Origin of the sequence: Dyadobacter bucti, assembly GCF_005869225.1 — a bacterium.
Classification (GTDB): domain Bacteria; phylum Bacteroidota; class Bacteroidia; order Cytophagales; family Spirosomataceae; genus Dyadobacter; species Dyadobacter bucti.
In genome coordinates, this window is sequence record NZ_SWFP01000001.1 from 1095759 (window position 1) to 1153429 (window position 57671).

Annotated in this window: 53 protein-coding genes (2 of these 53 cut by a window edge); 17 read left to right on the top strand and 36 right to left on the bottom strand. The window is 45.9% G+C overall.

Annotation, left to right across the window (positions count from 1 at the left end):
• From FBF61_RS03990 to flxA, 12 genes are all read right to left on the bottom strand, one after another.
• Window positions 1–267: the start of a beta-ketoacyl synthase chain length factor gene (locus FBF61_RS03990; RefSeq protein ID WP_138475853.1), read on the bottom strand. Its footprint begins 681 nt before the window's first position; only the first 267 of its 948 coding nucleotides appear in the window; the start codon lies at window positions 265–267; its stop codon lies off the left edge, out of view.
• Window positions 267–1451 carry a beta-ketoacyl-[acyl-carrier-protein] synthase family protein gene (locus FBF61_RS03995; protein WP_138475854.1) on the bottom strand — a complete coding sequence of 395 codons (1185 nt, stop codon included), beginning with the start codon at window positions 1449–1451 and terminating at the stop codon, window positions 267–269. The genes FBF61_RS03990 and FBF61_RS03995 overlap by 1 nt, the downstream gene beginning before the upstream one ends.
• A 35-nt stretch (window positions 1452–1486) precedes the next feature.
• A complete protein-coding gene (locus FBF61_RS04000; protein WP_138475855.1) occupies window positions 1487–1750 on the bottom strand; it encodes a phosphopantetheine-binding protein in 264 nt (87 codons plus the stop codon).
• Window positions 1751–1776: 26 nt separating this feature from the next.
• Window positions 1777–2406: a hypothetical protein gene (locus tag FBF61_RS04005; protein WP_138475856.1), complete on the bottom strand. Its 630-nt coding sequence runs from the start codon at window positions 2404–2406 to the stop codon at window positions 1777–1779.
• A complete protein-coding gene (locus FBF61_RS04010) occupies window positions 2403–3485 on the bottom strand; it encodes a beta-ketoacyl synthase N-terminal-like domain-containing protein (RefSeq protein WP_138475857.1) in 1083 nt (360 codons plus the stop codon). Before FBF61_RS04010 ends, FBF61_RS04005 begins: the two co-directional genes overlap by 4 nt.
• A 41-nt stretch (window positions 3486–3526) precedes the next feature.
• Entirely contained in the window at window positions 3527–3940 is a 414-nt protein-coding gene (locus FBF61_RS04015) for an acyl-CoA thioesterase (RefSeq protein ID WP_138475858.1), read from the bottom strand.
• A 26-nt stretch (window positions 3941–3966) separates the two neighbouring features.
• The gene (locus FBF61_RS04020) at window positions 3967–4386 is read right to left on the bottom strand and encodes a hotdog family protein (RefSeq protein ID WP_138475859.1); all 420 of its coding nucleotides are present in this window, start codon (window positions 4384–4386) and stop codon (window positions 3967–3969) included.
• Entirely contained in the window at window positions 4386–5252 is an 867-nt protein-coding gene (locus tag FBF61_RS04025) for a lysophospholipid acyltransferase family protein (RefSeq protein ID WP_138475860.1), read from the bottom strand. The genes FBF61_RS04020 and FBF61_RS04025 overlap by 1 nt, the downstream gene beginning before the upstream one ends.
• A gap of 2 nt (window positions 5253–5254) precedes the next feature.
• A complete protein-coding gene (locus FBF61_RS04030; RefSeq protein ID WP_229214906.1) occupies window positions 5255–5500 on the bottom strand; it encodes a phosphopantetheine-binding protein in 246 nt (81 codons plus the stop codon).
• A gap of 228 nt (window positions 5501–5728) precedes the next feature.
• Window positions 5729–6946, bottom strand: coding sequence for a beta-ketoacyl-[acyl-carrier-protein] synthase family protein (locus FBF61_RS04035; protein WP_138475862.1), 1218 nt, complete (start codon window positions 6944–6946; stop codon window positions 5729–5731).
• A 3-nt stretch (window positions 6947–6949) separates the two neighbouring features.
• Window positions 6950–7681 (bottom strand): flexirubin biosynthesis SDR family reductase FlxB, encoded by a 732-nt coding sequence (gene flxB / locus FBF61_RS04040; RefSeq protein ID WP_138475863.1) that lies wholly within the window; start codon window positions 7679–7681, stop codon window positions 6950–6952.
• Complete coding sequence (gene flxA / locus FBF61_RS04045) at window positions 7678–9207, bottom strand: flexirubin biosynthesis tyrosine ammonia-lyase FlxA (protein ID WP_138475864.1); 1530 nt, start codon at window positions 9205–9207, stop codon at window positions 7678–7680. Before flxA ends, flxB begins: the two co-directional genes overlap by 4 nt.
• A 147-nt stretch (window positions 9208–9354) precedes the next feature.
• On the opposite strand from flxA, the gene FBF61_RS04050 reads away from it, so the two are divergent.
• The 3 genes from FBF61_RS04050 to FBF61_RS04060 are packed head-to-tail and all read left to right on the top strand — an operon-like array spanning window position 9355 to window position 16000.
• The gene (locus tag FBF61_RS04050; RefSeq protein ID WP_138475865.1) at window positions 9355–13191 is read left to right on the top strand and encodes a trifunctional MMPL family transporter/lysophospholipid acyltransferase/class I SAM-dependent methyltransferase; all 3837 of its coding nucleotides are present in this window, start codon (window positions 9355–9357) and stop codon (window positions 13189–13191) included.
• Window positions 13192–13229: 38 nt separating this feature from the next.
• Window positions 13230–14759, top strand: a complete 1530-nt coding sequence (locus FBF61_RS04055; RefSeq protein WP_138475866.1) for a phytoene desaturase family protein — start codon at window positions 13230–13232, stop codon at window positions 14757–14759.
• 2 nt (window positions 14760–14761) lie between these two features.
• A complete protein-coding gene (locus FBF61_RS04060; RefSeq protein WP_138475867.1) occupies window positions 14762–16000 on the top strand; it encodes an NAD(P)/FAD-dependent oxidoreductase in 1239 nt (412 codons plus the stop codon).
• A gap of 7 nt (window positions 16001–16007) precedes the next feature.
• Here the strand turns inward: FBF61_RS04060 and FBF61_RS04065 are convergent, their stop codons facing one another.
• Both FBF61_RS04065 and FBF61_RS04070 read right to left on the bottom strand, forming a co-directional pair.
• Window positions 16008–17048, bottom strand: a complete 1041-nt coding sequence (locus FBF61_RS04065; RefSeq protein WP_138475868.1) for a beta-ketoacyl synthase chain length factor — start codon at window positions 17046–17048, stop codon at window positions 16008–16010.
• Window positions 17049–17081: 33 nt separating this feature from the next.
• A complete protein-coding gene (locus tag FBF61_RS04070) occupies window positions 17082–18713 on the bottom strand; it encodes a glycerol-3-phosphate dehydrogenase/oxidase (RefSeq protein ID WP_138475869.1) in 1632 nt (543 codons plus the stop codon).
• Between the two features lie 209 nt (window positions 18714–18922).
• On the opposite strand from FBF61_RS04070, the gene lysM reads away from it, so the two are divergent.
• The gene (gene lysM, locus FBF61_RS04075) at window positions 18923–19384 is read left to right on the top strand and encodes a peptidoglycan-binding protein LysM (RefSeq protein WP_138475870.1); all 462 of its coding nucleotides are present in this window, start codon (window positions 18923–18925) and stop codon (window positions 19382–19384) included.
• A gap of 121 nt (window positions 19385–19505) precedes the next feature.
• Here lysM and rplI read toward each other — a convergent pair whose 3' ends face one another.
• The 4 genes from rplI to FBF61_RS04095 all read right to left on the bottom strand — a co-directional run bounded on the left by rplI (window position 19506) and on the right by FBF61_RS04095 (window position 21684).
• Entirely contained in the window at window positions 19506–19952 is a 447-nt protein-coding gene (rplI, locus tag FBF61_RS04080; RefSeq protein WP_138475871.1) for a 50S ribosomal protein L9, read from the bottom strand.
• Between the two features lie 20 nt (window positions 19953–19972).
• Window positions 19973–20224 (bottom strand): 30S ribosomal protein S18, encoded by a 252-nt coding sequence (rpsR, locus tag FBF61_RS04085; RefSeq protein ID WP_138280541.1) that lies wholly within the window; start codon window positions 20222–20224, stop codon window positions 19973–19975.
• A 3-nt stretch (window positions 20225–20227) separates the two neighbouring features.
• Window positions 20228–20608: a 30S ribosomal protein S6 gene (rpsF, locus tag FBF61_RS04090; RefSeq protein ID WP_138475872.1), complete on the bottom strand. Its 381-nt coding sequence runs from the start codon at window positions 20606–20608 to the stop codon at window positions 20228–20230.
• Between the two features lie 134 nt (window positions 20609–20742).
• Window positions 20743–21684 (bottom strand): DUF8428 domain-containing protein, encoded by a 942-nt coding sequence (locus tag FBF61_RS04095; protein ID WP_138475873.1) that lies wholly within the window; start codon window positions 21682–21684, stop codon window positions 20743–20745.
• 139 nt (window positions 21685–21823) lie between these two features.
• On the opposite strand from FBF61_RS04095, the gene FBF61_RS04100 reads away from it, so the two are divergent.
• Window positions 21824–22486: a YggS family pyridoxal phosphate-dependent enzyme gene (locus FBF61_RS04100; RefSeq protein ID WP_138475874.1), complete on the top strand. Its 663-nt coding sequence runs from the start codon at window positions 21824–21826 to the stop codon at window positions 22484–22486.
• A 27-nt stretch (window positions 22487–22513) separates the two neighbouring features.
• Here the strand turns inward: FBF61_RS04100 and FBF61_RS04105 are convergent, their stop codons facing one another.
• Entirely contained in the window at window positions 22514–23566 is a 1053-nt protein-coding gene (locus tag FBF61_RS04105; RefSeq protein WP_138475875.1) for a glycosyltransferase family 9 protein, read from the bottom strand.
• Between the two features lie 187 nt (window positions 23567–23753).
• Here FBF61_RS04105 and FBF61_RS04110 point away from each other — a divergent pair, with 187 nt between their 5' ends.
• Window positions 23754–24131 (top strand): DUF423 domain-containing protein, encoded by a 378-nt coding sequence (locus FBF61_RS04110; protein ID WP_138475876.1) that lies wholly within the window; start codon window positions 23754–23756, stop codon window positions 24129–24131.
• Window positions 24132–24136: 5 nt separating this feature from the next.
• Here FBF61_RS04110 and rodA read toward each other — a convergent pair whose 3' ends face one another.
• The 4 genes from rodA to FBF61_RS04130 form a co-directional block, all read right to left on the bottom strand.
• On the bottom strand, window positions 24137–25420 hold the full coding sequence (rodA, locus tag FBF61_RS04115; RefSeq protein WP_138475877.1) for a rod shape-determining protein RodA: 1284 nt from the start codon (window positions 25418–25420) through the stop codon (window positions 24137–24139).
• Window positions 25421–25452: 32 nt separating this feature from the next.
• On the bottom strand, window positions 25453–27360 hold the full coding sequence (gene mrdA, locus FBF61_RS04120) for a penicillin-binding protein 2 (RefSeq protein WP_138475878.1): 1908 nt from the start codon (window positions 27358–27360) through the stop codon (window positions 25453–25455).
• Between the two features lie 124 nt (window positions 27361–27484).
• Complete coding sequence (locus FBF61_RS04125; protein WP_138475879.1) at window positions 27485–29056, bottom strand: NFACT RNA binding domain-containing protein; 1572 nt, start codon at window positions 29054–29056, stop codon at window positions 27485–27487.
• Window positions 29057–29085: 29 nt separating this feature from the next.
• A complete protein-coding gene (locus FBF61_RS04130; RefSeq protein WP_310590260.1) occupies window positions 29086–30180 on the bottom strand; it encodes a PLP-dependent cysteine synthase family protein in 1095 nt (364 codons plus the stop codon).
• Window positions 30181–30296: 116 nt separating this feature from the next.
• Between FBF61_RS04130 and FBF61_RS04135 the strand changes: the two genes are divergently transcribed.
• On the top strand, window positions 30297–30578 hold the full coding sequence (locus FBF61_RS04135; RefSeq protein WP_138475880.1) for a DUF8507 family protein: 282 nt from the start codon (window positions 30297–30299) through the stop codon (window positions 30576–30578).
• A 25-nt stretch (window positions 30579–30603) separates the two neighbouring features.
• Complete coding sequence (locus tag FBF61_RS04140) at window positions 30604–30966, top strand: PIN domain-containing protein (protein WP_138475881.1); 363 nt, start codon at window positions 30604–30606, stop codon at window positions 30964–30966.
• Window positions 30967–31509: 543 nt separating this feature from the next.
• Here FBF61_RS04140 and FBF61_RS04145 read toward each other — a convergent pair.
• The 4 genes from FBF61_RS04145 to FBF61_RS04160 are packed head-to-tail and all read right to left on the bottom strand — an operon-like array spanning window position 31510 to window position 36213.
• Window positions 31510–33084, bottom strand: a complete 1575-nt coding sequence (locus FBF61_RS04145; protein WP_138475882.1) for a DHA2 family efflux MFS transporter permease subunit — start codon at window positions 33082–33084, stop codon at window positions 31510–31512.
• Window positions 33085–33091: 7 nt separating this feature from the next.
• Entirely contained in the window at window positions 33092–34204 is a 1113-nt protein-coding gene (locus FBF61_RS04150) for an HlyD family secretion protein (RefSeq protein ID WP_138475883.1), read from the bottom strand.
• 46 nt (window positions 34205–34250) lie between these two features.
• On the bottom strand, window positions 34251–35591 hold the full coding sequence (locus tag FBF61_RS04155) for a TolC family protein (RefSeq protein ID WP_229214907.1): 1341 nt from the start codon (window positions 35589–35591) through the stop codon (window positions 34251–34253).
• Entirely contained in the window at window positions 35569–36213 is a 645-nt protein-coding gene (locus tag FBF61_RS04160; protein WP_138475884.1) for a TetR/AcrR family transcriptional regulator, read from the bottom strand. The genes FBF61_RS04155 and FBF61_RS04160 overlap by 23 nt, the downstream gene beginning before the upstream one ends.
• A 309-nt stretch (window positions 36214–36522) precedes the next feature.
• Between FBF61_RS04160 and FBF61_RS04165 the strand changes: the two genes are divergently transcribed.
• A complete protein-coding gene (locus FBF61_RS04165) occupies window positions 36523–39915 on the top strand; it encodes a zinc-dependent metalloprotease (protein ID WP_138475885.1) in 3393 nt (1130 codons plus the stop codon).
• Between the two features lie 16 nt (window positions 39916–39931).
• On the opposite strand, the gene ruvC is transcribed toward FBF61_RS04165, so the two are convergent.
• Window positions 39932–40516 carry a crossover junction endodeoxyribonuclease RuvC gene (gene ruvC / locus FBF61_RS04170; RefSeq protein WP_138475886.1) on the bottom strand — a complete coding sequence of 195 codons (585 nt, stop codon included), beginning with the start codon at window positions 40514–40516 and terminating at the stop codon, window positions 39932–39934.
• 7 nt (window positions 40517–40523) lie between these two features.
• Between ruvC and FBF61_RS04175 the strand changes: the two genes are divergently transcribed.
• Window positions 40524–41528, top strand: coding sequence for a lysylphosphatidylglycerol synthase transmembrane domain-containing protein (locus FBF61_RS04175; RefSeq protein WP_138475887.1), 1005 nt, complete (start codon window positions 40524–40526; stop codon window positions 41526–41528).
• Window positions 41529–41545: 17 nt separating this feature from the next.
• On the top strand, window positions 41546–42697 hold the full coding sequence (locus FBF61_RS04180) for a glycosyltransferase (protein ID WP_138475888.1): 1152 nt from the start codon (window positions 41546–41548) through the stop codon (window positions 42695–42697).
• A 77-nt stretch (window positions 42698–42774) separates the two neighbouring features.
• Here FBF61_RS04180 and FBF61_RS04185 read toward each other — a convergent pair whose 3' ends face one another.
• Together FBF61_RS04185 and FBF61_RS04190 are read right to left on the bottom strand one after the other, a co-directional pair.
• A complete protein-coding gene (locus FBF61_RS04185) occupies window positions 42775–44466 on the bottom strand; it encodes a choice-of-anchor A family protein (protein WP_138475889.1) in 1692 nt (563 codons plus the stop codon).
• A gap of 394 nt (window positions 44467–44860) precedes the next feature.
• Complete coding sequence (locus tag FBF61_RS04190) at window positions 44861–45679, bottom strand: XRE family transcriptional regulator (RefSeq protein ID WP_138475890.1); 819 nt, start codon at window positions 45677–45679, stop codon at window positions 44861–44863.
• A 129-nt stretch (window positions 45680–45808) separates the two neighbouring features.
• On the opposite strand from FBF61_RS04190, the gene FBF61_RS04195 reads away from it, so the two are divergent.
• From FBF61_RS04195 to FBF61_RS04220, 6 genes are all read left to right on the top strand, one after another.
• On the top strand, window positions 45809–46708 hold the full coding sequence (locus tag FBF61_RS04195) for a MerR family transcriptional regulator (protein WP_138475891.1): 900 nt from the start codon (window positions 45809–45811) through the stop codon (window positions 46706–46708).
• Window positions 46698–48203: a bifunctional phytoene desaturase/3,4-desaturase gene (gene crtID / locus FBF61_RS04200; protein WP_138475892.1), complete on the top strand. Its 1506-nt coding sequence runs from the start codon at window positions 46698–46700 to the stop codon at window positions 48201–48203. The genes FBF61_RS04195 and crtID overlap by 11 nt, the downstream gene beginning before the upstream one ends.
• A 3-nt stretch (window positions 48204–48206) precedes the next feature.
• Window positions 48207–49043: a phytoene/squalene synthase family protein gene (locus FBF61_RS04205; protein WP_138475893.1), complete on the top strand. Its 837-nt coding sequence runs from the start codon at window positions 48207–48209 to the stop codon at window positions 49041–49043.
• A gap of 71 nt (window positions 49044–49114) precedes the next feature.
• Window positions 49115–49657, top strand: coding sequence for an isopentenyl-diphosphate Delta-isomerase (gene idi / locus FBF61_RS04210; RefSeq protein WP_138475894.1), 543 nt, complete (start codon window positions 49115–49117; stop codon window positions 49655–49657).
• A gap of 130 nt (window positions 49658–49787) precedes the next feature.
• A complete protein-coding gene (locus FBF61_RS04215; protein WP_138475895.1) occupies window positions 49788–50252 on the top strand; it encodes a sterol desaturase family protein in 465 nt (154 codons plus the stop codon).
• Window positions 50249–50974 (top strand): lycopene cyclase domain-containing protein, encoded by a 726-nt coding sequence (locus FBF61_RS04220; RefSeq protein WP_138475896.1) that lies wholly within the window; start codon window positions 50249–50251, stop codon window positions 50972–50974. Before FBF61_RS04215 ends, FBF61_RS04220 begins: the two co-directional genes overlap by 4 nt.
• Here the strand turns inward: FBF61_RS04220 and FBF61_RS04225 are convergent.
• The 6 genes from FBF61_RS04225 to FBF61_RS04250 all read right to left on the bottom strand — a co-directional run.
• Window positions 50951–52093 carry an NAD(P)/FAD-dependent oxidoreductase gene (locus tag FBF61_RS04225; RefSeq protein ID WP_138475897.1) on the bottom strand — a complete coding sequence of 381 codons (1143 nt, stop codon included), beginning with the start codon at window positions 52091–52093 and terminating at the stop codon, window positions 50951–50953. The genes FBF61_RS04220 and FBF61_RS04225 overlap by 24 nt on opposite strands.
• Window positions 52077–52781, bottom strand: coding sequence for a methyltransferase domain-containing protein (locus tag FBF61_RS04230; RefSeq protein ID WP_138475898.1), 705 nt, complete (start codon window positions 52779–52781; stop codon window positions 52077–52079). The genes FBF61_RS04225 and FBF61_RS04230 overlap by 17 nt, the downstream gene beginning before the upstream one ends.
• Entirely contained in the window at window positions 52774–54732 is a 1959-nt protein-coding gene (locus FBF61_RS04235) for a UbiA family prenyltransferase (RefSeq protein ID WP_138475899.1), read from the bottom strand. Before FBF61_RS04235 ends, FBF61_RS04230 begins: the two co-directional genes overlap by 8 nt.
• A 109-nt stretch (window positions 54733–54841) precedes the next feature.
• Window positions 54842–56059 carry a hypothetical protein gene (locus FBF61_RS04240; protein WP_138475900.1) on the bottom strand — a complete coding sequence of 406 codons (1218 nt, stop codon included), beginning with the start codon at window positions 56057–56059 and terminating at the stop codon, window positions 54842–54844.
• 244 nt (window positions 56060–56303) lie between these two features.
• Window positions 56304–57113, bottom strand: a complete 810-nt coding sequence (locus FBF61_RS04245; RefSeq protein WP_138475901.1) for a hypothetical protein — start codon at window positions 57111–57113, stop codon at window positions 56304–56306.
• 185 nt (window positions 57114–57298) lie between these two features.
• Window positions 57299–57671: the end of a PAS domain-containing hybrid sensor histidine kinase/response regulator gene (locus FBF61_RS04250; protein WP_138475902.1), read on the bottom strand. 3500 nt of this gene lie beyond the right edge of the window; 373 of the gene's 3873 nt are visible here — the last part of the coding sequence; the start codon falls outside the window, past its right edge; its stop codon occupies window positions 57299–57301.

The following is a 57671-nucleotide window of genomic DNA, read 5'->3' on the forward strand; positions in this document are numbered from 1 at the left end:
AGTGTCCAGCAGGCAGCCCAGGCCGGTTCCTACGATGATCGCATCCGGCTGGTCAATACCAGCCTGCGCAATACAATCCTTCGAGCAGGCAACCGACATCCGCAGGATCTTGCTCATTCTGCGCAATAATCCGGCTTCAATAAAACTTTTGTAATCCGGACTGATCAGAACAGAGCCCTGCTGCAAGGGTTGGATGACATTGGAAAAACCCGCATTCCGAAATGTAGGCTGGTGTGAAATGGTAGAAGCGGCAGAAATATAGGCCATCAGTGAATTGCTGAAAATACGAGGGATGAATTATTGCCTCCAAAACCAAAGGAATTGGATAAAACGGCATTGATTTGCAATTCTTTCTGCAAGCTGGTCACCGGCACCAGTCCGGTTTCTGCGATCTCCGTTTTATAATTCAGGTTCGGATAAGCCAGGTTATGCCGTATCGCCAGAATAGAAAATACAGCCTCAATTGCCCCAGCCGCCGCCAAGGTATGCCCGGTGAAGGATTTTGTAGAACTAAAAGGCGGGATATGTTCCCCGAATACATTGTTAAGTGCTACCGATTCGGATAAATCGTTGTTTTTCGTGCCGGTACCATGCGCATTGATGTACGAAATGTCCGAAATGCTGATCCCCGATTTCTCAATAGCATGTCTGATGGCCAGCGTAGCGCCCGTTCCCTCGGGTGACGAAGCCGTCTGATGGTAGGCGTCCGCAGCATTTGCCCATCCGTTCACATAACAAATCGTCTCGTTGCCTGAAATCTGCGTGCTCTTTTCATTTTCAAGTAATAAGAAAGCTGCGCCTTCTCCCAGGTTTAATCCGTTTCGCGACTCGTCAAATGGTCTGCACCAGGCGTCGTCGTAAATCATCAAAGAGCGAAAACCGTTGATCGTAAAGCGGGTCAACGCATCGGAACCACCGACCAGTACACGGTCGAGCTTGCCCTGCAAAAGTAACCTGGCTCCCAGCATGATAGCATTTGCTCCCGATGAGCAAGCCGTGGAAAGCGTATTGATATATCCAGAAATCCCGAGTTCAGCGGCGATCCTTTCGGTGGTACTGCCACTGTCGTGGGTCTTGAGCAATTCAAAATCGGGGTTGTTTTCAGACAAATAATCTTTGTAGAATATTTCGCTCCGGTCCATTCCGCCCACCGAAGTAGCTGAAATGATCCCGGTTCGCAGCTCGGGAGTGTGCAGGCTTTTTCCCCAGGCTTCCTTAGCAGCTTTCAGGCCCAATAGCGATGTACGGGAAACATTTTTCACCGTCAATCCCAATTGTTCGATCAGCGTTTCGTTGGACAATTTCACTTCGCCAACCAAAAGATCTTTTGCCTCATCCAGAATACGCACAGGGCCAATTCCCGACCTGCCTTCCATCAAAGCCGCAAGATTTTCTTCAACCGACAGCCCAATGGCAGAAACAATACCAATACCGGTGATCCGGACACTCATTTGCAGAAACTGTTTATTTGAAAAACGAAGCCACTTTAAAGGTCACCTTTTCTTTTACGGATATAGTCGGCCATTGTTTGCACCGACTTAAATGCCTCCTTGCCTTCATCGGGGTTCGTTACTTGTATTCCATGGTATTTTTCCAGAAGTACGATCAGTTCCAATGCATCTATGGAATCCAGCCCAAGACCTGCATCATCAAATAACGCACTATCATCCTGTATATCCGACGGTGTGATGTCTTCCAGATTAAGCTGTTCGATAATCTGTTTTTTTAAGTCTTCTTTTAAGGTGTCCATTACTTTTGTTAATAAATTTTCGCGAGTTAGTCCGTTGTAAATGAGGTATTCCCTGCCAGTGCTGAAAGATTATCTGCATTTGAAGGTATTCCAACAGCAGCCTGCTTTTCTATCAGAAAGAGAAAAACCTCCGTACTTTTATCTTTGATTCCAAGCCACCCGCACAGCACCGCTTTTGAGCCGGTTGCCAGCAATATCTGTGCGTAATCCACAAAAAATCCGGATACGAATTTAGGTAAAACGGCAAACATATTTTCGCCGTACCATTTGTTAATAATAGCGATCTCACCCATGACGATGTTGGGCAAAGTATAAACGAATAAGGACGGGCTGGGTGCGCCATTTTCCTGATAGGATTTGCGAAAGCGCACATCCGTTTCTGCGCTGGAATTATCATTGCCAAACAGCATCGCCACCTCGTCATCCTTATATCGGGTAACAAGTTCAGGATTCGCTCTTTTGATGAGCTCGGAGGCCAGGAAACCAGCCTGGGAGAGAATGTCCATTTTGTAAAACTTCGGATATACAAACTCCTTCTCTTTGTAAATCTGTTTGAACCAGCTATCGGCAGACTCAGGATCGCGCCTGCCTGCAATTGTCCCGTTTACCGAACAGTAATCTTTCGTTAAATGGCAATATGTTGTAATAAAACTCATATTTTTCTGATAATCAGGGCAGCATTCCCACCTCCGAAACCTGACGCGGTTTTCAAGATCGTGTTTATTTGCGCCGGTTTATTGGCAGAAACAATATTCAGCTCCTTCGAAGTCCCTTTTTCACGGAAGCCAAGGCTTTTCAGCAACATTCCCTGGCGGATCATTTGCATGCAGACGGACGTTTCGATCACACCGGCCGCACCCAAAGTATGCCCGAAATATCCTTTCAGACTGTTCAAAGGGATATGTGTCAGGTTAAGCCGGTCAAATGCAATGGATTCCATTTCGTCATTATAGAGGGTAGCAGTGCCGTGGGCGCAAATAAAATCGATTTCACTGGCCGTAATTCCGTTGTTGTTCATCGTTTTTTTCGTACTTCTGACAAGTCCCTCCCCCGTTCTCGACGGTCCTGAAATATGGTTCGCATCATTTGCGCTTGCGCCTGAAAACAATCGCAAAGGCTGGTCTTTGTAAATTTCCCTATCCGAAGAAACCACCACCGCCGCACAACCTTCTCCCATACTGATGCCTTTTCTGGCTGCATCAAAAGGCATACACGGTTGATCGCTGATCGCAAAAAGAGACTGAAAACCGTAAACGACAAAGTCAGAGATCAGGTCACAGCCGATTACGATAACATGATCATAAATCTTTGCATTGATGAAGTTAGCAGCCGCATTAATGGCCAGTACACCTGAAATACAGGCATTGGAAACGATGATTGGCTGATGCGCAAGATGGAACTCCGTAATTAAGGCAGCAGCCGGCTCCCCGAACTGGTCTGCTATATTCCCGTCCAGTTCACCTTTTGTCGAACTGATCAGGACAATTGTTCTTGCGGAAGGTAATATTGCGGGATCTATTTTTTCTGATATTTGCTTCAAAGCCCTTGTAAGCAGGCCCCTGAATCTGGCAGGCCCGGTCAGTCCCGGGATTTTTGACAGATACAATCCTTCTTTGTCAAATCCGGCATCTGGCACCAGCGAAATCCCTGACCGGTTCTCACAAAGCGCAAGCCAGTTTTCTTCTGTTGTTTCCCCCAAGGGACTGATCATTACTTCTGCACCTATGTAGGCCATTTTAATAGTCTGAGATTTTCAATTGCAGCCCGGGCACTGTCCTACACATTGTTTTTAGTTTTCCAGTCTTTGTAAAACTCTGGTGTGAGCAGTTCCAGCGTACGGGTCTCCTTGTCCAGAAAAACCTGCATAGTTTTACCTACTGCACATAATTCATTGGTAGTGAGATTGATCACTTCGTATTCAAACTGAATTTTTGCGGATTTGGCGGGAATATAACGCGTAATCACTTTGATGATCTGACCATAGTAAACAGGCGCTTTATGATCAATTTCCGATTTTACGATCGGGGTAAAATATCCTTTGTCAAAAATCGTAAGATACTCTAATCCATAGGCCTTACCGAATGCCTCCCTGCCGTCTTCGAAAAATTTGAGGTAGTTGCCGTGCCACACGACACCCATAGCATCCGTTTCACTAAATCGTATATCAATTTCTATTTCAGAAGCAATCATATTAATTCTTAAAGGTTAGGAGCGGGTTATTGTGTCACCACAATTTTCATTTCACATCCAAGCAATATACGCCCTTCCAGGAAACTTTCCCCTTTAACGAGATAAATATTTCCCAGCTGGTGCATTGGTGTGACTACCGTTCTGATAACCGAATTCACAGCCGGAAGCTCAAAAACTTCCAGCTTGGACACCGCTCCTATGTATCCGATCTTCGGCGGTCCGCCGCCCTCGCTGTCCAGAAAACCAAAAGAAGCTGCGCAGGTTTGCGCGATATTTTCAATAAGCCCGGATTCCTGAAAAAAGCCGTTCTCAACAAGTATATTTTCCTCATTCACAAAAAAATCCGACTCAAACCTTTCCGGGGAAATGCTCACTAGGTTATCGATCATCACGAAAGGCGGCCGGTGGGGGATATACAGGTGCAGCGCTGCTTTACTGACAAGCATTATTGAAAAAAGTTGAAATAATTAAACCATTGTTCGGGATATTCCCTTACTTTTTTTTCCAGCTCGGCCACATATAACTGAGCAATTTCCTCGGGCTTCATTTTCGCGGTAATAGGCAAGGTTGCGCTTAAATGATAGCTGTATTTACCATTTTTGGCGGCAAAAACGAAGGTAACCGGCGCATCAAATTTGGATGCAATAAGAAACGGACCATACGGAAACTTTGCCTTCTGACCGAAAAAATCAAGCTCCATGAATTTTGCCCCTTCCATGTAACGATCGGAATGTATTGCCACGAACTCATTGTTTACCAGCGCATTTCTGATAGCGATAATATGCGACAAGTCATTTTTGATGGCAATCACCTTGAAGCGGGAACCGCCCGTGGACAGATCCATATACTTTTTAATATTTTCCACTTCGGCATCCAGCATCACAATATTAATGGTGGGCGTGATCCGGCCTTTGAGCAAATTACCCGCAGTTTCCCAGTTTCCAAGATGTGCACTGAGCAGTATCCCTCCCTTCCCTCCATCCCGCATATCAATCAGGTATTGCTCATTTTGAAAGGTATGGGAGTATTTTTCATCCTTGCCCAATAAAAAAGCAGCCCGGTCGACGAGTGTCTGACCGAAAATGTAAAAATTCCGGCGAATCAGCTTTTTTGCTTTTGCACCGGAAATCCGTAAAGTTTTCTGATAAAAATCGAGAAGTGCTCTTTTGGGCCTTGCAGCAAACAGAAAGTAATAAAGGGTTACTATCCGAAGCAACAGATAAGCAAAATCCAGCCCTAATGAATTTATAAAAAAAAGGAAGATTTTGTACCCCGTTAAGGATCCTTTGGTTTTACCATCCCAACGGTTCATTCCTATAATGAAAGTTTCTTGCGAACAAGCTGGTAAAAATCCCCGAAAGTCTGGATCTCCTTGAAATCCTCTCCGGTAAGCTTAATATTGAGATTTTCCTCGATGAGCACAACAAGATCCACATAGTCCAGACTATCCAAATCCAGTGTGTCTTTTAAATTGTTTTCAGGAAGAATCAGATCCCGGTCCACCTCGAACTCCTCGGATAAAAAATCTCTGGTATCTTCAATAACTTCTTCCAAATTCATTTTTACGTCGTTAGCATGCATAGCTACAAAATTAATTTATTCTGACTGATAGTTTAAAAATATTCCCACATTTTCATATATATATTCTCACCCCCGCGACAACAGTAGCATAAAATTGCCGGGGAGATACAGAAAATGGAGCGTACCGGGGTATAACAAATTTACGAAATTTTCTCACCCGTAATTCGCCGGATACGAAGTTTAAAGAATAGATTTTGTGGAAACAAGCTAAACTCTTTTGATGATCAAAGTCGAGTTTGTGCCGCCGAAACCGAAGGAATTAGACAAAAAACAATTGATATACTGCTCTTTGGTGTCCGAAATGATATTGATCCTGGCGGAATCCTCATCCGGATTTTCAAAATTGATGTTGGGGGCTATAAATGAACCCTGCATCATGAGCAAGGAATAAACGATCTCGCTCGCACCTGCCATCCAGCATTCATGCCCGGTCATTGACTTGGTTGAACTTACCGGGACATTTCCGCCGAACACCTCAAAAATTGCTCTGGCCTCGCTGCCGTCCCCCACCGGTGTGGAAGTAGCGTGGGCATTGATATAATCGACGTCTTTTGTGGATATCTCAGCCTGTTTAAGAGCCATTTGCAGCGACCGGATCTGACCCTCGATACTTGGATTTGAGATATGATCGCCGTTCGATGAAAAACCATAACCGATCAGTTCAGCCAGGATTGGCGCACCCCTTTTTACAGCAGCCTCATAAGATTCAAGGATTACCGTGGCTGCCCCGCCGCTGGGAATAAGACCATCCCTGTCGCGGTCAAAAGGCCTGGAAGCCTTTGTCGGTTCCGATTCACGCATTGAAAATGTACCCAGGCCGTCAAAACTTGCCATAGCCGCTGCATTGATTTCCTGCGCTCCGCCGCAGATCACGCGATCCTGTAAACCTTGCTTGATCATCAGGTAACCCATTCCAATCGAATGCGACCCGGACGCACAAGCTGCGCTCAAAGTAAAATTGATCCCTTTCAGCTTGAAAATGGTGGAAAGGTTCATATTGACGGTACTATTCATATTCTGAAAAATAGCTCCGCTTCCAATTAAGGTAGTGTCCTGCTTTTCCCGGGCCTTGTCCACCGCTTCCATCACCGAAGCTGCGGTGCTGTCGTTCCCGTAAATGATCCCAGTTTCCGATTTTTCAAGAAAATCCAGGTCCAGACCGGATACTTCCAGCGCTTCCCGGGTTGCCATGTATGCGTAGATCGCCGGCTGGTGCATCCCAAGCCGTTGCCTCCTCGATAAGTGTGCTTTAAGGTCAGGTTCCTGAACCATGCCCGTCAGCGCGGAGCGAAAGCCGAAATCTTTCCTGACCTGGTCGAATATGATACCACTTTTTCCGGCGTACAAAGACTTGGCTACCTCGTCCAGGTTCTCACCCAGGCAAGAATAGATGCCAATGCCGGTTATAACAACTCTGTGGTCCATTAATTATGAATAAATTCCTCCGTTGATATTAATTACCTCTCCCGTGATATAGGCGGCTTTTTCGGAAGCCAAAAAGCTGACCAGATGTGCCACTTCCTCCGCTTTGCCAAACCTGTTCATCGGGATCATTTGTTTCAGTTCAGCCTCATTCAGATCCTTGGTCATATCGCTGGTAATAAACCCCGGCGCCACTGCATTGACGGTTATTTTACGTTTGGCAACCTCCTGGGCAAGTGCTTTTGTGGCAGAAATAATAGCTCCTTTGGCCGCGGAATAATTAGTTTGCCCCGCTACACCCTTCATCCCGGACACCGACGCAACATTGATAATGCGCCCTGTACGTTTGCGCAGCATCTGCTGAATTGTGTTCTGGGTAACGTTAAAAAGCCCTTTGGCCGATATGTTTATCACATCGTCCCAGTCCTTTTCCGGCATCCACATGAACAAACCGTCGCGGGTTATTCCTGCATTATTTACCAAAACACTGATAAACTTCTCTTCGTTCTTTTCCCGCCAGCCATTTAGTGCTTCATCCACCTCCGTTTTCACCTGAACATTGAACTGCAGCAACTCTCCCTGACCACCATTTGATTGGATTTCGGCCAATGTCTCTTCGGCCGCGGCCAAATTGGAGGCATAGTTAACAAGTATATAAAGACCATGGTCCTTTGCCAGCTGAACCGCAATTGCTTTGCCAAGTCCTCTGGACGCCCCGGTCACCAGTGCACAGTTCATAATTTAAAAGGGGTTTCTTTAATGTAATCGTAAACCGCCGCTATACTTTCCGACTGAGGCACATCCTCTTTTACAAAATGCGCCTTCTGCCTGATCTGATCGTAGATGGATTTTGCATTGGGTGAAAGCTGTTCTTTCTCATCCGCCTCCAGCAAGTCTATCGCCTGGCAGATCGCCATGATATGGATCGACATTACCTGAAACGAATTTTCCAGAACCTGCTTGGCGAGCACCGCGCTGTTGGTACCCATGCTCACAATGTCCTGATTATCATTATTATTAGGAATACTATGCACATAAACCGAATTGGACAACGCCTGATTTTCCGCTGTCGTGGACGTGGCCGTAAACTGCACACCCTGAAAACCGAAGTTCAGCCCCCAGGTACCCGCATTCAGGAACGGGGGGAATTTTCCATTCAATTTACTGTTCATCAGAAAGTTAAGCTGGCGTTCCATCAGCATGGAAAGCTTGGTCAGCACGATCTTAACCTTGTCCATTTCCAGGGAAATATAGTCGCCGTGGAAATTGCCCCCATGAAAAACGTTATCGTCGTCAGGGCTTACAATTGGATTATCATTGGTAGAATTCAGCTCATTCTCAACTACTTCCTGTGCATAAAGAATCGTATCGAGGATCGGACCGATGATCTGAGGCACGCAACGGATGGAGTAATATTCCTGGATTTTCCGTTCAAATTCTTTTCGCTGTAAATTGGTATCGTCTTTAAAAAGCTCTTCCCTGTTTCTGATGAGCCCGCTTCCAGCCACAAAATCACGCATCTGCTGCGCTACGACCTGCTGTCCTCTGTGATGTTTTACAGCATTGAGCTGCTTTGAAAAAGAATCGTCGAAAGCCTCGATGACTTCATTCAACATGGAAGAAGCTGCAATCCCCCACTGAACAAGGCGTTTTGCATAAATAATATTGATGGCCGCCATGCCCGTCATGCAGGAAGTACCATTGATCAGCCCCAGGCCGTCACGCAATTCCATCCGGAGCGGCGCGATACCCGTTTTGGCAAGTACATCCGCAGTTTTCGTCCTTACCCCAGCCTCGTACACATAGCCTTCGCCAATAAGATTAAGACCCAGATGCGATAATTGTACCAGGTCGCCGCTTGCGCCAACACTTCCATGCTCAAAAATTTCGGGAACAATGCCGTTATTCAAAAAGGCGACCAGCTGCTTGATCACCGCCGTGCTTACGCCTGAGTTGGCCTGTAAAAATGAATTCAAACGGGCTATCATTACGCTTCTCGCGTAGATTTCGTTCAGCGGCTTTCCGATCCCGCTTGAATGGCTGCGGATCAGATTGTATTGTAGATTACTCAGTTTATCGGTTTCGATACGGTACTGGGCCATCGGGCCGAAACCTGTATTGATACCATATATAATTTTATCTTTGGAAAAATTCGTTAAAAAGGCAAAAGATTTCGAAACTTGATTAAGTGCGTCTTCGGCTAAGATGAATTCCTTCTTTTCAAAAGCATACTGCTCGATCTGAGCTAAGGAAATACTATTCATTTAGAGATGGAGTAATTAAATATTGTGTAAAATAAATCTTTTTTTACCGCTTTGGCAAACCAGTCCATCACCACCGGTCACACACTTGAAAGTTGTCAGATTTGTACATTTGCTTAATTTTGCCTGAAACACACGTTACCCCAGTCAATGATCGGAGATTTATTATTAAGGCTTAATAAAGTTCTTACCAGTCACAAATCGATCTTCTTCATTGCCCTGATCCTTCTCGTCAGTGTCCTGTTCTATGGAATCTCGCGGCTGACGGTAACTGAAAGTATATTTGCAACCCTGCCCAAGGGTAAGAGCTTCGAAGAATTCAACCGACTGATCGAAAATAAAAACATTATTAATCAGATTGTTTTTTCTGTCCAGACAGACCCGGAAATTTCGACCGACGACGCCCGTGAACTCGCCGAAAACTTTACCGATTCTTTAAACCGGTACACGAATGGTTACATTAAGAACATCCAGGCGGAAAGGCCGGGGATCCAGGAGGATGTTTACCAGTACACTTTCGCTCATTTTCCGGAGCTGATCGACTCGTCCTATTACCCCCATATTGCATCAAAAATCCGCCCGGACTCGATCCGCAATGCGGTCTCCTCGGTCTATAACCAATTGCTTACGCCGGGCGGTACGTTCCTGAAACAATTCATCTTAAACGACCCGCTGGGGCTCACGGGCAAATTTTTCGGGGAACTCAATACCAATAACAACAGTAACGGTATGGTGCTTGACGACGGCATCATGTTCTCAGCCGACCGGAAGCAGATCATTATTTTTGCCTCGACCAGCTATGATTCTGGCAATTCCGGCGAAAATGTAGAGCTGTACAACCGCATGGAATCGTTCAGGGAAAAATGGAATAAAACCAACCGCCATCATCCGTTTACGTATTTCGGCACTTTTGAAATAGCCGCCCGAAATGCGATCCAGGTCAAGCATGATTCGTATAAAACAGCGATCATCGCTGCAATCGCCATCCTTTGCATCCTTATTTTCTATTACCGAAAGTTTCTGATCCCGCTGTACATTATTCTGCCAGGGATTTTCGGCGGCATTTTTGCGTTGGGGCTCGTAGGCTTTTTACGGCCCGAGGTATCCGGGATTTCGCTTGCTACCGGGGCTGTTATTTTCGGGATACTGCTCGATTATGCATTCCATTTTTTTACACACCTGCGGCATACCGGGTCCATATCCACAGCAATCAAAGAAGTAAGTGCCCCCCTGCTGACCGGCAGTTTTACTACCATAATGGCATTCAGTGCCTTACATTTTGCCAATTCAGTCGTACTTCAGGATTTCGGGCTTTTTGCTTCGCTCAGTCTGCTGGGCGCTGCTCTTTTTACTTTAATCGCACTTCCCGTTATATTGTCGGCGGTTTCTTTTGATTATAAAAAAATCCCTGCCGGGTACAGTTTCCTCAAAATACCTCCCATACCATCCCGTCTCCGAAACATGATACTGGTTTTGATCGGGATACTTACGGTGGTATTGCTCTATTTTTCACGCTACACTGAGTTCGACAGCGGCTTTGAAAACCTGAGTGTACAGGATAACGATCTTCAGAAACGCGAAGAAGCACTTACAGGAATCGATCCGAAAACTGAAAAACGGATCTATATTTTTGCGGCGGATCCGGTGAGAGCGAAAGCGGAGCAAAGTAACTATCAGGTTTACCAGGAACTGGTTCAGCTCAAAAAGCAGGGAAAAATCCATGATTTTGTATCCTCAGGATCTTTTCTGGTTCCGGAGAATATCCGGCGGCAACGCGAACAGCGGTGGAATCAGTTCTGGAACGCAGAAACAAAAAGGGCCACATACAACAGCCTCGACGGATCTGCCTCGACAACCGGTTTTAGTCCGTCTGCATTCAGGGACTTCAAAGACTGGGTAGCATTGAAATACAAAAGTCCGATCGGCAGGGATACACTTTTTGACGAGCTGGGCATCAGCAATCTGATTGATTCAAAACCTTCGGAAACCAAATTCATCACCACATTGATCGCTGATCAGCAGGAGCTTTCCGGTGTAAAAACCCAGCTGCGTGCTATTCCCGGCGTGGCCATATTCGACCGGGGCGAACTGGCGGGCGAGTTGCTTTCATTGGTCAGAGATGATTTCAATTACATCCTCCTGGCTTCGGCCCTGGTAGTTTTCCTTACCTTACTAATCGTTTACGGACGAATAGAACTCACGTTGTTGTCTTTCCTGCCGATGGTAATCAGCTGGATCTGGATCCTGGGCATTGCGGCAATTCTCGGCATCAAATTCAATTTCGTCAATGTCGTTATCACCACATTCATCTTCGGCCTGGGCGACGATTTCAGCATATTTGTTACCGACGGGCTTTTGAGCAAATACAAGTATGCCAAGGACAGCCTGCACTCCTATCAGTCTGCAATTACCTTATCAGCCGCCACTACGATCATCGGGACAGGTGTACTGATTTTTGCAGAACATCCTGCCATTCATTCCATTGCACTCATCAGTGTACTGGGAGTTGTTTGTATCCTTTTTATATCATTCGTTTTTCAGCCCGTATTTTTTGATTTTTTTGTACAAAACCGCATAGCCCGAAAAAAGGCACCGGTAACCCTGCTGCCGTTTCTGATCAGTATCAATAGTTTTACGTATTTTCTCTCGGGCTGCCTTTTCCTGCATTCCAAGCTGGTAACGATCTTATTATTACCCATTCCCAGAAAAAGAAAAAAAGCGATGATCAACGGTTCGCTTTCTTTTTATGCCAAAACAGTGATTTATTCCGGCCCCCATGTAAAGAAAAACTTCTCGGGACTGGAAAACTTAAATACTGAAAAACCAGTCATTTATATCGCCAACCACACTTCTTTTCTGGATATTCTGCTGGCGATTATGCTGACGCCGAAAATCGTGCTGATGGTAAAAGGCTGGGTTTACAACTCACCGTTCTTCGGCCCAATCATCCGGTTTGCGGGCTATATATATACCGACGACGGCCCGGAAGAAAACGTCCGGAAACTGAGAGCGTTGGTCGCAGACGGCTATTCTTTGTTGATTTTCCCGGAAGGTACAAGGTCGGAAGATGGAAAAATCGGCCGGTTTCACAAAGGCGCTTTTCACCTGGCGGAACAACTTGATCTTGACATTCAACCAATCCTGATACACGGTGCCTCGGACGTTTTGCCCAAAAATGACTTCCTGATACGCCCCGGCGCATTGAATGTCCGCGTATTGCCTCCAGTTAATTTCAGTGATCCCAAATGGGGAACCGAGCTCCGGGATAAAACCAAAAATGTGTCCGCGTATTTTAAGAATGCCTTTGCTGCCTACAAAGATGAAATGGAGGACGTTACCTACCTGAAACATAAAATTTTCACAAACTACGTATTCAAAGGCCCGGTACTGGAATGGTATTTCAAAATCAAGTGGAAACTGGAAAAGGATAATTACACATTCTACAATCAGCTGATCGGCAACAGGATGAACATACTGGATATGGGCTGCGGGTACGGGTATTTGTCATTTTTCCTGCATTATAAAAATGAAAACCGCGTGATAACCGGCATAGATTATGATGATGAAAAAATCAGTATTGCGCAGAACAGCTATAACAAAAACGGCAACCTGAAATTTATAGCCCAGGATGTGATGACCGCCGATCCGGGCCGGCAGGACGTTATTTTTTTAAATGATATACTTCATTACTTATCCAGGGAAAAACAACTTAATTTGCTCGGACGTTGTGTGCAGGCACTGAACCCTGGCGGCATTTTATTTATCCGCGACGGGATCACCGACAGCGTTGAAAAGCACCAGAAAACCCAGACAACCGAGGCTTTGTCGACCGGCCTGTTTTCCTTTAATAAGAAAGAAGAAGAATTTTATTTCTTTTCATCCGGAGACATCAGGGCGTTCGCTGCGCAAAACAGGCTGGGCATTGAAATGCGGGAGCATTCAGACAGCACATCCAATGTTCTCTTCATTTTAAGAAAGGATTATTAACCGGACCAAACGAATTTAACTTTACACTTCACCATCGGATGCAGACTAGCCCCGGGAAAGAATACGACTTTGTGATCATAGGGAGCGGTCTCGGCGGATTGGCTTGTGCGAATATTCTTGCATCGGAGGGATTCAGCGTGGTCGTTCTTGAAAAAAACCACCAGATCGGCGGCCACCTTCAGGTGTACAGCCGGGATAAAAGTATCTATGATACGGGCGTACATTATGTAGGCAGCCTGAACGAAGGAGAGAACCTTTTTCAGTTCTTCAGATACTTTGGTATTCTCGACAAACTCAAAATCAAGAAAATGGATGAAGACAGGTTTGATGTCATCCGTTTCGATGATGGTTGCGAATACAATTACGCCCAGGGTTTCGACAATTTCAAGAGTACATTGTTAACCTATTTTCCAGAGGAAGAGGCCGCAATCGAAACATATTGCGCGAAAATCCTTGAAATCTGCAATAAATTCCCTCTATACAATCTGAAAGTTTCGGGTGAAGATTATCAGATGGACGGGGATGTGACAGGAATAAATGCGCATGACTACATTGCGTCTTTGACCGAAAATATCAGGCTGAGAAACGTTTTGGCCGGGTCAAACCTGTTGTACGCAGGTGTGAAAGAGAAAACGCCTTTTTACGTACATGCCCTGATCATGAAAAGCTATTTGTCGGGTGCTTATAAATTCATCGATGGCGGTTCTCAGATCGCGATCCAGATGAGCAGGACGATACGCCAACACGGAGGAAAGATCTTCAAGCATAAAAAAGTTGTTTCAGCGCATTACAATGATGCGGGAGAAATAACAGACGTTGTCCTGGAAAACGGTGAGACAGTGAAAGGAAAACAGTTCATTTCCAACGTACATCCTTCCGTAACGATAGATATATTTGGTCATGAACGCTTTCTGAATGTTTACAAAAACAGGATCCAGTCGCTCGAAAACAGCATTTCGACCTTTCTGGTACATGTCTCCTTTCACGAAAATACTTTTGAATACCTCAATTACAATATATATCAGCATCACAACGACGATGTATGGAGCGGTATAGATTATGAGCAAGAAAGCTGGCCGCAAACTTATTTTATCTGCACGCCCTACATTTCCAGGACCGGGAAATACGCTGATTCCATGTCAATCATGACATACATGAATGCTGAAGAGACAGCCCAATGGAGCAGCTCCTTTAAAACTGTCGCCGAACCGGGAAAGCGGGAGGCTGATTATGAGCAATTTAAAATAGAAAAAGAAGCCAGGGTCATCAAACGGCTTGAAGAAGTTTTTCCGGGAATTTCTGAAAAAATCAAAATGGTCCACAGTGCCACTCCCCTTACATTCAGGGATTATATCGGCAACAGGGACGGTTCTTTGTATGGAGTGATGAAAAACTCCAATTCACCCGCCAGGACCCAGATCAATACCAAAACCAGAATCCCTAATCTGCACCTGACGGGCCAGAATATTTCCCTGCATGGGATTTTAGGAGTTACGGTCAGTGCTTTCATTACGTGCTTTTCCTTTGTAGATAAAGATAAACTCGTCCAAAAAGTTAAAAATGCCTGATCATGAAAAAAGTTGATGTTGTAGTCATTGGTGCCGGACCAGCCGGAACAGTTGCAGCTTCTTATTTAAAAAAACAGGGTTATGATGTAACTATACTTGAAAAAGAGAAATTTCCGCGCTTCCAGATCGGCGAAAGCCTTTTGCCCTGCTGTATGGAGCACCTGGAAGAAGCAGGTTTGCTGGAAGCGGTAAAAGCCAGGAATTTTCAGAAAAAAACCGGCGCCGCCTTTATGCGCGGAGAAAAAAGATGTGAGTTCTTCTTTTCAGAGCAATTTACCGATGGCTGGGCCTGGACCTGGCAGGTAAAACGCGCGGATTTTGACAGTACCCTCGCCGAGGCTACCCGGGCCAAAGGCGTTGAAGTTAATTTTGAATGTGAAGTTTTGAGTGTAACATGCAGCGCAACCGTACAGACACTCGAGTACAAAAGCGCCGATGGAAATATCCACAACATAGAAGCCCGGTTTATCATCGACAGCAGCGGTTATGGCCGCGTACTGCCGAGGCTATTCGATCTGAGCAAGCCTTCCTCATTTACGCCGAGAGGAGCGATTTTCTCTCACCTGGAAGATATTAACCGTACCGAAGAAGCCAGCAACAACATATTTGTCCACTCTTTTGACAACAACCGGTCGTGGATCTGGGCGATCCCATTTTCCGACGGGTTGACTTCCGTGGGAATTGTCGGGGATAAGGAAAAAATCATCGAACTCGCTGAAAACGACGGGGAGCAATATAAAACTTTCATCCGCGAGTTTGAGGATTTAAACGGGCGTTTTAAAAATTCAGAGCTAAAATTCGAACCGCGCCATATTTTGGGTTATTCCATTGGTGTCAAAAAGATGTTCGGCGAAGGATTTGTCCTTTCGGGTAATAGTACCGAATTCCTGGATCCGATCTTTTCATCAGGTGTGACATTCGCCACGGCATCGGGGTTATTATCGGCCAAAATGACCCAAAAACACTTGCAAGGTGAAATTGTGAATTGGCAAAAGGACTATGAGGAAGTAGTTCAAGGAGGAATTAATGTCTTCAGAAGCTATGTATCGGGCTGGTACACCGGCGACTTTCAAACGATTGTCTTCGCAAAAGAGATTGATATGGAAATTAAAAACCAGATCTGTTCAGTACTTGCGGGCTATGTCTGGGATCAGTCAAATCCATTTGTAAAAAAGCACGATACCATTCTACCAACACTTGCCAAAGTCATCAAAATGAAAGAAAGCCGTGGGGCCGAATGATAGGAGATTAGGCCCCCAAAAGGATAAAACCGTGCTGCGTTCCCTGGTAATGGTTATAGATCAGGACGTTTTTCGTCTCTCTTGAAGACAAAGCATACTTACACTGCTCAGGCATCTCTTTGCCTGACAGTGCCTGAACTCCCATCCAGGTAGCAAAAGCAGACGCAGTAGGATAATCCCCCACCAGGTTTTTAAATGTGTAAATCCGGCTTTCCGGGAAAAGTGCTTGTTGCAGACCTGTATAAAAATGATCGGTACGGTTATCGCCACTTATGCCCAGGATCAATGTATCAACATCGGCAGCTGTAAGCCCGTTGCGTTCAAGAATATACCCGACGCGTTCTTCCAGTTCGTTTTTGGAAGCGTAAGTCAATTGGTCTACATCTTTGATTTCAGCCAGCGTTCTTTCACTCCTTTCCGGCTCCGCCACGAACATTGTTGAACCTTCACCGTTCACCGAACCGGGGGTATCCAGCGTGAAAAGGTTTTCGGAGCTAACCTCACCTGCTTTAAACAATCCGTTCAGTAAATCGATATTGTGGTTATAATCCGATATCTCTTCTACGCTACCGATCAGAACCGCGTCCGGCGATTGCTCACGCAGTAGGAGCATCGCATCCAGCACAGCACATTCAAATGCAAGGCCTCTGTGAACATGTGTGGCATTATAGCCCGTCGTTTTGCTTATCAATGCCAGGTTTCCGGCAACTGCATTGGGGGTACTTTGCACAAAATTGGTTGGGGTAAGCGTCCCCTCGTTGTAGTCGACGATCTGATTCAGGAATTTAAGGCAATCTTCCAGTCCGCCGTTGGCAGTTCCAAGAATAATACCGCCGAGATCAACACCTTGTATGATCGGAAGCCCTGCCCCGATGCCCATTCTGACAGCCTTACCCATCCTTCTCAGCAGACCTGCCGGGATAAGCTGACCATAGTTCGGTTCCGCAGCCATAAATCGGTCGCCATGATGCACATTTATCTCTCCCTCAAAAAAAGTCTCATTGTAAGTCTGCTGAGGTGATATGCAGGCTGAATTAGTTATATACATTCCTAAAAATAACGAGGTAAGTTGTGCACCAAATTATTCGGCATTGGCAATAAACCTGCGGATTTCAGCTGTGTAAGCCGCAATCTGACTGTTCATCTCATGCTCACTCCAGCCAAGTTCGTCGGACATAAGATCTGCAACGATGGATGCACAATTTGATGTAGCCTTCCAGTCAGTAATTTCCAGGCGGATCCTTCGCGCCAGAAAATCCCGTGGCGTAACGGCCATTTCATTTCTCACGGCATAAATCACTTCCGCCCTGATGTAAGGGTATTCGGGATGGATCTTTTCACTCCAATGCGTGTTTTCGGCCAGAAGTTCCCCTATCCGCACGGCTCTGGACCCGTATTTAGCTGCAAGATGTTTGCAAACATCCTCCGGCAACCCGAAACTGTCTTCCAGCTCTTTCCATGAATCAGCCTGATAATTTTCACCACCGGCCAGCACATGGTCCGCAGTAGTACATGTATTGGTCCTGCCGAAAATTTCATCGGCCCGGTCAATCGTATCTTTGGCCATCAGACGATATGTCGTCCACTTACCGCCGAGCAGGCTCACCAGATTTGAAGATTCATCTGTTTCCACTTCATGGTCACGGACGAGGCTTTTTGTGGATTTGCTCGGATCTGCTGCCAGCAACGGACGTAATCCGCCAAAACCTGCCTGTAGTTTTGTGATGTCGATTTTCTTGGCAAGATATGGATTGAGCGTATTGACCAGATAACGTTTTTCTTTCTGGTTTAAAATGGGCTCACTGAGCAGGTCATCACATTCTGTGTCCGTTGTGCCTATCATTACTGCCCCTTCAAACGGAATGGCAAAAACAACACGTCCATCAGAAGTTTTCGGGATAAGCATTGCGTATTCACTTTTCAGGGTCGCATGAGGAAGCACCACGTGCACACCCTTGCTCGGACGTATGCGTTCCGGCAGTTCCGGATTCGCCAGCAGACGGATCCTATCCGCAAACGGGCCCGTACAATTGATCACCAGTTTTGCTGTGATGGTAACCTCCGCTCCTGAAAGCACGTCCTTTACATTCACTCCGTAAAGTTTTCCCTCAGTATCTTTCTCAAAACCATATACATCCAGGTAATTTGCGACAACGGCCCCCGCCTCCGAAGCAGACTGCACGAGCGCAAGGCAATACCGGGCGTCATCCAGCTGACCATCGTAATAAAGAACTGCACTATGGACTTTCCAGGGGTCGAGGGCGGGCATTTTGTCAAGCACTTCGTCCTTGTTCAGCCATTTACTTTTGGGCAAAGAATCACCAGCTGCAAACGTATCGTATATCTGCAATCCGATTTTAAAGTAAAGACCTTCGAACCAGGAACTTACCGGTGTCAACAATGCCAACGGCCGCGCCAGATGGGGTGCATTTTTTAGTACAATATGACGCTCTTCGAGTCCGTGACGGACCTGTTTGAGCTGGGCAAAATCAAATTTCTTAAAAGCTTGTTCAAGATATCTTACGCCTCCGTGGATCAGCTTGGTAGAACGCGAAGACGTCTCGGCTGCAAAGTCCCCTTTGTCGATTAAAGCGACCTTATAACCCCGCAATGCAGCATCCAGTGCGCAGCCGGCCCCGCTTGCTCCGGCACCTATAATACAGATATCAAAGGCTTCATTACCTAGTTTTTCAAGGGACGTGGTGCGGTTCATTTATTAACAGGATACGTATCGGTGGTACTACTAGCCGGCACAAAAGTACAAAGTTGATACTTAAAACCGCTCGAAGCTAAAAGGCAATTATACTACTAATAAGTTCAACTCAGACCTTGGGCACAATTTTTGTTCCTTTAAACCTGTGGGCACATCCAGATATCAGACTTACTCACTTAATTTTTTATTCATTATTAAATTTCTTTATCATGGGTTTATTATCGTTTTTTAAAGGTGTTGGGGAAAAAGTATTTAAAAATGAAGAAACTACTGCAACTCCCACGCCCGAAGTCGAGCCACTGCGGGCCAGTGCTTTGCTTGCTCACGTCAAAGCGCTTAAACTCCCCTATAACAACCTGATAATCAGAACATCAGGTGACACCGTCAAGCTCGAAGGTGAGGTAGCCAAACAAGAGGATTCAGAAAAGATAGCACTCGCTGTGGGAAATGTAGAGGGCGTTCAAGTGGTTGATAATCGGCTCTCTGTTGCCACACCAGCGCCCGAAGCTACTTATCATACTGTCGAAAAAGGCGACACACTTTCTCAAATAGCCAAAACAATTTATGGCGATATGCTGAAATACCCGCTCATATTCGAAGCCAATAAACCGATGCTCACCGATCCGGACAAAATCTATCCGGGACAGGTGTTAAGGATACCGGCACCTTGAGGTGATTTGAATGATTGAATGACTGAATAAAAAAGGCCGATGGCCAAAAGCTGACAGCCTCGGATATAATGCAAAAAGGCAATCTTTCGATTGCCTTTTTGCATTATATCCGAGAAAACAATTAATCTTCTGCTGCAATTACGTTCAGAGCGATTTTATGTTTTACTTCTTTGTGCAAATCGATTAGCGCTGAATAAACACCAACAGATTTCACATCATCAACAGTAATTTTCTTACGGTCGATATCAAAACCTTTTGATTTCAAAATGTCTGCAACCTGTGTATTCGTAACACGTCCGAAGATACGGCCGCTTTCACCTACTACTGTGCGGATATCGATAGTCAGATCGCCGATCGCTGCTGCGATTTCTTCTGCATCTTTCTTAAGCTTTTCTGCTTTGTGCGAAGCCTGGCGCACGTTTTCAGCAACGATTTTGCGGTTAGAGGCATTAGCCAATAATGCAAATCCCTGAGGAATAAGGTAATTACGACCGTAACCTGCTTTCACATTTACGATATCGTTTTTATAACCTACACCTGCTATATCAGTTATTAGTATGATTTCCATTGTTTGTAGCTCTGTCTATATTATTTCAATTGATCAGCAACAAAAGGCAATAAAGCCAAATGACGTGCTCTTTTAATAGCCTGGGATACTTTACGCTGATATTTCAGGCTTGTTCCTGTCAGACGACGTGGCAAGATTTTTCCTTGTTCGTTTACAAGTTTCAACAAAAAGTCAGGATTCTTGTAATCGATATATTTAATGCCTGATTTCTTAAAACGGCAATATTTCTTGCGGTTAATGTTCTTTTCAACCGGTTCGTTTACTAATGACATAGCTTATGCGTTTTCGGTTTTAGATTCAGTAGATTCTTCTCTTTTCCTTCCTACCAGCCCCTTGCGTTTCTTTTCGTTGTAAGCAACGGCATGCTTATCAAGGGAGATAGTCATAAAACGCAAAATGCGCTCGTCACGACGGAATTCTGTTTCCAAAACATCAACCACGTTTCCTTCGCTTGCAGTGTACTCCACTACATGGTAGAAACCTGAATTTTTCTTTTGGATGGGGTAGGCCAGCTTGCGCAATCCCCAATTTTCTTCATGTACAATCGTAGCACCATTCGAGGTGATGATTGCAGTGAATTTTTCAACGGCGTCCTTTGCCTGGGCCTCAGACAAAATGGGAGTTAGAATGAACACCGTTTCATATTGCTTAGACATACGGTAATTGATTATAATAATTAAATAAAAAAACCTCACCTGGCATATACCAAAATGAGGGTGCAAAAATAGGGCTTGGAAATGTAAATTCCAAGCCCTATCGCCACATAACTTAAAGTTGTTCAGGCTAAACGTTACTTAACTGTAAAATCACCCTGCCCGATCTTGAAGCCTTCGCTGTAAACTTCAATAGAATATTTCCCGTCTTTCAGCGGAATTCCGCCGCGACCGTAGAAGATATCGACCGATTGTCCGGAATTATCAAAACTAATCGATTGTTTTGAACTGTAAATCAACTCTTTACCGCTAAACATAAACGAACCGGAGCCTGTCGCCATATCCGATAACACCGCTCCTTCCGGATCGAGGATTCTCAGGAAGAACTCTTTTTCGTTTTGCTTCGCAACGGCATTTTCGCCCAGTTTAAAATTGATCCTCAGCTTGTCGATCCGCTTTGCTTTGAATTTATCCCCTTTCCGCTCCTTGCCTTTGGAAGAAACTGCATTAACCGTGAGATTTTCGGCACGCAGGGCGGACGCAATATTGACTTTCTCGGTCAGCTCCCTGTTTTGAACAGAATAATTAACGACCGAATCCGAAAGCTGCTGACGCTCGGATTCCAGACCGGTAACCTTCTGGCTCAGTTCTTCATTCTTTGATTCCGCAATACCCAACTCCTGTCTTAACCTGGCTATTTCACCGTCTTTTTCGGACAGGGTCGTTTCATAGGATTTGATCTTCTTATTGTAATTAGCTGCTGAATAAGTATTTGCGTTTTTCAGTTCGCGTTTATCCTTTTCCAGCTGCGCTTTCATCGCCATCAGGGAATCGACACTTCCTCCAAGTTTCTGAATTTCAGCGATTTTTATATCGAGCTCAACGGAGATAGAATCCAGCTTGGTTTTAATAAATAGGACTTCTTCCGTTTTGGCTGTTATGATTTTGTCTTTGACTAAATTTTCCTGTTTCTCGTGATAGATAAAATAAACAAGCACCAAATTAAGCAATAGTAATACCGCGAGAGCGGCCCATAGAAGTGTTTTTCTGTCTTGCTTTTGTTCCTGGTTATAGTCCATAAATAAGGTTAAATTTTAAAATTCATTGGTAAAAGAACTATGTTTTTTTCAATTTTGAAATATGTCAACATCTATTTGTGGCTGCTGACAAATAATTTTTCGTTTCAAATCTTTAATAATCAAAAAAATAGTCTCCTGAATGTCAGCAATCGCGCAAAATATTGAACAAATTGAGAAAGGATTAAAACAGGATACTAAACTCATAGCAGTAACAAAAACCAAACCTGTGGAACTGCTGCTGGAAGCCTATAAGGCCGGCGCAAAACAGTTCGGAGAGAATAAAGTACAGGAAATGACCGCCAAATACGAAGCCCTGCCTAAGGATATCGTGTGGCACATGATCGGCCATTTACAAACCAATAAAGTAAAGTATATCGCCCCATTTGTATCCCTGATCCATTCTGTGGACAGTCCGAAACTCCTGAAAGAAATCAACAAAGAGGCAAAGAAAAACGACCGGATTATTAACTGCCTGTTACAAATCTATATTGCAAAAGAAGAAACAAAATTCGGGCTTTCTGACGCCGAGGCCGAAGAAATCATTCTTTCAAAGGAATTGTCTTCTTTTGAGAATGTCAGGATCGTCGGACTGATGGGTATGGCCTCCAATTGTGATGACCACGAGAAAATAAGAGCGGAATTCCGTCACCTCAAAAATCTTTTTGACTCCCTTAAAAAACACGACGGCGATCGCTCACAAATGCTGGAACTCTCGATGGGGATGAGCGGCGATTACGGTATAGCAGTCGAAGAAGGCAGCACCATGGTACGTGTTGGCAGCGCTATTTTCGGATCAAGGTAACATAGCGTTTCTGTACTTCTGCTACAATTACGGCCGTTTGCTTTTCAGCACTTCCTGGACTTTTTCTTGTACAAAACCGAAAGAAAGCTGTGAGCACGGAACGCCGGGTTGCCGGACAAAAACCGCATTTTCCTCTCTGCCGTACCCTCCCGAGTAAGGATTGTATTCAGAAAATTCATTGAGCGCGCCCATCAGGATCACGCCAAAGGTTCCCGTCGCATTCCCCAGATGCGACGGCCCGCTGTCCAGCCCGATAAAAAAAGCTGCCCTACGGATTACCTCTGCTGTTTCAAGGATCGACAATTTTCCGCAAAGATTGATATAGGCATCCGTCTTCACGGAAAGGTTACTTTTCAGCCCGATCTCCACGATCTTGTAGTCATAATGATCAGCCAGCCAAGCTACCAATTGCTCCCAACGGTCGGCGGGCCAGTCTTTAGGCGCGTAGTTGGACTGGCAATGAAGTACAATGAACTTTACAGGCAACTTTAAAGAATCTGCTTTGGCTACATGTTCGGGCTGCAGATAGAGCCTTGGCTGATCATCATCAGGAAATGCGCTGCGTTTGGGAATGAGATCCCCGGCCTGGGAAAAAACTTCGAGCAGGTTACCAAAGCTGAAATAGTTAAAAATACTGATCCTACGCTGCTGCGCAACCGGATTTTCGACGTATACATCGCATTTCGGACAATGGTTGTTATTCAGGAACTGCAGTTGGAACACTTTGTCAAAAACCTTGCTTTGCATTAGAACCTTTCTCTGGCTCACACAAAACTCTCTGAAAGTTTCATCTATAGAAGTGTTAAAATCAACCAGTTCGTGAAAGGCGGGCTTCACAAACCACACGATATATGCCGAAGGGTACAATGACCTGACGTATCGGGAAATCGGCTCGGCAGCAACAATATCACCAAAATGTTCCGTTCTGATGATGGCAATAAGCGGCTGGTCTTTCCTAAGCCCGAGCTTGATAAATCTGAAATGGACCCAGGCCTTGTACCCAAGCAAATGTGCCTTCAGAATGTGCGTATATTTATGATAACGGTGTGTCCAGAGCTGGATGAAGCGTTCTAACGTCATTTTTAAAAATCATTTCGCGCTGCCGCGATACCTGGCAATCCGCTTTAACTGAAAGCGCGCAAGATAACAAAATTTGCTTCAAAGAGTTGGTTACACTTCTTTCCCAACCTAACTTTACCCACAGGAAAAGCACCATTTTATTTAATGGTAACAAACCTGCTCAAACCACTACTTACCATCTGCGAAAATGAAATTTATGATTCAGGCGGGCGGAATACTCGGGGCACTGGCCGTTGCGCTGGGTGCTTTCGGAGCCCATGCTTTAAAAGGAATGCTGGAAGCTTCCGGCCGGACGGAAACTTTTGAAACCGCCGTAAAATACCAGTTTTACCACGCCATTGCAATGGTGCTCGTAGGTTTGCTGATGAAAGGTGCAGGAACGGACGCCGTCAAATTACTGGACTGGTCAGGAAATGCTTTTGCCGTGGGCGTGATCATTTTTTCAGGATCCTTATATGCAATCTGCTTTACAGGCATTACCAAATTTGGCGCAACTGCACCGATTGGGGGGCTCGCCCTGATCGCAGGCCGGGTACTATTGATCCTGGCAGCAGGGAAATTGTAACTTTTCTACCCTCTCGAAAGCGTAAACGGACGTTGTGCGTCGATTTTCAGGAATATAAAAAGCAGGATTGAAAACGACCACAGCGACGAGCCTCCGTAACTGAAAAACGGCAGCGGGATACCAATTACCGGCATCAGCCCTACTGTCATGCCAATGTTGACCAGGAAGTGGAAAAAGATGATCCCCGCCACGCAGTAGCCATATACGCGTGCAAACCGGCTTCGCTGTCGTTCTGCCAGGACGACAAGCCTGGCTATGAGTGACACAAATAGAATGACCACAAGCGCAGAGCCCAAAAAGCCGTGCTCTTCTCCGACCGTACAGAAGATAAAGTCAGTGCTCTGCTCCGGGACAAAATCAAACTTGGTCTGTGTTCCTTGCAAAAACCCTTTTCCGATGAAACCACCTGATCCGATCGCAATTTTGGATTGAATTACATTCCAGCCAATTCCCCGCGGATCCGAATCCGGGTCAAGTAATACCATGATCCTTCCTCTCTGGTGTTTCTGGAGCACATTATTCATGAAAAAATCCACACCAAAAACGATGCCGATCATGATAAACGCGACGAGTATCGTAGCCCACAATCCTCCTCTTCTTCTCGTCATCACCGGCATAAGCCAGATCACCAGGCATGCGATAACAACGATAGTACCTGCTATATACCACTTTACAAACAGCAGTGTAATGATCAGCAACGCAGCCATCGTCATGCCGATTGCCGGAATAAAACCAGGCATTCCTTCGCGGTACAAAACGATTGCAAATGATGCAAAAACCAGCATGGAACCGGTTTCATTGGAAAGCAATATCAAAAACGCGGGAAGCGCGATGATACCCAGGATCGGATAATAATCTTTGAACTTGCGCGTCAGGCTGATCGCCGGGTCGCTCAGGTATTTCGAAATGGCGAGGCTGATCGCAAGCTTGGAAAATTCCGCAGGCTGCAGGGAAATCGGCCCGAATTTTATCCAGGAACGGGAACCATTGATATTTGACCCGGCAAACAAAACCACCACCAGCAGAAAGATCACAACTGCATAAATGATAAAGGAAAAGCTTTCATAAAATTTGTAATCCACCACCAGGATACAAATGATCAGAACAGCCGCAGTACCTATCCACATCAGCTGTTTCCCGGCGTTGTTAGACAAATCGAACATACTCGTGTGCACTTCCGGATTATACACAGCAGCGTAAATATTTACCCAGCCGATCATCAGGCAAGCCAGGTAAATGAGCACCACTATCCAGTCTACATTCTTCGTTATGGGCTTATTCTCAGCCATATTATTTTATTAAGCTCTTTTTAATAGTCAACTTACTGGGCCACTGTCGAAGGCTGCACCGGAGTAACAGGAACAGCAGGTTTCTTTTTGGCTGTATCGACCGGCGGAACAGGCTTTTTCTGACCTGGCAATATTACCTTGCTCATATAGTCTGCCTTCAGCATATTGGCTTCCAGTGCCTTGTTGGTGATTTTCCGTGTCAGGTATTTTTCAATAATAAGGTTGGCAATCGGTGCCGCGGCCACACCTCCCGCACCTGCATTTTCCACAAAAACAGCGATCGCAATTTTCGGATCTTCAACCGGTGCAAAAGCTATAAAAATCGAGTGGTCGTCTCCCCGCTTGTTCTGCGAAGTCCCGGTTTTTCCGGCTATATTAATGCCCTGTACTTTTGACCTTCTCGCTGTTCCACCTTCCACGGCACCGATCATACCTTCAATGACAGGTTCGAAATATTGGGCAGAAACGCCGGTTTCATGACGCACTGTAAATTCAGGCTTCACTGTTTTTTTATCACCGATGCTGTGGATAACATGAGGTGTATAAAAATACCCTTTATTGGCAATAATAGCTGCCACATTGGCCATTTTAAGCGGAGTAATCAGCAGTTCACCTTCACCGATGCTCAACGAATAAATGTTGGAAAACTTCCACCTGTACTCACCGTAGTAGCGGTCGTAATATTTTTTGTTGGGTAAATTCCCCTTGTACTCGCTGGGAAGATCAATACCCAGGCGCTGACCTATACCAAATTTACTGATCCGGTCGTGCCATTCATCCAGGCCTGCTGCCGAGGCTTTAAATGTGTTTTTGATATTATTGTTATAGATCATCCGCCGGAACACATTGTAAAAGTACGGGTTACAGGAATGCATAACCCCCAATGCAACCGTCCCGGTAGCAGGGTGATTGTGGCAGCCCACCGGGCAATTGGCATGTGTAAAACCGCTCGATGGCGTGATAACACCTTCCTCCAGACCTATCAAAGCCTGGATCAGTTTGAAAGTAGATCCAGGCCGGTAACTTGCCATAACCGGCCTGTTAAACAGCGGCTTGTAAGGATTCCTGATCAGCGCTGCGAAATTCTTGGAGAAATATCTGCTGGCGAGGAGGTTCGGATCATAGGTAGGAGCAGAAACCATGGAAATGATCTGACCGGTTTTGGGTTCGATGGCTACCACACTTCCAACCTTGTTCACCATCAGGCTATCGGCATATTGCTGTACTTCCAGGTCGATCCCCGAATAAAGGTTTTCCCCTGCAACCGCCATGGTATCCAGCTCACCGCCTTTCCAGGGACCCTTATAGACTCCGCTCACGTTCTGCATCACAAACTTGGTCCCCCGCTTCCCCCTCAGTTCTTCTTCATATATTTTTTCAATACCACTCTGACCAATGTAGTCGCTCTGGCGATAATAAGGCTCCTCCTGCTTTTCCAGCTGACTTTTCGTGATCTCACTGACGTAACCGAGCGTATTGGCGAGCGTTGGCGCAGTATAGGTCCTAAGTGAACTTTTGGCAAACTCAAAACCGGAATAGTCCACCATCACATCCTGTATCGCCGCAAAATCCTCTTTAGAAAGCTGGCGTAGAAATAGCGAAGGTTTGACCCGGCTGTACGAGCTGGCTGCGTTCATCAAACTGTCAAAATCACGGCGCTCGATTCCCAACACCCGGCAAAAACGAAGTGTGTCGTCCACCTTGGCTTTGTAAGGCGTTACCAGCAAATCATAAACGGGAGTGTTGTAAACGATGAGCTTTCCGGTGCGGTCGTAGATCTGGCCCCGGAATGGAATTTCGATCACACGTTTGATGGAGTTGCTGGATGATTCTATGGAATAGCTGTCATCCAGAACCTGTAAGTAGAAAAGTCGCAATAAGTATATTAAACCTACTAAAGCAAAAAAACCAATGATGACAAAGCGACGATTTTCAAGCATTCTTCACAATAAATTCCTGTTCCCAAATTTCACACGAAGTTCGCTATAACCAAAGACTTATCAAAGCCCTATTCCCAGCGAAGGCCGATAAAAAAGTACAAATCCGAAGATATGTTGAAAAACGTCACTCCCCCTTCGCAACCACCATCACCACATCTTCCTTATCCACCACTACCGCTCCTTCAGGAAGTCCTTTGGGTTTCCGAACAAATTTTTTGGGCGTAAATATGACCGGGCACAGGGAATCATTTTTTCTTTTGGAGTAAAAAGCCGCCAGCTCAGCCGCCCGTTCAATAACCGGGGCCGGAAATTTCTTCCCCGGCTGATTTTTCACCACCACGTGAGAACCTGTTACATCCTTTGCATGCAGCCACAAATCCTCTTTGGATGCATATTGTTTGGTAAGCACATCATTGTTTTTTGCATTCCTGCCGATCAAGATCGTATATCCCAAAAACTCAACTTTCTTGAACAGCTCGTCGGTCGATATTGCAATTTTGCCTTGATCCAGACCATTATTTTTGATATAAACCCGCAGTTCACGGAGAACATCAATACCTTCAATTTTTTCAAGATGCTGCTGCGTTCTGGCTTTTTCAGCTTCTCTGGCTTGCAGACTATCGTTCAACCGCGCGATCTCTATCTTTTCATTCTTGCTTTTCCGGTAGTATCCTTCCGCATTTTTTTGAGCCGATAGCTCCTTTTTCAGTTTGATCGTGATCGGCTTCTCCCTGTAAAAGTCAAATAACTCGACCTTCTCGGCCCGGGCAGGAATTTCGTGAAGATTGGCCATGATGATATTCCCCAGTTCATCATTTTTCACCGCTTCTTCCAGCTCAACGAGTTTTTTGAAAGTGTTATCAAGATAATTTTCCGTCTGCTGGATCCTTTTTTTAAGAATACGCAGGATTTCTGCTTTCTCCTTTTCAATCCCGCTGAGCCTGATGTAGGCAATATAAAATCCGTTCAGAGCTTCGATCGGGTCATCATATTTTGTGATCAAGTCGCCGGTTTCAAATAGGGAAAGCACTGGGATCAGTTCAATTCTTGTAACATAAAAAAACGGCGATTCCAGTTCTCTTAACATATCCTGAATCACCGCCCATTTCTCCGTCGCCGATTCTCTGTCATGTAACAGAACATGCAGCCGCGCATTGACCAGTTTGCCAAAGGTTGGGAAAAGTGGTTCAAAACGCAGGCTATTTGCTACAAAAGCTTCGAAAGATTGGTCGATATACCTGTCAAGAGAAGCGAGGCTTAACAATTTATCAGCTGGCAATTTGTTGTTAAAAACCTGTAATACAACCCCTTCTCGGTCGTAAGAAATTAAATTCGAACGGTTTCCAAAAAGCTTAAAAACAAGTTTTCTGTTATCAGCAAAGCTGATCTGTACCGCACGTTCGTTTTCAAAAACACGGACATATTCAACTGCATTTCCTGCGAGATCGGTAAAAAGATTGACGCTATTCCTTCTCGCCCGGTCAAATTTGTCCGGAAAGCTCAGGCAGGCAAAATTAGATTTCAAAGCAGCCTTGATAAAAAAAACTTCTCCCGGATTTTCCTCCTCAGCGGACGCCGCAAATACAAGAATGATCTCATCCTTTTCCTGACTGAAAGCCTCGATGAAATATTTACCGGCCAGTTCGTCGTGAAGCCTCGGGGCAAGTTGTTTTAAAAAATAATAATTCTGGTGCACGGTTTCCTCTCAATGAATATAGGGCGAAATTAGACAGTTTTTCCCGGCGAACCAGTCAAAACAGAAAGATCGGTCATTTCCCGACCAACGCTGGCGAGCAATCCTTTTTCTTCCAGCCAGCTGTCATTGTAATAAGTATCCTGGTACCGCTCGCCCGAATCACAGATCAAAGTAACAATGGAACCGCTTTGCCCGAGGCTTTTCATATTTTCAGCAAGTTGCAGGGCGCCCCAGAAATTGGTCCCGGTAGATCCGCCCACCTTTCTGTGCAGTAGCTTGGAAAGGATATGCATAGCGGCGAAACTTCCCGCATCCGGCACGCGGATCATGTGGTCAACGATAGTTCGGATAAAAGAAGGCTCAACCCTTGGCCTCCCTATACCCTCGATCCGCGACCCATGTTCGCTGCAAAGTGATACATCATTGTTTTTCCAATATTCATAAAAAACCGAATTCTCTGGATCCACTACACATATCCGGCTTTCGTATCTTTCATATCTGACAAACCGCCCGAGTGTTGCCGACGTCCCTCCAGTTCCGGCGCCTGTGACTATCCAGGCGGGAACGGGATGGACTTCACGCTGCATTTGCCTGAAAATAGACTCTGCAATGTTGTTGTTCCCGCGCCAGTCGGTAGCCCGCTCGGCATAGGTGAACTGGTCCATAAAATGACCGTCGCTGGCAGCAGCCAATTTCCGGGAAACTTCGTATACATCGGCGGGATGGTTCACAAAATGGCATTTTCCGAAATAAAACTCAATCGCCTGGATCTTGTCCTGGCTCGTTGATTTCGGCATGACTGCAAAAAAAGGCAGCCCAAGTAATCGCGCGAAATATGCCTCCGACACAGCCGTAGAGCCACTCGATGCTTCTACGATCGTGGTACCTTCCTGGATCCAGCCATTACAAAGCGCGTATAAAAACAGAGACCTGGCCAGGCGGTGTTTCAGGCTGCCCGACGGGTGCGTGGACTCATCTTTAAAATAAAAATCGATATCAGGGAAAAGAGGAAGTTTCAGCGGGATCAGATGTGTATCGGCAGAACGGAGATAATCCGCCTCGATCTTCGCCACCGCCCCGGAAATCCAGGAGGAATGTAAAGAATGTGTGTTGATGGTATGCACGATGATAATGTTTGATAACGAAGCAAAGAACTAAAAATTAATGCAATTGTAAGGTGCGTGAATCAGTACTATTCGTGAAAATATGTTGTTGAGAATGGAGAAAAGTAATTTGTATCTTGACAACCCGAACATTTCCGCAAAGTATCGTGATCGGACTAAAAATAGATGAGATGGAACAGGCGACAAAATTAAATTCAATGCAGCTGTTTATGGTCAAAATCTTTGATAAACAGCTTATTAGCACGCAGGAGACGGAAATCAAGCAACTTCTATCAGATTATTTTGCCAAACAGATTGACACCGAAATGGATGAAATCTGGTCTGAAAAAGGCTTGTTACAAAAAGATCTGGACGATGCGCTGCTATCGCACAGACGAACCGAATACAGAGATCAGTAATAATGATCCTGGTTATTGACACCAATTGCCTGATGATAAGTATACCCCGGCTTTCCGCCACGAGTGGCTATTTGATGCCTTGAAATCAGGTTCATTCGACTCCGGGATTTCTACCGAAATGATCGGTGATTTTTATTCTGCAAATCTAGCTGCAAATGTTGTAGAGTTGCTTCCTAACCTCACCAATTCCGTTTGGGTGACGCCATTTTATAAATGGAATTTAATTCATGAAGACCCGCACGATAATAAATATGTGGATGGTGCGATAGCATGTCAGGCTGACCATATCATTTCGCATGACAAACACTTCAATGTCCTCAGCAAAATCCCTTTTCCAAGGATGCCTGCTCTGAATATGAATGAATTAAAAGCAATTTTGCTTGCTTAATCGCTAAGTGATTTATTCTCTCATCCGTGACTTCTTGTTTTTAAAATAAGCCCTCCAAAAAGCCCGGAGGGCTGACATTCTTATAGCAAAAACGAATATCCAGCATAATTTGAACCCCGTCAGGGGTGACATTATTTCGATTTAAAGCGCTCACAGAGAAGCCCTCCAAAAAAGCCCGGAGGGCTGAAATGATTATAACGAGATAAATATTCCGAGCGAGTTGTTTGAATTTCCCTAGCCTTGAGTTATTTATCCACTTTCCAAGACTTCTTTTATGAGAAGCCCTTCAAAAAGCCCGGAGGGCTGACATTCTTGTAGCAAAACGAATATCCAGCATAATTTGAACCCCGTCAGGGGTGACATTGTTTCAATTTAAAGCGCTCAAAGAGAAGCCCTCCAAAAAAGCCCGGAGGGCTGAAATTCTTGTAGCAAAAACGAATATCCAGCGTAATTTGAACCCCGTCAGGGGTGGCATAGTGCAACAAAAGAAGCTTCCCCACTAGCGGAAAGCTTCTTCAATATTACCTACACTTAACTTAACAATTAATGCATTGCAGAGGCGTCAATTTTGGCTTTTCCGCTGCGGGTCCATAATACGAACGGCACGCATATCAGAAACAATACACCCAGATAAAGGAACACATCCATATACGACATGACCAAAGCCTGCTTGGAAACGGTAAAATCGAGGATCTTGTAACCGCTTTGCAATGCAATATCCGAGCTCATCCCTTTTGCCATAAACGAATGCTGCAAACCCTCAACCCGCTGCTGAACCGCAGGGTTATTGATATCCAGCTTGCTTACCAGGTCGTTCCGGTGGACCATGTTCTGGCGGGCAATATAAGTTGTGATCACCGCCACCCCGAATGAACCACCCAGCTGACGCATCATACCCGTAAAAGCAGCGCCCTCTCCTATTTCCCGTCCTTTCAGCGTTGACAATGCGAGGGTTGTAATGGGTACAAAAAGCAATCCTAACCCAATCCCTCTGACAATAAGCATATTAAAAAATGCGTCCTTGCCGGTATCCGGTGTCAGGATCAGATATCCCCAATAGCTGTAAATAAAGAAGAATATCATGCCGATAGCCACCAGGTATTGTTGTTTCACGCCGCGCTGTAAGAGCTGCCCTACGACAGGCATCATCATGGCAGTCACGATTGCCGCGGGCACCATAAGCATACCCGACTGGGTAGCTGTCCAACCGAGCGTGGCCTGCGTATAAAGCGGGATAATGAAAGTCGACCCATACAAACCAAAGCCGAGGATGAACGAAAGAACTGTCCCTACCCTGAGATTTCCATTTGACAAAACCCTCAGGTTAACGATCGGATTTTTATAAGTCCATTCACGCCAGATGAAAAAGAAGAAACCAAAAACAGCCGTAATCGTCAAAAGCACAATGATTTCGTCATTGAACCAATCCTCTTCCTGTCCTTTTTCCAGGACATATTGCAGAGAGCCTACCGAAATAGCCAGCAACCCGATTCCCAACCAGTCAATTTCACTGCCCGATTTCTTTTCAGAGTATTTCGGGCTCTTTACAAATTCAATGGTAAGCAGCGCTGCAATGATACCCAGCGGAATATTGATATAAAAAATATAGGGCCAGCTGTAATTGTCTACAATGTAACCTCCCAGCGGCGGTCCCAATGTTGGGCCTACAATCACACCCAATCCATAAATGGCTTGCGCGATCCCGCGTTTTTCGGGCGGATAACTTTCTGTGATCAGCGTTTGCGCGGTTACCAGCAAGGCACCTCCGCCAAGACCCTGTATCAGACGAAAAAATACCAGCTCCCAGATATTATCAGCGTTCCCGCACAGAAATGAGGCAACGGTGAATATCATAATGGACGCGGCAAAATAGTTGCGCCGGCCAAACTGCTGCGAAAGCCAGCTGGTCATCGGCACAATGATCACGTTTCCAATGGCATAGGCCGTAATCACCCAGCTCACTTCGGACAATGTGCCGCCCAGATTTCCCCGCATGTCGTTCAGCGCCACGTTTACAATCGTGGTATCCACGATTTCCAGCAAAGCACACAACACTGCGGTGACTGTGATGATGACCCTTCGAAAGCCATATTCAACGAGTGATTCCTGTAATTCCATTGTACTGTTAATTTAGCTCAACATCCACAAACACATTCATTCCCGGACGCAATTCAGCAATACGCTGGTCCTGTGCTTGTGTAAATTCGATTCTTACCGGCAGGCGTTGTACCACTTTCACAAAGTTTCCGCTGGCATTATCAGGAGGCAGCAGCGCGAAACGTGCACCGGTTGCCGGCGAGAAAGATGCTACCGTTGCTTCAAATTCATGATCCGGATATGCATCTACATGTACCTTTACTTTCTGACCCAGTTTCATTTTAGTCAGCTGGGTTTCTTTGAAATTCGCTACCACCCAAGGTTCTGACGTGGAAATGATGCTGAAAAGCGACTGTCCGGCCTGAAGATATTGTCCGAGCTGTGCATTCACTTTAGAAACGCGGCCATCGGCAGGTGCAGTGATCACGGTATAAGACAGGTTCAGTTTCGCATTGTCGATATCCGCCTGACGCGCCTTGATATTGGCGTTGGCAACGCTGGTCTGCTCGGAAGTAGCGCGTGTCTGTTTGCCAGCGGCTTTTGCCTGACGTTCTGCTGCATTTTTCTGTGCAACGAGCACTGCCAGCTGACGTTCCGCTTTTTGCTTGGTGGCCGAAGCCTGCTCAAATTCCTGCTGCGTAATCGAGTGGTCTTTGATCAGGTTTTCATATCTCGCAAAATCCTGGTTCGCTCTCCATACATTCACTTTTGCTTCCTCGATCTGCGCTTCCACGATCGATACATTGGCCTGATACGTAATCCCGCTTGCCTCGGAAGCCGTGGTAGTTGCATTGGCAAAAGTCAGGTTTCCGCGTGAACCTGCCAGAGCGGCTTCCGCCTGTTCGAGTTTGATCTGCTGATCGCGGTCATCGAGGACGATGAGCGTATCTCCTTTTTTTACTGCCTGGTTATCTTTAACCTTGATTTCCGTTACATAACCTGAGATTCTCGGGATTACCGGACTGATGTTGGCGTCGATCTGCGCGTCGTCTGTTTCTTCGTGGTGCAGCCCGTGGTTATATTTGGTAAAACCCCATGTTCCGCTCACTGCGATCAGTAACCCGAGAATGATGATGAAGCGATAGTTTTTCTTTTTGGGTTCGGCTTCGCCTGCAACCGGTGTTTTTTGATTGGTTTCCATATAAAATCTAATGATTGAATTTTGAATGATCGGGTAACGACATGCCTTAATTAATGACGCCGGCTGTCTGTTCCAGTTTTTTGTATGCTACGATCGCATCTGCCTTTGCTGATTCATAATTGATACGCGACTGCACCTGGGCGACATCTGCATCCAGCAACTCAGTGGTGGTTACCAGGCTGTTATCGTATTTGTTTTTAGTAATCCTGTAATTTTCGTCTGCCTGCTCCACAGCTTTTGCATACACATCTATTTTTCTTTTGCTCAATACATAATTGTAGTAGGCCGTATTGACTTCCAGATGAATCTTGTCTGCCAGGATCTGCTCATTGGTTTTCAGCTGGTAAACATGCGTCTTGGCCTGGGCAATTTTCGCACCCGATTTCCATAGCGACCCGATGTCATATTTCAGTCCGATACCGGCGTTCATCGCATTGGGTATCACTGCGACACCCGGAATATTGAGGGCAACGTAACCGGCCGTCAGCGCGACACTTGGGTAAAAATCAGCTTTCGCTACGCGGATATCCGAGTCGGCAGCTTTCTGACGGATGCCGTTGGCGGCAAAATCTTTTCTGTGTGTGAGCGCAGTTTGTTCCCATTCTGTGGCAACACCTTCGTCTTTGAGATTGATAAAACTCGCCGAATCCGCTGCAAGTGAAGTATTTTCGGGCAGCCCCAGCATCAGGTCCATATTGATCGTCGTGATTTTCAGGTCATTTTCAGCGTCGAGCAAGGCCAGCTCCACATTGGATTCCTGTAATTTGGCTTTCATCAGGTCGTTCCGGGCAAGCATACCATTTTTTTCACGGTTGGTAAATTCAGCCACCCGCTCGCGCTCGCGTCTCAGGTTTTCAGCGACGAGATCTACCGATTTTTTGGCCTTGTATAAATTGCTGTAAGCTGAAACAGCATTTTGGATGATCGCATCCCGGTCGCTCTCGGCGTCCAGCTTTGCAGCCTGTTCGAGGTAATGCGCCGACTCCAGTCCGTACTTGAACCTGAACCCCGAAAAAATCGGGAGAGAGGCGCTTGCCATTCCGTACATCGCCTGATTTACTTTGGGAGTACTGTTTTCAGAACCTCCCGTACTGTCGCTGCTCTGACCGATCTTAAGATTAAGATTCGGGGTGTTCAAACGCAGATAGGAACCCGAAACACTCAGACTCGGCAACTGGTTTTCCTTGATCTGGCGGATGTTCAGTGCCGCGATATCTACGTTTGTCTGGCTCAATTTAAGTTGTTTGCTATTCTGTAAACTCATTGAAATGGCTTCTTCCAGCGTAAGTGTGCGCGGGGTTTGGGCATATGAATGAGAGGCTGTGACGATCAGAACTATTCCGGTAGCCACATAAACCATTCTTTTAATCCTGGCTGAGGTGTTCATTGGTAACTGTTGATTTGAATAAATTTTTAAGATGCTGGCTCAGTTTGCGTTTCAGGTATTTCTGAAATTCCTCTTCACTCATTTTTTCCAGATTATTGATTTTCCTGAAAAACTCCTGGGTAGCAAGTGCCTGGTTGATAGTTCCGTAAAGCGTGGTCGTCATCAGGCTCATATCGATATTTTTGCGAAAGGCGCCGGTGGCCTGCCCCTCTTCAATCAACTGTTTCATCAACCCTATGTTCTGCATTTTAAGGTCCATGATCTGATCGGAAATAATGGGCGTACGTTCCGATGAAAGCTGTTCCCGCATCATAATATTGTGGAAGCATTGGTTCCCCATCAGGCGCTCTACCGCACTTTCTACCATCACGTATATTTTCTGGATCGGGCTCAGGTCGTCGTTGTGCAGCAGGGTTTCCAAACGGAGGCGGGTTTCTGAAATACGCAGCTGAAACAAGGCTTCGATCAGCTTTTCCTTTGACCCGAAATAATAGGATATCATGGATACATTTACATCCGCTTCCTGTGCTATATCCCTCACAGACGTTCCTGCAAAACCTTTCTGGGCAAAAAGCCGCTCGGCTACCTCGATAATCTGCAATTGTTTGACATTGTATTCCATAGCATTACATCACTAACAGGTTTAATGTGAATGACTTCGTTAATGACGATGCAAAGATAAAAGGGGTAAAAATAAAAATCAAACGACTGTTTGATTTTATCAAACAAACGTTTGATTAGTCGAAGCATTTATTGAATTAGTACCATTAAAAATTTTTTAATGTGAATGCTGGTCAGCCAAGCGGCCGATTTACAGCATTTCCAGCAAATTGTAGTAAAACTTTGCAACGCACACCTATTAATTCTTGTCCTATATTTACAAGGAATAATAACATAGGCCCTGAAATATAAATACGCTTCCTATCAACTTATGAAACCATCTTTTACCTGGAAAGTCTTCCTGCTGCTCCTTCTTTCAGGCGTGGCAAAACACACCGCCGCCCAACAGGTCCCTTCCTGCGGCACACCGGACTCTGCAGTAGCAGACTACCTCGAAAAATATGCGAAAGTGAAGGACCTGACGCGGGCGCGTGCTGCCAGCGAAGACAAACTGGAGTACCGGCTGGCTCTGGACATCAACTACAAAACTTACCTTTCATACAATGGAGACAAGTCCCTGATCACCAAAGCGGCACATGAATTTATTGAAAAAGCTTCGGCTGTGTTTGAAAAAGAAGTCAACATAAAACTTACCATCACAGACATACTGATCTGGGATAAACCTGAACCTTATCCGCTGGAACAGGATATCGATTACTTCAACAATGTACTGATGTACTGGAGTGCAAACCGGTTCACCGAGAGAGATGCCGTTGTGAGCCTTTCAAACAGGTATGGCTGGTTTTACGGCGGATACCGCATGGCTTCATCCAATTTCCCCGTACCCCAGGATCCGGAAGTGACGGTGGATCTTTTGTGCCATGAACTCGGCCATACCCTCGGTTCCCCGCATACCCACAATTGCTCCTGGCCCGGCGGCCCGATCGATCGTTGTACGGTACTGGAGGGCGTCAGTAATGAATGCCAGGACGGTTATTCTCAGAACGTGAACGGTTCGATTATGTCCTACTGCCGGTCGGTGCTCAGCTTTCATCCGCTCTGCCAGAACCTGATGCGGGACTATGCGGAGGGAAAGGTCACAAACGAATTCAAGCTCAATGCGCTGGTCACCAAACCGGCGGTACCGCAGAGTGTTTCTTTGCACGACGCTTTGTACAGCAGCATTTCCAACACGCCTACCTTTGAATGGAAAGCACCGTTGTATGCAGATAAATACCGTTTTCAAATCGCCAGGGACGTTTCGTTTTCACAAATTGTCGAAGATACCATCGTCCGGCAATCGCTGTTTCAGTCTGTGGGCCAGAATGCGGGCAGTTATTTTGCAAGATTAAGTGCCGAAAATATGGCAGGTACGGAAGGCTGGACCTACCCTGTATCTTTCAATATTCCTCCGTTCTCGGAGGCCAGTACCGCACCTTTGCTTCTGAACGTCAGGCTGGATAACCTCGGTTTGATCACCGGTTATTTTCGCCCATATAGCAATATAGATTCCTACGAAATCGAGGTAATTGACCAATGGAACCCCAGCACCAATGCTACCCATCAACTGGCAGCTACCGGCTCTGCCAGACAGGCTTTTCAGGTTCCGCTGAACAAATATCTGGGGGGAAGGTACAGCATCAGACTTCGTGTCCGCCAAAATAATACATGGAGCCAGTGGTCTTTTCCCAGCTTTTTGTACTACCCGGGCAACAGTACGTTGGCACGTGAAACCAATCTCACCGGCATTTCCAGTTCGGCTATGCTGGCCACAGATGCCAATTTTTCTTACATGCATTCCGGGATGAAACAAAGCATAGAGATCTCCACGGACGCATCATTCAGCAATATCATTTACAAAGATTCAGCAGCATTTAATCAAATGAACGAATGGCGGACAACCCGGAGCATTTTCATGCCCGAGCTTGAAGAAAGTACCTCCTACCATGTCCGCACCAGGTTAAACTGGCTACAGGGAGTGTACACAAAATGGATGAACTACACATTAAATACAGGATACAATGACCAGCGTTTCAGCTTTGTGACCCAGGTTTCCCCAATTCTTGGATATATGACGATCAGAAGGGACTGGGCGGTTAAGAACAGGTTTTATACCGCTGGCAACAAGTTATACGTCTATGATGTGTCCAGCGGATATTTTTCTACCACCGACCTGAAAAACTGGCAGAGTGTAAACGCAGCCACAACAAAAGGGAAAACTCCCAGCAGCATGAATTTCTTCGGGGCGGCAGCCGGTGGAGAAGAGTACATCATGGATTTCAATAACGTACTTTGGAAAAAGTCTGGTGATACCTTCGAATCGTACCCTATGCCCCAGTACTTCTATAATGATGAGCCTGCTGCTATTGTAGCTACCAAAAATGCGGGGTTATTTATCAGAACATACAGCCGGGGAGTAGCGCGGTTTCAAAATGGTTCCTGGCAGTTTTACGATCAGGCAAGCCTTAATTCCAACAAGGCAATCTGCGTAGAAATGAATTCCGCAGACCAGGTGTGGGCGATTATGGATAATGGCGGGGTGTGGTCATTGCAGAATAACCAGTGGATTTCCCAACCCTTTTTCCCAAATACCGAGGGACTAAAAGGGATCGCTTTCGACAATGAACAAACTTGTTACGCTTACGGCGACTGGGGCGTGGTGCGATTGAACAAAACAAGCCAGCGCTGGGAAAGAATCGAACAATTAACCTATTACCCTGTGCAGAAAATTATTTTTGATAAAAACAACCAGCTGTGGGCGGCTACCTACAAGTTTGTCGGGCTGGAAGCCCAGGATTATGATGGGTATTCGCTCATCAAAATGAAAGACAACAAGACAAGCGTTTACGGTGACGGGCTGAATTTCCTGAAAGAACCTTTTGACATTACTTTTTTCCACGATCAGCTGCTCATTCTCACCAGCGGAGGCGAAATTCATACTTTTGATGAAAATAAGATCCAGCGGTTTGAACCCAAAGCCAGCTATTGTACGGGGGAAAGCCTGTCTGTGACCGTCACTTCCAATTCTACTTTTGCCAAAGATAACCAGTTTGGTTTCTCACTGATCAATACCGCAAATGGACACCAGATATCCCTTCCGGTAACCATGCAATCCGGAAACGAGCTCAGTACCATTTTGCCTGATACCATTAAAAATGGGAGTTACCGGCTTCGCACCCATACAACTAATCCTGAAATCGTCAGCAATGAAAGTGAAGCTTTTCTTGTAGCGCCGCCGGTGCCAGCCGAAGTAAGCAAAGTCGAAACGGGAAGGTTCAAAACCACATTGATTGCGAAAGAGGGTGCCGGGTTATCCTACCAGTGGCAGGTCAATGGGGCGGATATTGTCAATGCAACCGGCAAGTCGCTCGTAGTCGACAAATCCGGGGAATATTCTCTTACGCTGACGAATACTGCCGGCTGTAAAACAAAATCCGGGCTTATTCCGGTAACGCTGGACCAGCCCGGCGAAATTACTTTGCTGCAGAATACACCTAACCCCGCAGGTGCCTCCACAGAGATCGCATTTTACCTTCCCCAGGCTCAGGACATACAACTGGATTTGTACAACAGTACCGGCCAGAAGGTGGCGCAGTTAAAAAAAGGCAGCTTCGGTCCGGGCTGGCACTTCGCAGAAATAAACGGAAATGGGATTCCATCAGGCATATATGTATACCAGCTGGAAGCGGGACAATTCAGAAAATCGCTGAAAATGGTCAGGTAAGTGCGGAAATTCCGGGTCACTTTATCCGGCCCGGGTTTTCTGTTACAAAAGCGCCCCAGCCTCCTTTTTTAGATTTTTTGGAACTCCCCGATGCCACTGCGGCCGGAGAATTGGCATGATACTGATGACAAATCGCGATGGCAATCCCGTCGGTAGCATCCATAAATTCCTTACTGAGCTCCATTTTAAGGATTTTTTCCAGCATATAGGCCACTTGTTCTTTGGAAGCGCTACCGCTGCCGGTCACCGACTGTTTCACTTTTTTGGGTGAGTACTCTACTATGGGAATGTTCCGGGCCAACGCCGCCGCCATAGCCACGCCCTGTGCGCGACCGAGTTTGAGCATGGACTGGGGATTTTTTCCGTAAAACGGATCTTCAATCGCCATTTCATCGGGCAGGTAATCCTCGATCAGCTGGGAGATGCGTTCAAAGATTTTCTTCAACTTCAGTTCGTGGGTAGTATATTTGCTCAGATGAATCACACCATACTGAACCAGCGAGATTTCCTGACCTTTCACCGATATTACCCCGTAACCCATCACCTGGGTACCGGGATCCACTCCAATAATCACCTTTTCGGTAGCGTCGGCCTGCTGCATTCTAATCATGTTGCAAGATAAGGAACTCTCCTCTCCGAAAGAAAAAAGAAACTGGCGAAACCTGTTCTGGCTGGGCAAGCTGGTGGTGACGTTGCTGATCCTTAGCTACATCTATAAAACCTTCCAAAATGAACAAAAAGGCGTTGCCGACGTAGGGGACGTACTGAAAAGTATTTTTTCAAAAGTCCATATTCCTGTATTCCTTCTGATGCTTGTGCTCGTTCCTGTCAACTGGGCACTGGAAAGTCTTAAATGGCAAAAGCTGGCGAATAAAGTTGTGAAAATCAATTTCTGGTCGGCATTCCGCGGCACACTGACGGGCCTGGCCGTGGGCGTAGCAGCGCCTGCACAGCTGGGCGATACCATCGGGCGCATTGCAGTGCTCAGATCCGATCGCCGGCTCGAAGCCATCGGAGCGGCTATCGTTTCCAACGGCATTCAGTTCTATGTTTCCCTGATCTTCGGTGCGGCCGGCTGGTTTCATTTGCGGCAGAATCTCGAATTCCCCGAACAGAGCAAACTCTGGTTGAGTATACTTTTGATCGTATGTATTGTGCTTGGCTACATTGTAGTGTTATTCAGGAAACCGCTGACCAGCTGGCATCCCCAAAAACCGGTTTTTCAAAAACTACATTCCTACCTGAAAATCATCGGGAATTATACCGGATCGGAACTGCTGGTTTCACTTTTATATGGAACCCTGCGTTACCTGGTTTTCCTTACACAGTTTGTGCTGGCGCTGTCGCTTTTTGAGTTTCCTGTTTCCTATGCCGAACTTGCGTCCTGTGTTTCGCTGATATTTCTTGCAAAAACCCTGATACCCGCTATTAACGTACTGGGAGATCTTGGCCTGCGGGAATTTACGGCCCTGCTGGTTTTCAAACATTATAACCTGCCGCCGGAAGAAATTATCACGGCCACTTTTCTGGTCTGGATACTGAATGTCCTGGGACCAATCTTGGTTGGTATATTCCTGATCTGGAGATATAAATGGAAACGTAATAAATCCTGAAAAGCGGACATCAGCTCATGGTTCAAACTTACCTGCTTTCCTGGCTCATCCCTTTGTTGTCGTTCCTGATCATGAGCTACGCAATATTTACGTTTATGCTTTTGTTCCTCTGGAAAAGAATAAAACCTGTCGGATCCGACGTCAATACGGAAGCAGTTTGGATATCGGTCATCGTGCCGGTGCGCAATGAGGCAGAAAATATCAAGTTCCTGCTGGAAGATCTCAGTCAGCAAATATTCCCAAAAAACCAGTTTGAATTACTTGTAACAGACGACAGCTCGGTAGATAATACCGCCGAAATTGTCCGTCAATATGCAGCTATTTCCAATTATACGATCAGACTGATTTCCCTGCCCGACATCCCTACCACTTCTCCCAAAAAACGAGCGATCGAAACGGCGATTACTCATGCAAGCGGAAACCTCATCGTCACTACCGACGGCGATTGTCGGGTCGGGAGCGGCTGGCTGCAATCCATCGCAGCAAGTTATGCGGCCACTGGTGCAAAACTGATCAGTTCTCCGGTAACATTCACGCAGGAAACTTCACTGACCGATCATCTACAGACCGTCGAATTTGCCAGCCTGATCGGCAGCGGCGCGGCCGCTATTTCAGCCGGGCATCCATCCCTGTGCAACGGTGCAAATCTTGCCTATCAAAAAGAAGTATTCCAAGAAGTGAATGGTTTCGAGGGAGTTAAGCATATAGCTTCTGGTGACGACGAGTTTCTGATGCACAAAATTGCGGCCCGCTATCCCGGCGGTATTTATTTTCTGAAAGATCCTGCTGCCATTGTCAGTACGAAGCCTCATAAAAGCTGGGGACAGTTTTTTCGCCAGCGAAAACGGTGGGCCAGCAAGTGGAAGCACTATCAAAGCAAAACCCCGCTCATACTTGCACTGTATATCTTTTCCTGCAATTTCTCATTATTGCTTGCAGGCTTATTGTGCATTTCGGGCAATCTTGGCGGCGCCCCTTTTCTTATTTTAATTGCAGCCAAATGTATCCCGGAGTGGTTTTTCCTGGGTACCGTTTTAAGATTCCTTCAAAAACCGGCTTCCCTATTATACATTCCGGTCACACAGGTTTTCTATTCTTTTTATGTCTGCTTTTTCGGACTTGCCGCACAAAAGCCTGAATATGAATGGAAAGGCAGGAAGCTGGTTTAAAAACCGTCAACCAAAAAAAATGCCGGTAAAATACCGGCACCTTTCACATTTTCACATAACGCTGAATAAGAAGATCTTTATTTCTTTAATAGTTTAGAGGAGTATTTTCCTTCACCATTTACAATGCTCACGATGTACATGCCTTGTGCAAAAGCCTGGACATCCACTTTGATTTCCGTCTCTTTATCTGCCAGCATCATCCGGTAGATCTGCTTTCCGTTCATAAAGAAGATTTCAAGCATTTTTACGGGAGAATGGCTTTTTACGCGGAGTTCGTTCTGAGTAGGATTTGGATAAAAATCCACCTCAAGTCTTGCATCGCACTGGCCTGCTTCCACGTTGCGTATGGTGCTGTAATCGAAGGTTTCGTCGGTGTCTACCTGCTGCAGGCGGTAGTAATAATTTTTTGAAGGAGCGTTTTCACCTGAGAAAGGCGAATCTGTGAAACTGTAATCTTTCTGATCAGCGTCATAATTGATACGGGCGATTGAAGTAAAGTTTTTTGCATCCGGTGACCGCTGAACCATAAAGTGCGAGAAATCTGTCGCTTCGGTAACTTTCCACTTAAGATTGACATTGCAGTTTTCTTTTTGGGCAGTGAAACTGGCGAGGGTTACGGGAAGCGAAGTAGATGGTTCGGGAATGGACGGAAGGAACGGCCAGAAGTGGACCTCATCCCGGTTGTGCATAAAACTTTTGGCAATCACCTGACCATTTATATTTCCATTGTTTTCTTTGATCAGGTCGGCCTGAGGCGCGAAAATAGTGCCATGGATCGGCGTGTTTCCGCCAAGGGTAATGGTGCTTGTGGCATCGGGAAAGTTGTAGATCACGTAACTTCCCTGTGCGTCAGACAATCCGCCGAAGCCGGGGAAATTGATGATGGAATTTCCATTTTTAGAAGCGAAGGCAGGAAAATCCACAATATTAACCACCAGTCCGAAAGCGCCGGTATATTCTTTTTGTCCGAGTGAAGGCCCCGCAGGGATGTATTCTATGTTCGAATTCTGGATTGAATTCCATACTGCTGCGGACACAGTCAGTACATTCAGTGCATTGGGGTTAACTTTTATTTTCGGGTTGTTACCGAAAACCGAAGGATCAAGGTAAGGACCTGTGAGTGCGCCGGGTATCGGGTTGCCGTTCTGATCGAGAATAGCCAGGTTGTCTTTTAAGGTAGCAAGCTGGGCGGAGCGTTTGGCCATGGCGGTAAATGCACCGTCTATATCGATCTGGTTTTCACCTGTGCCAAAAATATTCTCAAAAACAGGGTTTACGCTTTCACTTACATTGGGGTTCCAGGTAGTAAGGTTTGCGTTGATGGTGATATTGGGAGTATCGGAATATCCGTTGTTTGATCCGGTAATACGGATTGTTGATGCTGCATTGTTGTTGTCTCGGTACCAGACTTTCAGGCTCGTTGCTGATTCATCTGCCGATATCCACTTTCCTATCTTCACATAGTTGTTTCCGTTCACAGTCAGGCTTCCGTTGTTCAGCTTCACGCCCCCCCGGACCGCAAGTCCGATGGAGGCGTTGTTTGTGAAAAATACCCCGTGTTCCGGGTTGAAGCTGATCTGGTACTGATTGGTGGTAAGATTACCTCCAACGGCAATAGGGCCTTCCGTTTCGCTAGAGGTTAATGTGGCGTTACCTTTCACGAAAATGTTAAATCGCCGGGCGGCAGATGTAGGGCTTTGTGCTTGCACACGGTTCACTTGAAAAGATGAAGCTGCTAAAAAACTGATGAGGAGAAGTTTGGAAGACATTATCGAGCGTTGTGTTCTGATTACTCAACGAAAGTATAATGCCTCCCAAAATCGGGCATTTTTTTTGTGACAAGGAGTTGTCAACTTGGGGTTATCTCGGATTTTTCGGGGGTATGGCCAAAATAGAAAAATTGAACATTATCAATAGTTTGATTTCAACTACGATATAACATCTAGTTCATTATAGATTTACTTACTACATTCAAATTCAACTATTCTACATTAAAACCTTCAATATAACTTAAATAGCCTTAAAACATTTGACTACTTCTACAAATAGGCCTTGTAGTCACAAATTCCGGGGTAATTTAAAAATATAACATTTCTCATACCCTCTTATGAGCAAAATCACAGATAAGCAGGACTATACTGTTAGTTACATTCAACATTACAATTATTTTGATAGTGGCAGGCTCTTGATTTCCTTGATCTCCATCTGCATTTCCTGCAGCATCTTCATCAGCTGTTGCATATCTGTCTGCGGCTCGGGAAGCTGCTTGCTGTGGAAACTGTAATATTCCCAGAGTTCGATCACTTCCGAAACGGGTACGGTGTAGGCAAAGTATTGTTTATTGAAAGACTGCAGTACCATTGTGCCATCTTTTTGAATGGTCACCTGTTTGAAAACAAAATCCTGATCCCCCTTTAAAATCACAATACAGGGCGTTTCGGGTTTCAGACTGGTCCAGTCCTGGACGTAGCGGGTGATGATATCACTTCCTTCAGGCACCGGAAGCATGGAGTCCCCTACGGTGGGGAACATCCGGAATGTGCCGTTTTTGGGGAGGTTGGGGAGATTGAACTTCGGCATTTTGGCCAGAAATTCGGGATCGCTGTAACCTGACCGGTACCCTGCTTTCGCCTGAACCGGGATGTATTCCACATTTTCCTTCTCTTCTTTGTCGACCGTGACGGCCAGTACCCGGATCTGGCTGCCTCTCATAAACAACTCGCTCCCCTCTTCAAGGTCTTTGAGCTTCTGGTCAGAAAGCTTGCCCAGATCGATTTTTAAAAGGCTGTCAATACTGATCCTGAACAGCTCGGAAAAATTGATAAGATCATCAATAGTAGGATTGGAAGTCCTCCCATTTTCGTGTGCATTTAATTTCACCCGGCTGATACCCAGCTTTTCGGCCAGTGCTTCCTGGCTCAGCCTTCGGCGCAGGCGCAAAAATTTAATGTTTACTGACCAATACATTTCGTGAGCTCCCATAATAGTTGATATTTTAAAAATCAAACATAAGATACTTTTAATATCAAATGTAATGGCAAAATTTTATTTTTCTGCAAAATATCTGATAAAATAATTTTGTTTAACTATTTTTGAAAAACTCTAAACAAAATGTCTGTATATTCCATCAGAGATCTTGAACGCATCAGCAGCCTCAAAGCCCATACTATCCGGATTTGGGAGCAGCGCTACGGCATCCTGGAACCAGAGCGCACAGAAACTAACATCAGGTTTTATAATGATGATCATCTGAAAAAGCTCCTGAATGTCTGCACATTGCTGAACACCGGGATGAAGATCTCGAAGATCAGCAAGCTGAACACGGCCGAACTGGCAGAAGAAATCGATAAGATAATTGCCGGCTCCTTTCAGAGCGACGTGCATGTGGAAGCGCTGGTCAACCAGGCGCTGATCGCAATCGCTACTTACGACGTACCGCTTTTTGATCAGATTTTTACCCAAGCCGTGAAGCGGTTCAGCCTGAAAAAGACTTATGTCAAGATCATATATCCGCTGCTCGTCCGGACTGGTTTGCTCTGGCTGAAGGACGATCTGCTCCCCTCTCAGGAACATTTTTTATCCAATCTGATCCGGCAAAAGCTTTTTTCCGCCGTCGATGCCCTGCCTTTCCCCCCAAATCCGGACCAGAACTGGGTACTGTTCCTGCACGAGGGAGAAGATCATGAAATTGGTCTTTTATTTGCGCATTACTTGATCCGTTTGTACGGGAAAAGCGTAATTTACCTGGGCGCGCGGGTGCCTTATCAGGATTTGTCACATGTGGTGCAGAAAAGCAATCCCACCCATATCTATTCCTTTTTTGTGGGCAACCAGCCCGAAAATGAACGCGCGTCCCTGCTGGAAAATCTGAGCAAAGATTTTTCAGAGGCAAGGGTATGCGTTTCAGGTGGCGGCGCGCCTGTGATGCAACTCGCGCTGGAAAACAACATTACCCCGATCGGGACCATTGAAGGGCTGATTGAAATTCTGAGTGCGCACAATGACGAATAGTGACCATAATATATTGAATGCACCGGCGGAAATAGCGGTAATCGGATCTGGTTTTTCGGGCCTGGCTGCTTCGGCTGTGCTGGCTGCGAAGGGAAATGCCGTAACCGTTTTTGAAAAAAATCCCGAAAACGGCGGCAGGGCGCGGACATTTTCGCAGGATGGTTTTGTATTTGACATGGGGCCAAGCTGGTACTGGATGCCCGACGTGTATGAAAGTTATTTCCAGCTTTTCGGCCATACTGCTGCTGATTTTTATGAATTAAAAAAACTCGATCCGGGGTTTGCGGTCATTTTCGGGGCCAATGATGTAATGGATATCCCCGCGAGTTTCGAGGATGTATGCGAATTATTTGAAAATACCGAAAAAGGAGGCGCCGCAAAATTGCGGAAATTCATTGCGGAAGGCGAGTTCAAATACAATGTCGGTATGCTCGACATGGTTTACAAACCCGGGCATTCGATCACCGAGTTTTTCAGCTTCAAGCTTTTTACGGACGCGCTGAAACTGCAGCTGTTCACCTCGCTCAGCAAACATGCCCGCCAGTATTTCAAAGATCCGCGCTTGCTGGCATTGATCGAGTTTCCGGTACTGTTTCTCGGTGCTATGCCGCAGGATACGCCAGCACTTTACAGTCTGATGAATTTTTCCGCCTTGAAACAGGGGACCTATTATCCGATGGGCGGATTCGGCAAAGTTGCGGACGCGTTCAAAAAAATCGCACAAAATGCAGGCGTTCAATTCAGGAATTCACAAAAGGTTGAAAAACTAGAGATCTCCAACGGGAATATCAGCCACCTGCATGCAAACGGCTTTTGCAAAAAAGTGGCAGCGGTGGTCGGTTCCGCCGATTACCATCATATAGAAACGGCCCTGCTTGAAAAAGATTACCGCTCCTACCCGGAGTCATACTGGGAAAACCGGGTTTTTGCTCCTTCCTGTCTGCTTTTTTATTTGGGTATCAACAAAAAAATCGCCCGGCTGCGGCACCACAACCTGTTCTTTGATGAAGATTTTGAACAGCACGCCATCGAAATTTATAAAGATAAAAAATGGCCTGCCAAGCCGTTATTCTATGTTTGCTGTCCTTCCAAAACCGATCAGTCGGTTGCGCCCGAAGGATCGGAAAACCTGTTTGTGCTGATGCCGATCGCTACCGGCCTGAACGATCCGGAAAACGTTCGCGAGCAATACTATCAGTTATTGATGGAGCGGCTCGAAAAGTTTGCAGGAGAAGACATCAGGAGCCAGGTGGTTTTTAAAAAGAGTTATGCGACCTCCGATTTTATCACTGATTACAATGCTTACAAAGGCAACGCGTACGGTCTGGCTAACACACTGATGCAGACGGCGATATTTAAACCGAAATTAAAAAGTAAAAAAGTAGGCAACCTCTTCTATGCCGGCCAATTGACCGTTCCAGGCCCAGGCGTTCCTCCCGCTATCATCTCGGGACGTATTGCCGCAAACGAACTTCTAAAATTCCTAAACAGATAAGTTATGAAAATCCTTTTCGACAATTTATCGGACTCTTGCAGCAAAAGGACCACCCAGTTGTACAGTACATCCTTTTCCCTCGGCATATATTTCCTGAAACAAAAATTTCATTCGCCCATTTACGGTATTTACGGTTTTGTAAGACTGGCTGACGAGATCGTGGACAGCTTTCACGATTTCGACAAGGAGTTTTTGATGGAAAAAATCAGAAAGGATACCCTGGAAGCTATCCAGCAAAAAATCAGTATCAACCCGATTTTGAACAGTTTCCAGCACGTGGTGCACAATTACAATATCGAATGGGAGCTGGTCGATACCTTTTTGAAAAGTATGGAAATGGACCTCCGGCAGAAAGATCATTCGACAGACTCTTATCAGGAATATATCCTCGGTTCGGCAGAAGTGGTTGGGCTGATGTGCCTGCGGGTTTTCACAGAAGGCAATAACCAGCTTTTCGACGAACTGAAACCCTATGCCATGAAACTCGGCGCGGCTTTTCAGAAAGTCAACTTTCTGCGCGATCTCAAAGCTGACTACCAGGACCTTGGACGGACTTATTTCCCGGGTGTCAATTTTAATAATTTTTCGAATGTGGATAAGGATATCATCCAACTGGAGATAGAGCAGGATTTCAGGCAGGCGCTGATCGGGATCAAAAAACTGCCTTCGGGAGCAAGGCGGGGCGTGTACCTTGCCTACTACTATTACCTGAAACTGTTTTTACGGATCAAGGAAACGCCACCCGAAAAAGTGATGGATGCCCGGATCAGAATTCCTGACCACGATAAAATCGGTTTGATGTTTCGTTCTCTTTTAAGGCACCAGTTTGATCTTTTATGACGTTTCTTTGTTGTGTCAACAACGATCAGAAACATTAAAGAATAAACAATCAAGCCCTAAATCCGCGATATATGAGTGATAAAGTTGTGTTGGTCAATGAAGATGATGTTCAGATCGGCCTGATGCCGAAGCTGGAAGCACATCAGAAAGGTGTTTTGCATCGCGCATTTTCCGTTTTTATTTTTAATTCAAAAGGTGAAATGCTTTTGCAACAGCGGGCATTCGGCAAATACCACTCCGAAGGCCTCTGGTCCAATACCTGTTGCAGCCACCCGTTGCCCGAGGAGACGAGCCACCACGGGGCAGTGCGCAGGCTGGATGAAGAAATGGGTATTCAGACCGACCTGCAGTTTCTTTATACATTTCAATATAAGGTAGTGCTTGAAAACGGCCTGACCGAAAACGAGCTGGATCACGTGTTCTGGGGCATTTCTGATGCGGTTCCCAACATTAACCCGGCAGAAGTAGGCGGTTACCGCTATATGAAAATGGCCGATATCAAAACAGACCTGGCGAACAATCCGAGCGATTACACCGAATGGTTTAAGATCTGCTTCAATGATGTAGCCGGGAGGCTGTCGGCGGTCGGCGACCGGCTGTCGGGCATCAGATAAGTGTTCGGTGGTTAACAAAATTAAATCTTGAAGCTATCGGCTGCCGGCTATCAGCTATCAGCCAGTTTTGATAGTCGACAATCCAAAAAAATTAGAAAGCCGGCGGCCGATAGCCAACAGCCAAAAAGATATGCTTACAAACATCCTCATAGTTATTGCCTCCTTCGTTGCCATGGAATGTGTGGCCTGGCTGGCTCATAAGTATTTGATGCATGGATTTCTATGGTTTTTGCATCACGATCACCACCAGCGCGACGATGGCGATTTTTTTGAAAAAAACGATTATTTCTTTGTCATTTTTGCCACGCCCGGCATTACCTGTCTGCTATTCGGCTTGAAAGCAGGTTTCAATTACCTGTTCTGGATCGGGCTCGGTATCACGATTTATGGGTTTGCCTATTTTCTGGTCCATGATATTTTTATTCACCAACGTTTCAAAATGTTCCGGAAAACGGATTCGGTTTATCTGAAAGCGATCCGAAGAGCCCACAAAATGCACCACAAGCACTTGGGAAAACATGAAGGCGAGTGTTTCGGGATGCTTTGGGTTCCGTTAAAATATTTCAGGGAAGCAAAATCACAGGCTGTTAAATGAATTTCACTTACCTGCTCGTCGATCTGGGCGCGATATCGGTGCCGCTTCTGGCTTCGTTTCACCCGAAAATTGCTTTGTACAAAAACTGGCAGATGCTGTGGCCGGCGATCCTGCTGGCTACCGTTCCTTTTGTAATCTGGGACAGCCACTTTACGCAGATAGGTGTGTGGGGTTTTAATCCAAAATACCTGACAGGCATTTATTTCTTTCATTTGCCCATTGAAGAGATCCTGTTTTTCGTCTGCATTCCCTATGCCTGCCTGTTTTCCTACTTTTGTTTCCGGGTTTACGTCGGCACTGATTACCGGCTAAAAAAAGAAAATACAATTACCTGGATCATCCTGGCGATCACAGTTTTACTGGGGGTAATATTCCACGACCGGCTCTACACTTCCTGGACAGCCGCCGGACTCACCGTTTTTATCTTATTGATCAAATTCGTCTTCAAAGTGAAGTGGCTGAGCCTCTTTTATTTCTCTCACATGTTCCTGCTGATCCCGTTTTTTATCGTCAACGGTATCCTCACCGGCACGGGGCCCGACGAACCCATTGTTTGGTATAACAATACTGAAAATATGGGTTTCAGGTTGCTGACAATTCCCTTTGAGGATATTTTTTACGGAATGCTGATGCTGATGCTCAATACTTTCCTGTTTGAATTTTTGATGAGCAGATACTCCGTAGAAAAGGAAGAGTCCCTAAAACCGCTCTCCGTGGGTTAGGGCGACCAGTTTGCTGGTCAATGCGGGCATTTTAGCCAGTATCTTCAAAGCAAAGTGCGTTGTATTTCTTTTCCCGAATAAGCTCTGGAGGTAATATCCTGCAGTGATCCTTTTATCAAAAGCCCGGCTCCAGGCTGCTTCATACCTTGCCGCTGCCTGCTCCTGCGACTGTTCGCTTTTGAAGAATTTCAAAAGCTCCCCGGCCAGGATTTTGGAAGCCCGCATCCCCATACTCATGCCGTTTCCGCACAAAGGAGTGATCGAGCCCGCCGCATCGCCCAGGAGGAAAATGCCCTCGCTTTCCGTCTTTTTCTTGCTGAAACCTACATTGCTGATCACCAGCGGCTGGCGGCTGACGAATGCCGAATTGGTAAAATATTCTTTGAGAAAAGGGTTTTTAAAAAGCACATTTTCCTCCATTTGCCTGATATCCTTCCCGTTTTCCAACAGATTTTTGGCGGTGGTAAGGTAACACAGGCAATGCCAGTCGCGGTCGACTTTGGATATGCCGCAGTAGCCGTCACGAAAATTATGCAGCTCGATCCGGTCCGGCTGAAGATCCGCTTTTACATGGTATTTGACCCCGATAAAATTATTCCCGTTTTCACTTTTAACCCCATCTTCGACACCATTATCCATGAAAGCCGGGGTGTATTTACCATAGCTTCCGCAAAGAATACGAGAAGTGAAGCTTCCTTGTGAGGTCTGGATTTCGTAACCTCCCGTAGTGGGGCGGTTGACCGAACTGACGCGGCAGCCCTGTAAAATTCTTACACCTTTCCGGCTTGCAATTTCGCTGAGATAATGGTCCAGGCTGTACCGGCTGATCCCAAATCCGCCGGGCTGCAACGCCTGACTGAGCATAAAGCCTTTTTCGGAACTGACCCCGAGATGCGTGATCAGGGGAAGATGTAATCTGTCGAGGGTAAGGCCCAGGCTTTTAAGAAAATCCCAGCTTTCCATGGATATATATTCCCCGCAGACCTTGTGAAAAGGATAATGGTTTTTTTCAAACAAAATAACGGAAATACCATTTTCGGCCAGCTGCACAGCCAGGCAAAGCCCCGCCAGTCCGCCACCGATTATCGCGCAATCATAAGATTCACTCTGTGTTTCCATATATAATCACCTCGTGCCTGAATGCCCATTTGTTATACACAGAATATCGTGCCGCCCCGGATTTCTCTATGATCGACTTCAATTCCTTTTTTTTAAAACCTCTTAAAACCGAGAGCGGCGCATCGTTTTTGACCAGATATGATCTGGAAAAAAGCCGGGTTAGCCATTTTATCGAATAGTAGGCCAGCGGATTACGTTCCAGATCGTTGATCACCAGTGTGGATTTGTTCGTCAATGCAAACCTGATGAGATCAACAAGTTCATTTTCAGTTAAATGGTGACAAAACAGGCATGCATGAATGATATCCGCCTGCGGTATATGTTTAAAAAAATTCCGGTAGTCGTCGCAAATGAACCGGACCTGCGCATTCTTTACATTGGATCTCGCATAATCGATACAAACCGGCTTGATATCGATCCCGTTCAGATCGAGCTGCAAACCGGTGCGTTTCGCCCATTTGCTGATCCTTTTCAAAGTATCCCCTCCCCCGCAGCCGATATCTACAAGTGTATAAGATTTACCGGCGCTGCCCGAAGGGATGATTTTCTTCAAAGCTGCAAACGATACTGCATAGCCGCCGAGCCAATGGTTAATAAAATCCAGTTCGCGCAGATTCTGGTACAGGTCTCCGGCAGGGATTTCTTCCTGGTCGAGCAGTTCTTTCTGGTTGCTGCGGGATTTAAACATATTGCAGCTGCATGGTCTCGATGCTCAGCCCCGGGCCAAATGCCGCCGCAAAAATCCGGTTGCCGCGGTTTTCAGGCTTGGTTTTTTCCAGCACTTCTTTCAGCACAAAAAGCACCGTAGGCGACGACATGTTCCCGTAATTTTTCAGCACATTGTAAGTCGGTGCCAGGAAGCATTTGTCGAGTTCGAGAGCGAGGGCAAAGTCGTCGATGATCCGCTTCCCGCCGGGATGCACTGCCCAGTGTTTGTAGTCTTCCGGATTAAGACCGATGGCATTGAGCATAGGTTTGATATTCTTCCGGATCAGGTCGGGCACGTAGGAAGTGAGGTTCATGATAAAACCCGTTTCCGACAGCCGCCAGGCCATATCCGAATAGCCATTATGCAAAACCAGGGAATTGAAAGAGTCGATCTTCACCTCGTGCAAATACGTATCGCCTGGCTTGGAAGTGACCAGCACAGCCGCCGCCCCGTCGCCGAAAAGAAGGTTGGACAGCAGGTAATCGTCGTTATATTGTTTTTGAAAATGGATCGTGCAAAGTTCGGTACATACGACCAGTACTTTGGAACCGGGCTGGCTTTTGCAGATCGCGTCGGCATTTTTGAGGGCGATGATCGCAGCATTGCAGCCCATAAAATTGACACTGCTCCGCTGTATCGCCGGGTTCAGTCTCAGCTCGCGCATCAGCTCCACGTCCAGGCCGGGCGCAAAAAGTCCGGTGCAGGTAACAGTGATCAGGTGGGTGAGCGTATTTTTTAAGGTATCAAAATCCTTTATTTTTTCAATGGCTTTTCTGGAAAGGCTGGTGGCGTGCTCCTGGTAGAGCTGCATGCGCTGGGTAAGGCTGGGCTCTGGCAGCAGGGAAGCGGTTTTGTTGAAAAAAGTATAATCCTCCGGTTCTTTCTCAAAATCGCCGATCACCGAATACCTCCTTTCGATCCCGGTTTTCCCGGCCACGATCCTGATCTTTCTTTTATATGTAATGTCGTCCGTCGATTGGGTGTAAAAAGCCGTCAGTGCCTCCTGGGAATAACTATGGTCGGGAACGGCCGTTTCAATAGCTGATATATAACTCAAAGGGTTTCTGTTAATAATGATAAGTACTATAAAACAACTGTTCATGCAGACCGCCGCAATCAGGTTCATCCGCATCGTATTCCTGAAATTTGCCGCGCTGGTGTCTTTCCAGACCAGGTAAAACCAGTATCCAAACCAGCCTACAATGGGGATAAAGAATACCTGGACAATGTAAAAAATCATTCCAAGTCCCCTGGATGTAAAATACAAATAATAAAAGACATTACAGAGCAAAAACATCGCCGCCGTGAACAGAAATGTGCCCCGGTAGCCCAGTTTGTAACTCAGGGATATTACGCCGTCTTTCAGGTCCTGCCGGTGCTGGTATATCTGCGTGAGCGGGTACGCCCCGGCGATCTGGAAAGAGCAGCCCAGCAGCACGAAGATATTCCCCGTGCTCATTTCCAGTGCATGCCCCGAAATACCTGCGATGGACATATAGTAGGTAAAAGCCCCCTGAAATACGACGACGGTCAGAAAACCAATGAACGGGTATTTTTTTAGCCTGATCTGCCTGGCACTGTATGCCCGGGAAGCCAGGATATACAGCAGCAAGCAGCCCGCAAACAATGTATTTACGAAAACCAGTGCCAGAAAGGTTGCGGCGAGGTCGAGAAAAATGGTCACATAAAAAAGCTGGATGGTAGGCATGGGCGGTTTTTCCAGCCCGCCGATACTCTCCTCGTCCCTATCCACATAGCTATTGTAGCCGTTGCTGGCCGGATATACCAGCAAATGAATGATCAGAAAAGCAAAAAGAGCCTCATGATGCACCACCGTTTCCGCCTGGCTGTAAGCAAAGAGAAAAAGCGGCATCAGAAAAAACGAGAAAGGAATTCTCAGGAGTTTGATGGTATCACCATGAACGAGCATACTGCAAGTTAATGGTTTTTGGGAGTTTAGGTGGATTTAAAAAAGGAAAGGTTGTTGCTTTTGACGAGAGTCGCGGCAACAACCTTTAATCGATTCGCAGAACACCAAGTTAGGGTGCAATGAAATCTATAAATTTGGTTTCCCCATACACATATTGATTATTACCAAATTTAACATAAGCCCTATAAAAATGCCTATACGTTGTCGGTGACTTGGCAAAGCTTCTGTCTCTGGTTTTTATTTCTAAATTTATATTAAGTGGGATCGATGTGTCAAATGATGAATCAATAATAAAACGGTCTTCAATTCCAGCAATTGGGAAATCAGGATATTTTGATTCTCCGGGTTGCCCATAGTCTGACACGATACCATATTCGTAAATCGGGTTATTCCCCAAATTTGCAAACTGAATCTGAAATGTAATATTGAAATTATTCGGCCCATCCGGGGATACATCTGCATTTAAAGTATTTATCACCGGCTTCACCACGATCTCAAAATCTAAAAACTTAACCTCCCCGTACACCACGTCCCCATTATTCAGGGTTGCATAGGCGCGGTAAAAGAGGCGGATGGGGCCGTCGGTGGGGCCGTCGTATTGTTTGATAATGTTTTTTACATCGAGATTGACGGCTTCGGCGTAGGGGTATTTTTTCTCAAGAGGGTCGTTTGTAGGCACTTCCGGGGTTTGCTGTTCGTTGGGTTTTCCCTGGTAAATGACGATGCCGTATTCGGTAACTGGTATATTTCCGATTGCGTCAAATTTTAACGAGTATGCGATAAAATCACTATCATCACCTTTCGACGCGTCAAGGGTTTGGATAACAGGTTTGATAATAGCATCTTGGTTCTTTAAAAAATCAATAAACTTCACCTCTCCATATACTACCGCATTGTTGCTATGGATCGCGTACGCCCGGTAGAAAAGCCTGGTGGGAGTGTTCGATTTTTGGTCGTAGGCACGCGCAATTGTTGCGGCATTCAGCGTCGCAGGCATTGCAAATGCATATTGCCTTTCATAAAATGGAAAAACATACGGAGCTGCGGGTACATCAGGCACATGGCTTTCATCAGTTTCTCCCGCATAAGATACAATTCCGTACTCTATGATAGGCACGTTACCGAGGTTTTCAAATTGAACGGTATAGGAAAATATATTTGTTGCGCCGCCATAAACAGCGCTCACGGTTTTGATTGTTGCCAGCTCCGGTTGCTGCGGCTGTTCCGGCACTTCATGATCCTGGCAGGAAAAGCTTGCGAAAACAAGTGAGAGAAAAGCGAGGAAAGAAGCAAGCGTGAGTCGGCGTGTAAAGTGTTTTCTGATCATAATAATCGTGTTTAAAATTAGTTTCCGGCAATTTTAAACATTGTCGCAACCCAGGGCCGGGGCAATTATCCATCGGCGTCGGATCAATTATTTAAGGGTATAAACCAAAAAAGGGCCGCCCGATACAAGCGACCCTTTTTGCAGAACTTTCTGAACCTAAACCATTTATCACCTCTAATGTCAGAACTAAAAGCACTTATATTTTGGATCAATTCGACTTCGGAAAGTTATGACTGATCTATTCCTAGAATAAATCCGTAAATTTAGTATTGCCAAAAACAATCGTCCCGTTTTCCAGAATCGCATAGGCGCGGAAGAACACACGTTCAGGCGCATTAGGATTATAATTAAAAGTATGATTGATCTGTCCGTTGACAAAAGGCTTATCAAAGTCAATTTTTACGTCAGCAAAACCGGGCTCAATGATAGGGCCGTTATAAGGTAAAGGCCTGAACACACACAGCACTCCATAATTCACGACTGGGACATTGCCCACTTCGTCTACCGTCATTGTGAAAGTAACATTCGGGGTTGGGCTTGGCGATTGCGCAACAATACCTGTGGTGATTTCTGCCAATTGCGGCGCAATACTAAAATCAACAAACTTCACTTGTCCGTATACCACGGAATTGTCTGCCAGCCTTGCATAGGCGCGGTAAAAAAGTCTGATCTGGCCTGCCGGGCCATCGTATTGTCGAACGATTGATTTTACATCCAGACTTGGAGGCATGTAGCCCGGCCCACTGAAGTCGTATTTCCGTCCTTTAACATTATTTACCACCTGGATTGTTGGCGCAGGATTTTCGTTGGCGGAACCAGCATAAGTAACTACTCCATATTCAGCAATTTGCTGGTTCCCCAATTCCTGAAACTGTACTGAATATTGGAAACTCGGCTCATCGTTTGTCCGCACTACATTCAGGGTATTAATAACCGGAAATATCCTTGGCGGCTCCGGCTCATGATCCTGGCAAGAAAAGCTGGCGAGGAAAAGCGACAGAAAAGTGAGGAAAGAAACTGCCGTTAGTCGGAGTGTAAAGTGTTTTTTGACCATAAAGTTCTTGTTTAAAATTAGTTTCCGGCAATTTTAAACATTATCCCAGGTCTGCGCCAGGCGAGGACGGAGCCGTAAACGAGGCAATTATTTGTCGGCTTTCAGACAATTATCAAACGGACAATAGCCGGGCCGCGACCTTTGTCGCAACCCGGCTATTGTCACAAAATCCATAAGTTATCCTTCTATATTCCGGCCTTCACAAGCCATTTCCGGATCGCTGCTTCGAGTGTGTCTTTCAGCACCGGTTTGGTGAGATAGTCGTCCATACCGGCTTCCAGGCATTTTTCACGCTCGCCTACCACCGTACCGGCTGTGAGCGCAATGATCGGCACCCGGCTGCCTTTTTCCAGCTTCCTGATTTCCCCGGTAGCCTCGTAGCCATTCATTTCGGGCATCTGGATATCCATGAATATGATGTCCGGCTTCACATCCTGAAACGCCCGGATCGCCTCTATTCCATTCGCAACCCCGGTTATGACAACATTGGAGAGAATTTTGTTGAGCATAGTCTGCACCAGCAGCATGTTGATCTTATGGTCTTCGGCAATGAGAACA

Excerpts from the sequence above, each read along its gene's own strand:
- FBF61_RS03995 (WP_138475854.1), bottom strand. The coding sequence starts at position 1,451 with ATGAGTGTCCGGATCACCGGTATTGGTATTGTTTCTGCCATTGGGCTG.
- FBF61_RS04000 (WP_138475855.1), bottom strand. The coding sequence starts at position 1,750 with ATGGACACCTTAAAAGAAGACTTAAAAAAACAGATTATCGAACAGCTT.
- FBF61_RS04005 (WP_138475856.1), bottom strand. The coding sequence starts at position 2,406 with ATGAGTTTTATTACAACATATTGCCATTTAACGAAAGATTACTGTTCG.
- FBF61_RS04010 (WP_138475857.1), bottom strand. The coding sequence starts at position 3,485 with ATGGCCTACATAGGTGCAGAAGTAATGATCAGTCCCTTGGGGGAAACA.
- FBF61_RS04015 (WP_138475858.1), bottom strand. The coding sequence starts at position 3,940 with ATGATTGCTTCTGAAATAGAAATTGATATACGATTTAGTGAAACGGAT.
- FBF61_RS04020 (WP_138475859.1), bottom strand. The coding sequence starts at position 4,386 with ATGCTTGTCAGTAAAGCAGCGCTGCACCTGTATATCCCCCACCGGCCG.
- FBF61_RS04025 (WP_138475860.1), bottom strand. The coding sequence starts at position 5,252 with ATGAACCGTTGGGATGGTAAAACCAAAGGATCCTTAACGGGGTACAAA.
- FBF61_RS04030 (WP_229214906.1), bottom strand. The coding sequence starts at position 5,500 with ATGAATTTGGAAGAAGTTATTGAAGATACCAGAGATTTTTTATCCGAG.
- FBF61_RS04035 (WP_138475862.1), bottom strand. The coding sequence starts at position 6,946 with ATGGACCACAGAGTTGTTATAACCGGCATTGGCATCTATTCTTGCCTG.
- flxB (WP_138475863.1), bottom strand. The coding sequence starts at position 7,681 with ATGAACTGTGCACTGGTGACCGGGGCGTCCAGAGGACTTGGCAAAGCA.
- flxA (WP_138475864.1), bottom strand. The coding sequence starts at position 9,207 with ATGAATAGTATTTCCTTAGCTCAGATCGAGCAGTATGCTTTTGAAAAG.
- FBF61_RS04050 (WP_138475865.1), top strand. The coding sequence starts at position 9,355 with ATGATCGGAGATTTATTATTAAGGCTTAATAAAGTTCTTACCAGTCAC.
- FBF61_RS04055 (WP_138475866.1), top strand. The coding sequence starts at position 13,230 with ATGCAGACTAGCCCCGGGAAAGAATACGACTTTGTGATCATAGGGAGC.
- FBF61_RS04060 (WP_138475867.1), top strand. The coding sequence starts at position 14,762 with ATGAAAAAAGTTGATGTTGTAGTCATTGGTGCCGGACCAGCCGGAACA.
- FBF61_RS04065 (WP_138475868.1), bottom strand. The coding sequence starts at position 17,048 with ATGTATATAACTAATTCAGCCTGCATATCACCTCAGCAGACTTACAAT.
- FBF61_RS04070 (WP_138475869.1), bottom strand. The coding sequence starts at position 18,713 with ATGAACCGCACCACGTCCCTTGAAAAACTAGGTAATGAAGCCTTTGAT.
- lysM (WP_138475870.1), top strand. The coding sequence starts at position 18,923 with ATGGGTTTATTATCGTTTTTTAAAGGTGTTGGGGAAAAAGTATTTAAA.
- rplI (WP_138475871.1), bottom strand. The coding sequence starts at position 19,952 with ATGGAAATCATACTAATAACTGATATAGCAGGTGTAGGTTATAAAAAC.
- rpsR (WP_138280541.1), bottom strand. The coding sequence starts at position 20,224 with ATGTCATTAGTAAACGAACCGGTTGAAAAGAACATTAACCGCAAGAAA.
- rpsF (WP_138475872.1), bottom strand. The coding sequence starts at position 20,608 with ATGTCTAAGCAATATGAAACGGTGTTCATTCTAACTCCCATTTTGTCT.
- FBF61_RS04095 (WP_138475873.1), bottom strand. The coding sequence starts at position 21,684 with ATGGACTATAACCAGGAACAAAAGCAAGACAGAAAAACACTTCTATGG.
- FBF61_RS04100 (WP_138475874.1), top strand. The coding sequence starts at position 21,824 with ATGTCAGCAATCGCGCAAAATATTGAACAAATTGAGAAAGGATTAAAA.
- FBF61_RS04105 (WP_138475875.1), bottom strand. The coding sequence starts at position 23,566 with ATGACGTTAGAACGCTTCATCCAGCTCTGGACACACCGTTATCATAAA.
- FBF61_RS04110 (WP_138475876.1), top strand. The coding sequence starts at position 23,754 with ATGAAATTTATGATTCAGGCGGGCGGAATACTCGGGGCACTGGCCGTT.
- rodA (WP_138475877.1), bottom strand. The coding sequence starts at position 25,420 with ATGGCTGAGAATAAGCCCATAACGAAGAATGTAGACTGGATAGTGGTG.
- mrdA (WP_138475878.1), bottom strand. The coding sequence starts at position 27,360 with ATGCTTGAAAATCGTCGCTTTGTCATCATTGGTTTTTTTGCTTTAGTA.
- FBF61_RS04145 (WP_138475882.1), bottom strand. The coding sequence starts at position 33,084 with ATGGAATTACAGGAATCACTCGTTGAATATGGCTTTCGAAGGGTCATC.
- FBF61_RS04150 (WP_138475883.1), bottom strand. The coding sequence starts at position 34,204 with ATGGAAACCAATCAAAAAACACCGGTTGCAGGCGAAGCCGAACCCAAA.
- FBF61_RS04155 (WP_229214907.1), bottom strand. The coding sequence starts at position 35,591 with ATGAACACCTCAGCCAGGATTAAAAGAATGGTTTATGTGGCTACCGGA.
- FBF61_RS04160 (WP_138475884.1), bottom strand. The coding sequence starts at position 36,213 with ATGGAATACAATGTCAAACAATTGCAGATTATCGAGGTAGCCGAGCGG.
- FBF61_RS04165 (WP_138475885.1), top strand. The coding sequence starts at position 36,523 with ATGAAACCATCTTTTACCTGGAAAGTCTTCCTGCTGCTCCTTCTTTCA.
- ruvC (WP_138475886.1), bottom strand. The coding sequence starts at position 40,516 with ATGCAGCAGGCCGACGCTACCGAAAAGGTGATTATTGGAGTGGATCCC.
- FBF61_RS04175 (WP_138475887.1), top strand. The coding sequence starts at position 40,524 with ATGTTGCAAGATAAGGAACTCTCCTCTCCGAAAGAAAAAAGAAACTGG.
- FBF61_RS04180 (WP_138475888.1), top strand. The coding sequence starts at position 41,546 with ATGGTTCAAACTTACCTGCTTTCCTGGCTCATCCCTTTGTTGTCGTTC.
- FBF61_RS04185 (WP_138475889.1), bottom strand. The coding sequence starts at position 44,466 with ATGTCTTCCAAACTTCTCCTCATCAGTTTTTTAGCAGCTTCATCTTTT.
- FBF61_RS04190 (WP_138475890.1), bottom strand. The coding sequence starts at position 45,679 with ATGGGAGCTCACGAAATGTATTGGTCAGTAAACATTAAATTTTTGCGC.
- FBF61_RS04195 (WP_138475891.1), top strand. The coding sequence starts at position 45,809 with ATGTCTGTATATTCCATCAGAGATCTTGAACGCATCAGCAGCCTCAAA.
- crtID (WP_138475892.1), top strand. The coding sequence starts at position 46,698 with ATGACGAATAGTGACCATAATATATTGAATGCACCGGCGGAAATAGCG.
- FBF61_RS04205 (WP_138475893.1), top strand. The coding sequence starts at position 48,207 with ATGAAAATCCTTTTCGACAATTTATCGGACTCTTGCAGCAAAAGGACC.
- idi (WP_138475894.1), top strand. The coding sequence starts at position 49,115 with ATGAGTGATAAAGTTGTGTTGGTCAATGAAGATGATGTTCAGATCGGC.
- FBF61_RS04215 (WP_138475895.1), top strand. The coding sequence starts at position 49,788 with ATGCTTACAAACATCCTCATAGTTATTGCCTCCTTCGTTGCCATGGAA.
- FBF61_RS04220 (WP_138475896.1), top strand. The coding sequence starts at position 50,249 with ATGAATTTCACTTACCTGCTCGTCGATCTGGGCGCGATATCGGTGCCG.
- FBF61_RS04225 (WP_138475897.1), bottom strand. The coding sequence starts at position 52,093 with ATGGAAACACAGAGTGAATCTTATGATTGCGCGATAATCGGTGGCGGA.
- FBF61_RS04230 (WP_138475898.1), bottom strand. The coding sequence starts at position 52,781 with ATGTTTAAATCCCGCAGCAACCAGAAAGAACTGCTCGACCAGGAAGAA.
- FBF61_RS04235 (WP_138475899.1), bottom strand. The coding sequence starts at position 54,732 with ATGCTCGTTCATGGTGATACCATCAAACTCCTGAGAATTCCTTTCTCG.
- FBF61_RS04240 (WP_138475900.1), bottom strand. The coding sequence starts at position 56,059 with ATGATCAGAAAACACTTTACACGCCGACTCACGCTTGCTTCTTTCCTC.
- FBF61_RS04245 (WP_138475901.1), bottom strand. The coding sequence starts at position 57,113 with ATGGTCAAAAAACACTTTACACTCCGACTAACGGCAGTTTCTTTCCTC.